A 57,671-nucleotide genomic window follows, 5' to 3' on the forward strand; every position below is an offset into this window, starting at 1 on the left:
GTCTACTGTGCGGCCTTGACCATCTGTAAGCCTACCATCATCTAGGATTTGTAGGAGTAGGTTGAAAATATCCGGATGAGCTTTTTCAATTTCATCAAAGAGTATTACAGAATAAGGGTGGTTTCTAACTTGCTCTGTTAGTTGTCCACCTTCTTCATAACCTACATATCCTGGAGGAGAACCCACTAGGCGGGATACGGCAAATTTTTCCATATATTCACTCATATCCATGCGGATTAGATGGTCTTCTGACCCAAAGATATTGGCTGCCAAAGTCTTTGCTAAGTAGGTTTTCCCAACACCTGTTGGCCCTACAAATATAAATGAACCTATTGGCTTTGATGGGTCCTTTAGCCCAACTCTAGCTCTTTTTATAGCATGGGCTACTGATTTTATGGCTTCATCTTGGCCTATGACAGTTCCTTTCATAGCTGTATCCAGATTTGCATATTTTTCTTTTTCATCTTCTGTAAGCTTTGTTACTGGAACCTTGGACCAGGATGCAACTATGCTTGCTATATCATCGTAGCCTATAAATTTGTTTGGCTTTTCCTTATTTTTCTTTTCTCTTTCTGCCTCTAGGTCAAATTTGGCTTGGTTTATGATATCTCTTAGTTCTGCGGCTTTTTCAAAGTCTTGGTCTCTGACTGCTTGTTCCTTTTGACCTATGAGTTCATCAATCCTATCTTCTGGCTTTTTGTCGGTTTCTTCTTCTTGGTAGGTTGTTATCCTAACCTTACTCATAGCCTCATCTATGACATCTATGGCCTTATCTGGCAGGTACCTATCGTTGATATACCTATCTGTTAGCTCAACTGCCGCATCTATGGCTTCATCGGTGATTTCCACACCGTGGTGGTCTTCATACTTATCCTTGATACCACGAATAATCTTTCTGCTATCTTCCAAGGATGGCTCGTCAACTTGGATTGGTTGCATACGGCGGGTTAGGGCTGAGTCTTTTTCTACGTATTTTCTGTATTCTTCTATAGTAGTTGCTCCAATTATTTGGATATCGCCCTTGGCAAGGATTGGTTTTAGAATATTTGCTGCATCCATTGATCCTTCTGCCGCACCTGCTCCAAGTACCATGTGGAATTCATCTATGAATAATATAACATCATCGTGATGTTCTAGCTCGTCAAAGAGTTTTTTGAGCCTATCTTCAAAGTCCCCACGGTATTTGGTTCCCGCTATCATTGATGCCATATCTAGGGATAAAACTTTCTTATTTGCCATGATTCTTGGCACTAGACCTGTTACTATCCTTTGGGCCAAACCTTCTGATATAGCTGTTTTACCCACTCCAGGCTCACCTATCAAGATAGGGTTGTTTTTTGTCCTACGCATTAGGATTTGGATAAGTCTTTCGATTTCCTTATCTCTTCCTATTACTGGATCGATTTTGCTTTTTTCTGCTTCCTTGTTGAGGTTTACAGCATATTTGGTCACATTTTCTGACAAGTCTTCGCTTTGTCCATCGTCCTTATTTTCTTCTTTTAATAAGGCCTTCAAATTGTTTTTTACTTGTTCTTTTTCTACTCCTGATAGCAAAAACATTATATTTGTAAGGCTATCGTCATCTGCAAGTATTGCAAATAGGACATTTTCTTCGCCAGCAGATACTGAACCATACCTTGTGGCATTGAGCCTTGCTAGTTCAAAGATTTGTCTGACTTTTTTGCTGTATTCTGTTGCAGGTCTGATTGCTTGACCCTTGCCAATGTTATTTATCACAACTTGGCGAAGCAGGTCGTAGTTTGCTCCTGCTTTTTCTAGGGCCTTTGTAGCAACAGAGCCTGTCTTCATAAGGGCAAGGAGCAAGTGTTCGCTACCTATATAATCGTGGTTTAAGGAGTAGCTTTCGCGCCTTGCTTGTTGGGTTAATTTGTTTAATCTGTTAGCTTCCATTGCCTCTCCTTCATATATGAGTTTAGAAACTCTATCCTTTGTGGGTCTTTCTTCCCCTTATATCTATCCTTAGTTAGGTTAAATATCAGATAATCTATCTCATTGTTGGTCAAATCTGTATTAAAACCTAAGTTGTTATATTTCTTTAGCCTATAAAGCTCTCTTGCAATAGTATTAAGCGATATGAGCTTGCCACTATTTAAGTTATTTAAAGAAATATTTATCTCTTCTATAATATCGTCATCAGAAATCTTATTTAATATTTGATAATCTCTTCTAAATCTTCTTTCATTTCTGACTAGACTATCAATATTTTCTCCCATTGTTTCAATGTATTGGTCCATATCTGGCCTGTAGTTGCCAAAGTTTTTGACCAAATATATATCATTGACATAAGAATCGTAATATTTTGGTATATATCTTGTGGCATACATGGCTTGGGTCATCATGGCTTGCTTGAATCCAAAATATGATTCTTCTGGATCAACTAGGCCAAATAGGAACATCTTAAGCCTTGCCTCGACCCCTGACCCAGCATTTCTAGCATCGCTTGTCAGGTAGCCATATTCTGGAGAAAAGGCAAATTCTATCTTTTCGTCCAATTCTTTTTCTACTGCCAAGGCTATCTTGTAAGCTTTTTTGATATTCATCTCAAAGTTTCTCACATTGATCCCTATATGGTCCCTGTCATTTATTGTTAATATATAATCATCTTTGAAAACTAGGGCAATTTGGGCAAGTTTACTATCGCAATCTTCTGACAATACCATATCATTTATAAGCTTATTTTTAGTATCATCGTCTATTTCTGCTAATAAAATCACTTCGCCAGGGTAGATTTCCTTTATCATATCCACTATCCTAAGGCTGTCGTCATAGGTAATAGTTGTTGGAAAATCAAAGCCCTTTATATTTCTTCTGATAGATATATTTGAGTTTAAAATGATATCTTTTGCGTATTCTATCAACTTTTCACCTTCATATTCAAGTCATCTATGCGTTCTTTTAAATCCGCTGCTTGTTCGTAATCTTCGGTCTCTACTGATTGTTTAAGTTTTTCTTGCAAAGTTTTGATTTCAAGAGCTACTTCCTTAAACTCCCTTTCTGCCTTTGGCATCTTGCCAGTGTAGGTATCAAAGTTGTTATAAGTTTTCAAAATCTTGTTGGTAAGTTTATCAGAAAGCTTGTAGCACTCGCTGCAGCCAAAGATTCCAGCCTTTATATTTGATTCTAAGTTACCACATTTTGGGCAAGTGTTTTGGTTTAAGCCTTCCATAAAATTAAAGGCATGGTTGTTCAAATTGTATTTATATTCATAATAATTATCTATAATATCATCCAGGCCAGGCACAAATTGTTGGAGTAAGGACTCTAAATTTGCACTGTTAAGGTTGATTTTGTGAAATTTACCATCAGAAACATCTTCTCCTGTAAATTCTGTATAGTGTTTTATACAGTCCTCACAAAGGTAGAAATTGTGTTCATAGCCATTTACTATAGCCTTAACACTGAGGCTGGCGTCTTTTCCGCATCTTTCACATTTCATAATTAACTCCTTGCTAGTACACTCAAAAGGATGTTTTTTATTATATCCGACCTAAGGTAATTTCTACTTTTTGCATCTATCATAGAAAGTGCCTTGTCACTTGTGGCATATTTTGCCATCAAAAATTCATCCCTGGTAAAGTACTTTTTCTTATATAAGTCCATGAACAAAATATCCGCGCTTGCTTCTGTCATTTGTTCATTTAAATTTTTTATCAAATAAGATATATAATCATCTTCTTCAACTATGGTAATGATCTTTATAAATCCATTGCCACCACGTTTGCTTTCTATTAGATACCCGTTATGAGGGGTAAATCTAGTAGATAAAACGTAATTTATTTGACTAGGTGCACAATCAAATTGCATGGCCAAATCATTTCTCCCAATCTCAAGCATACCGTCAGTTGATTCTTCCAGTAATGCCTTCAAAAATTTTTCTATATCAGATGTAAGACCTGCCATATATTCACCATCTTTCTTAAGTGTCTTATTCTACGTATTTAAAGGTCAATAAAAAAGTCTGACCTTTTGACTATCTCTGACCTTTCCTCTTTAAAAAATAGAATCAATAGATTCTTATTCTTATTTTACAATTCTCCATTAAATTTTCAAGCTAAAATTTTGCAAAAAAATAAAGGCTCCAGGGTTTCTCCTGGAGTCTTTAGCTTATATTATTTGTCTTCTTTTTTATTTGTGTAAGCTAATGTGCTTGCTGAACTAGCTAATAGTAGAGCAAGGCTAGAAATTCCCATAATACCTGTTTTTGGGTTCTTTGTACTAGCTTCTTTGTTTGTTACTGCAGCCTTTGTTTGTTTTTGTTGGCCTTGTTTAGTTGTTTTTGCTTTTTCAGTAACTTCTTTTTCGATTTCTTTGATAGCTTCTTGTTGGTCTTTGTCAAATTTGTAGTTTGGAAGCATAGCTAAAAGCTCTTCGCTTACTGCAAATGGCTTGCTGTGATCTCCATTTTCAATATAAGCTTTTACTTCGTCTCTAAATTTAGACATAATGTTATATACTTGATCTGCAAGGTCTATTGATATGTCTGTTGCTTTTTGGCCAGCTAGCTCTGGGTTTTCGCTTAGAAGTTTTAACATTTGTGCATCAACATCTTTTTGTTGGTCGATTATAGATTGTTGTACTTTTTCTATATAAGCTTGCATACCTGAATCTAGGTCTAGGTCATAATTTGACATACCAAGAGTGTTTAGTTCGTTGAATAAGCCGTTAAAGTTGTCATCGCCAACTTTTGTTACTTCTGGTTTATATTTTTCGTGAACATCGTTGATCATTGCAGCATAGTATGGAACGTAGATTGTGTATGATGCATCTGCGATTCCTAACCATTGTAGTGTTGCAAGTTCTTTTGGCATATTTTTACGTTGTTCTAGAACGTGAACTTCCATTTGGTTTTTGTTGCCGATTGGATAAATATTTTTATCTTTTGTAGAGTCGTATTGTGTTCCGATTCCTCTTTGTTTTAGGATGTTTAAAACTTCAAGAGTTGTAAGCTTTCTGTTGGCATCTCTAAACATATCTACGTTGCCAGATTCATTTGTGATATCTTCAACTTTTAGATCTTTTGTAAGTTCTGGATCTATATAGTTTAGTCCTTGCCAATATCTTGTTGCGCTTCCTTTTGCAACTTCTGCTGCATAAGTTCTTGTGATGTCGATATTGCCATTTTCATCTTTTACCAAGAAACCGTTTTTCTCAGCTAAGTTCATAAGGTCTTTTGAGTAGATAACATTTTCTGTATCGTTAAGGTCAACACCTCTCATTACGAACATATTTGGTTGTACAACTACTTTATCTTTTGGCATTTTGATAGCTATATATTGGTGGCCAGATAAGATATCCATGTGCCAAACTTCATTTCCATCACCGATCATTAGGGAGTTGTTTTCGCCAGCTCCGTGTTCATCTATGATTTTTGCTATATTTTCTATACCTTCTCTAGCAGTTTTAGATTGACCTAAGGTTACACTTTGTAGAGAAACTTCTGTAAATCCACCTTCTACTAGTGGGTCAGCTTCTTTTGCTTTTTCGTTATAATATGTGGAAACTGTTGCTGTCATTCCAACACCGTGTTCGTTGACACCAACTTCTCCATAAGCTTGACCAACTACATTGCCGTCTTGGTCAACTGGTTCTGGAGTCGCTTCATTTGAGTCTCTTATATAGGTATATTTGTAAGTTTCTTCTGGCATTTCCATTTCAAAACCATCGGCATCCTTGTACATTGTGCCTTTATCGTATTTCTTTTCTTCGGAAATACCAAAGATTTTGGTTTGATTGTCTGATAAGTCTTCACTTCTACCATAGTATGTACTACCGTTTTCAGACTCTTCACTTCCTACATATAGACCTGTACAAGCAAATACTGGTGTGGTCATTGAGAATACCAACATTGATGCTAGACCAATATTCATTATTTTATGAAACTTTTTCATTTTTCCTCCCTCAAAACTACTAATGATTTCGTTTTCATAGTTCTAATAAAAGTATAACAGTTGGAGAATTTTTGTCAACACATTATGAAATATTTATTCCAAAATTTTCGCATAAATGTATAATTAGCATTTTTTATTTATAAACATAAAAAGACTTCCAGGATAATCCCGAAAGTGAGCTAGACCACAAAATTAAGGTTAATTCAAAAAAAAAAAAAATGAATTAACATCTTACATAGATTTATATTTATGGCTGATTTGTTTTTTATATTATAAGACGTATAATGATATCGACTAAAAGAATAAAGTTCGACAATGTGAACGCACAAAAAGACTTCCAGGTTAAGCCTGGAAGTCTTAATACTATTACCTAGTTTGCATCAGAAAAGTCTGATTGATATTGTGGTGCAAAAGCTTCAAGTTCTGCTTTAATGTCTGCATCAGGGTTTGATAGGATTTGTTCAAGTGTTGATCCTATGTCGTTATATGCTTGTTGGCTACCTGGTGCAAGTGGTCTAGAGTATAGGTTTTTGGTTGCGTCAGCTAGAATTTTTGCTATAGCTGAGTCGCTATCTTTGTACTTGCTATCTTCAACAGCGCTTGTTCTTGCTGGCATATATCCAGTATCAAGAGCAAATTGGATTTGGCTTTCTTTTGATACTAAGAATTTCAAAAATTCAAATGCAGCTTTCTTTTGTTCGTCACTTGCATTTTCAAACATGTAGATATTTGTACCTTGTTGTACGCTTGATTCTGCTGGATAAGGTGCCGCTGCGTATTCAAATTTGCCTTCTACTCCATCTTTTACATAAACTTCACCAGCGTTTGAACCGATGTAAGCTCCTACTTGTTCATTAGCAAATGGGCCAGACATGTATTGGTCTGTTCCAGCTATTCTAAAGTATCCTTCCTTGATACCTTTTTGGTAGTAGTCCACAGCTTCTACTGATTTGTCGCCCGCTAGATCAAGATCTTGATCCATTTCTAGGCCATTGTTGTGCATATATGTTGCATAGTAGTTAGGAAGTGAGTCGAAACCAACTCCTGGTATGTCTTTTTCTTCCTTAATCTTTTTAGAAACTTCTTCTAGTTCTTCAAAAGTTGTTGGTACTTCAAGTCCTAGTTCGTCAAATAAAGTTTTGTTGTACCAGAAAACTTCTGTGGACTTGTTAAATGGAAGACCCATAATCTTGCCATCTGTCTCGATTTCTTCACGAACACCTGGAAGGATATCTTCGTAATCTTCTATGCCATTTTCACCCTTTACCATATCTGTAAGGTCTGCTACAAGGTCTGCGCTTTGGAATTGTAACATCCAGTCAGGATATGCTTGGGTAATGGTTGGCAAGTCTTGTGGTGATTGCATGGTTGCTACTAAGATTTGGTTTAGATCTCCGTAGTTACCTTGGTTTTGTAGGTTAACTTTGATATTTGGATTTTCTTCTTCAAATTGTTTTACCAATTTTTCCAAAGCTTCACCTTGGCCACCACCCATTGCATGCCAGAATACTATTTCTGTAGCCTCGCCTGATGCACTATCATCTGTCGCATCTTCTTCTTTGGCTTCTTCAGTATCTGCTGCTTGGTCAGCATTTTCTTCTTCTGTGCTTTCTGTACCTTCTGCACTTTCTTCTGTTTGTGTATTGGTCTCTGGAGCTTCTTTAGCTTCTTGGCCATTGTTTCCACAAGCAGTTAGAACAAATAGTGAGAGCATTAAGCTCATTAGTAATGAAGTAACTTTCTTTTTCATAAAATCTCCTTTTTTTCTTATCATTACACTTTTTTTATACCCATTAATTAAAATAATGCTAGCCTTTTAAACCACCATAGGCAACTCCCTCCAATATTTGCTTTCTAAATATGAAATATAGGATCAATATAGGAAGTATTGTTATAGTAGATGCAGCCATTTGCAAGTGAATATAAGATCCTGCCTCGGTTGCAAAGGCTGATAGACCATTACTTATCATCCTCATATTCTTTGTATTTGTTACAAGTATTGGCCACAAGAAAGAATTCCAACCTGCTATGAAATTTAGTAGGCCAATGGTAAATAAAGTTGATTTGGAAAGAGGAATCATAACTCTTCTTATAAATTCAAAATCACTTGCCCCGTCAACTTTTGCTGCATTGTAATAGTCCATTGGTATAGACCTTAAAAACTGTCTTAGATATATTATATAGAAGACACTTGCCAAGAAAGGCAAGATCAAGGCCCAATAGCTATCCAAGAGGGAAAGCTTGGCAATGGTTCTAAAGTTGGTAAAAACTATAATTTCAAAGGGAATCATAAGTAGGGATAGGAGAATATTTTCTATCCAATTTTTGTGTTTAAAGTTCAAAAAATTAATCGCAAAGGCTGCAAGCGTAGTAGTAGTAAGTGTTCCCAAAGTATTTATGAGGGTTACAAAGACTGTATTTAGGAAATATCTGCCAAAAGGAGCTACTTTCATAGCTTCTTTGAAGTTTTCTAATTGTGGACTTGCTGGCATTAGCTTTGGAGGTATGGCCGTCACTTCCTGGAAAGTCATCAAGGCTGATGAAATCATATAAAAGAAAGGAAAGAGTGTGACAATAGCCATTATTATAATAAAAATATATGAAATTACTTTTAATAACTTATTCATAAGCCACCTATTTTGTTAACCTTTCTATGATCTTTCTTTGTGCAAAAGTTAAAACCAAGAGCATCAAGAACAAAAGAACTGCTGCTGCCATGGCGTGTCCATAGCGATATTCTACATAAAACTTATTGTAAATATAAAAAACTGCTGTAACAAGCCTGTTGCCAACACCTGCCTTGCCATTAAATAGGGCAAAGACTCCAGCGTATATCTTGAATGCTTGGATAAAGCTTGTCAAAAATAAGAAAGTTATGATTTCCTTAAGCTCTGGCAAGGTAATCCTAAAAAACTGCTCGCTCTTAGTAGCACCAAAGGTCTCAGCAACCCTATAATAGTTCTTATCAATCCCACGAAGGCCTGCCAAAATTACAATTATGTTAAAGGCAAGAGCATTCCATACTCCAAATATGATTAGGGCTGGCATATTGTAGTCTCTGTTGTTTAGGAAATCATAAGGTCCTACGCCAAAAAATCCTAAAAAGTAATTTAAAAATCCATACTGGCCATTTAGTAGATATCTAAAAACAATACCTATTGCGATGACACTTGTAAGATAGGGGATAAAAAATATAGTTTCGAAAAACTTCGATCCCTTTACTTTTTCATAAAGTATTAAAGCAATGACCATTGAAATTATAAGCGAAATCGGCACCACGGTTACTGCGTAGATAAAGGTGTTTTTCATAGCTAGCTTAAATTGTGGGTCCCTTAAAACTATGGGATAGTTTGAAAGGCCTACAAATTTGGGATCTAGGATACTATTGGACTCAAGGGACATAAAAAAGGTCCTAAAAAGTGGATAAATAGTAAAAATCCCAATAAAAATTATGGATGGCAGTAGGTAGAGCCAAGCTCTAGGCGAATTTTCCGCCTTGTAAGATCCTTTCCCTTTCATTAGTAAACTCTCTTTCCATCTTCTTCAAATAGGTAGACTGACGAATAATCTATGGCAATTTTTATAATATCATCCTTTTCGATTTTTAGCTTAGAATCGGCTATCATCCTTGATGGAATGCCGTTTAAATTAAAGTGCAAGATCATATATCTACCTATCATTTCTATGTTATCGACTTTTACATTTATGCCATTGTCATCGAATTTGAAATGCTCTGGTCTGATACCTATGGTATAAGTTTCCTTCTTAAGTTCTTCCTTGAATCTCCCATGATCAAAGTCACTTATATCTAAGGAGAAATCTTTTGATATTAGCTTGCCATTTTGATATTCCATATCGTAGGTGTTTATAATTGGGTTCCCTATAAATTTGGCCACAAAAAGATTAGCTGGTTCCAAGTATAAGTTTTGTGGGATATCGTATTGTTGGATGACTCCCTCATCTATTAAGGCTATATAATCAGAAATTGATAGGGCCTCTTCCTGGTCGTGAGTTACAAATATTGTTGTGACTCCAACATCTTTTACTATATTACGGATCTCTTCACGAATAGATAGCCTTAGTCTAGCATCTAGGTTTGATAGAGGTTCGTCCATCAAAAGAGTCTTTGGATTTTGGACTAGGGCACGAGCAATGGCAACCCTCTGCTGTTGGCCACCAGAAAGTTGGGCAGGCTTTTTGTCCTTGTACTCCTTGATATAGGTAAGGTCCATGTACTTTTCTGCAACCTTGTTTGCTTCTTTTTGGCTAATCTTATTATCTCCAACTGTTAGAGGAAAAGTGATATTTTCCAGTACTGTCATGTGGGGATATAAGGCGTAGTTTTGGAAAACCATGCCAATATTCCTATCCTTTGGGTGTTTGTTTATTATAGACTGGCCGTCAAATAAAATATCTCCGCCAGTTGGGTCTAGGATTCCTGCAATAATATTTAAAATAGTAGATTTGCCACAACCCGAGGGGCCAAGCAGTGTTACAAGGGCTCCATCGGGTATTTCTAGGTCAATATCCTTTAGGGCTTCAAATCCATTTTCGTAAACTTTCTTCAAATCTTGAATCTCTATCATAATTTCCTCTGCTAATTTCCTTTATTTTTCTTTACTATATTCTATTTTATCAAACAAAGTAAAATGCTTGCAATAACTGGTCAAATATACCAATCCTGTTAAGATATACTTACCCTATATTAAGCTTAAAACCAAAAGGGGCTGTTGCAAAATAGATAAATCGTTCCTATATCATTCGAGCACCCTCCCAGAAAGTTTGGCCTCCCTAAGCCGGCGGGCTAAATCTCAAACTTTCTGGGAGTGCACTCCAATGATGGAACGATAGATATCTATCAATTTGCAACAGTCCCTTTACAAATTATTCTTTAGTTGTCACTATTTAAAAAGTCAATAGCGTATTGGGCATATGTTCCTGCACCGTTTGCTAGGGCAGATTCATCGATATTGAATCTTTCGTTGTGGTGAGGGTAGTCTGTGCCTAGGTCAGGATTTCTAGATCCTACAAAGCCAAAGCAACCTGGTTTGTTTTCAAGATAGTAGGAGAAGTCTTCCCCGCCAGTTGTCTTTTGCATATTTTTAAGTATGTCTTTGCCAGCGAATTTTTCTATTGCATTTGTAGCTATAGTTGAAGAAGCTTCATCATTGATTGTTGGCCCTAGTATATATTGGTAGTCAAGTTCGTATGTTGCTCCATAAGCATCACATACGCCCCCTATAACCCTTCTCATATCCTCTTCTATTCTAGCGCCGATTTCTCTTGAGAAATATCTATTGGTTCCTTCCATAGTAGCTTCGCCTGCTATGATATTAAATCTATTACCACTGTGGAAAGATCCAACAGTTACTGTCACTGAGTCAAGTGGAGAGTAGTTTCTTGCAACTAATTGTTGTAGGTTTTGAACAACTGCAGCTCCTACCACTACCGCATCTACTGTCTCATTTGGCAAGGAACCGTGGCCAGATTTTCCCTTTATAGTAATGGTAAATCTATCTGCAGCTGCCATCCTGTCTCCCGCTTCTACAGAAATCTTGCCTGTCTCTAATCCTGACCAAATGTGAGATCCATAGATGTTGTCTGTTTCTTCATACCAATTTCCTTGTCTAATCATATATTTGGCACCAAGACCAACTTCCTCAGCTGGTTGAAATATCAAATATACCTTGCCACAAAGCTCGTCTTTAACTTCGTTTAGTATCTTTGCTGCACCAAGAAGCATTGCCATATGAGAATCGTGACCACAAGCGTGCATCTTGCCTTCGTTCTGGGATTTGTACTCGACGTCATTTTTCTCGCCAACATTTAGGGCATCAATGTCTGCTCTTAAGGCAACAGTTTTGCCTGGCTTGCCACCTTGGATTATGCCAATTACCCCAGTTTTTGGTTCTTCTTCTGGTATTTGGTAAGGAATTCCCATTTTATCAAGTTCTTCTGCTATTCTCTTGGTAGTTTCAAACTCTTCAAAAGAAAGCTCAGGGTGCATATGGAAATATCTTCTCATTTCTATAATGTAATCTTCATTTTTACTAACTAATTCTTTTACGTTCATTCTATCTCCTTATAATATATCTTATATAGCAGGGCTAAGCATAGGTGCTAGGATTCCTGCTAATACAACAGAACCAATGGATACTGTAACAAATCCTGCTACTAACATTTTAGGCAAAATTTGCGATAATATCAACTCTCTATCTTCTTCGTTATCACTAACTCCCTTTGCAACTTCCTGGGAAACTACATAGGTTCCTGGAAAGCCAAAAAGAGCTGATAATCCAATGCCAAAGGCCATCCAAGGTCTGATTTTTAGGATTTTGCCGACAATTATGGACATGATGCCTATGCCTATAGTTCCTATGATCAAACAAACAGCTATAGGGACTAATATTTCAAAGACATCTTGTGGGCTAGCACCAGCAAGGCCACCGTAGATAACTGACATAAGGGCGCCCATCAAAAATCCAAATGAATTTCCTTTGTTAAGTGGCTCTCTTTCCAAAAATCCAATTTCAGCAAAGATAATACCAAACAAAAGTGCCATTACATTTTTGTCCACCCTTATTAGCGCATTTAAAATAAATACTCCCGTGTCAATTCCCTTAAGGGAATCTGAAAGAATAGTCGCAACAAAGGCTATCAATATGGTTTTTGCCAAATAATAATTTGCTGTTGCGTATTTTTCTGGCAGATGAAAAAATGACTTTTTACTATTTTCTTCCACAGCCTTATCTTCATCAAAGACCTCGCCTTCCCTTTTTAGTTCTAATATAGAATTAGCTTCCTTTCTAAGGCAAAAAGAGCAAAGTGGATAGCCGATAAAGCCTTGGACAACAACCAATATAGTTGCCATCAATTTCAAATCACTTCTGCCAATAGCTTCAGCTGACTCCGACATTTGTAGGCCAGCTATAACCCCACCTGATATAGGAGGAGCTGCAACTATAGCAGTTTCCCTACCCACTATAGGGCTTCCAATAGAAAAAAGCAAAATAACAATGCCGACTATCCCTCCAAAGGAAATCAAGACTGTCTTCCATTGACTTGCCAGTTGTTTGGTATTTAGCATAGATCCCATATGTACCAAAAGGCTTGTAATAGCTAGGGCCCCTGTGTCGTATAATAAAGAATCTTTAAAGAGTGTCTCTGGGATTCCTAGCCAAAATCCGGCCAAAAATATAACTGAGCATACAAAAAGAGATGGAACTATACTTTTTGTAGCTGCAGCTACTATATCACCAATCGTATAAACTATAAAAATAAATAATAATGCCAATAGAGCTTGCATATAATACTCCTTTCGTGCTTTTAATGGGTAAAGCGAAATAATATAAGGGTATTATATAGCTATGAATTTCTTTTGTCAATAATTATCAATTCTTTTGTATAAATTTTACTTTCTTAAAACAAATAAAAACCTACCACCAGGGTAGGTCGTGTATTTAGTCTCTATTTCTATTGCCAAAAAGTAGGAACAATCTTAGAAATTGTAGGGCTGTTGTAAGTGTTGCAGCGACATAGGTGTAGGCTGCAGCCTTTAGCATAGCCTTGGCATGGGCGTTTTCTTCACCGATTAGCATGCCAGATTCTTCTAGGACTTGTAGGGCCCTAGCACTCGCATTAAATTCCACTGGAAGTGTCACTATTTGAAAAACAAGAGTTAATGCAAATAGTACTAATCCTATGTTTAGTAGATTTTGTTTTGACAAAATCATTCCCAAAAAAATAACTGGAAAGCTTAGTTTGGATCCAAAGTTAACTGCTGGGACCAACCAGGACTTTATTTGCAAAGGCATATAGCCTTCCTTGTATTGGATGACGTGGCCCAATTCGTGAGCGGCAACAGCAACTGATGCTATAGAAGTATCTTTCATAGATTCTGGGGATAGTGCAACTTCCTTGGTCGCAGGGTTAAAATAATCCCCCATGGCATTATTTATTTGTTTGATTTTTATATCATTATAACCACGAGTATCTATGATGTAATCCGCAGCTTGTCTGCCTGTTATTTGTTTTTTCGTTTCTATCTTCGAATACTTGGCAAAAGCTTTTTGTACATTTGCCTGAGCTAGCATACTTATAACTATGCCAATAAGTACTAAAATATATGTTCTATCAAATCCATAATAATAAGGCATAAAGCACCTCCTTAACTTTATTATAAATTATACCCTTTATTTTTAATAATTTAAATATAGATTTAATCTTTCTAATATTTTACACCAATTTTACAAATTAATTTAGTTTTATTATGAAATATAGGGTATCTATTAGGCAAATATACTTAGGAGGAAAATTATGAGCGCAGGATGGATTATTTTAATAATTGTTATATTACTAGCTCTTATTGTAGTTGGTATTTATAATTCACTAGTTAAACAAAATGAAATGGTAGCAAATGCCATGAGCCAGATAGCAGCCCAACTTCAATCTAGGTGGGATGCCCTAAATAATCTTATAGATGCAACAAAAGATTATGCAAAATACGAGAGTGAAACTTTGGATAAAGTTACAAAAAATAGGACAGGAGTGAATAAAGATTCTAATCCGGCTGATGTAGCTCGCGAAGAATCAGAATTCAAAAATGCCCTTACAAAGGTTTACGCTGTAGCGGAAAATTATCCAGAATTAAAAGCAAGTGAAGTTTATAGGTCTACTATGGATTCCATAAACAAATACGAAGACAATGTACGCCATTCTCGTATGATTTATAACGACACAGTTACAAAATTCAACAGATATATCAAAAGCTTCCCACAAAATATTTTTGCAGGAATGTTTGGCTATAGCGAAAAAACATATTTTGAAAATGAGGCCGAAACTAACCAAGTTCCACGTTGGAATAAATAATTAGTCCCTTTAGGAGGCTAATAATGAAAAAACTTAGAAAAAACCTAGCAAGGATTTTTATCCTTGCTCTAATATTATTCTTTCCTCATATTGCCCATGCTAATGAGCTTCACAGTATCGATATCAATGTTGAAATCGATCAAAATGGTATAGGCCATGTGAAAGAAACTTGGCATACTAATGAGGAAAATGAAGAAGCAACAGAAAAATACAAGGTAATATCTGATTTAGAAGATATAAAAATCAGAAACTTCAAAGTAGAAAGTGACGACGGATCATGGCAAGAAGTAAGTCCTTGGAATATCGACGCTAGCTTTGACGATAAGGCCTACAAGTATGGCATAGTAGAAGATGGAGATAGAGTTGAACTTTGCTGGGGTATCACAAACTTTGGCGAAAATACCTACCATCTTTCCTACGATATCGATCCCCTTGTAGTAGGCCTTAACGACTACGATATGGTCTATTTTAGATTTATAAAAGAAAACTTAGACCCCCTACCAGATAAGATTTCCATTACTATCAAAGGACCAAATAGCTTTGATGATGAAGTTTTGATGTGGGGCTTTGGTTTTGAGGGCGATGTCCACAATGTAGATGGTGAAATCCTTGCAAAAAGTGATGGAGATGTCCAGTATGGCCAAGTTATGCTCCGCTTCCCAAAGGGAACTTTTGATACTTCCTACCATATAGACAAAGATTTTGATTTTTATGCAGATATGGCCCAAGAAGGATCTGATTATGGAAGCGCAGATGATGCTGGTGATTATGATGAGGATTATGAATATGGCGAATCTACACCCTTTAATCCTTTCCTATTTTTCTTAAGTGGAGCCTTATCTCTAATAGGGCCTTTTATTGGATTTATATTTTTTGCCTTAGCTATTAAATCCTTAAAGGGATCTAGTGATTACAAGATAATCAATAAAAAGCTTCTAAAAAAAGCAAATAAGTTCAAAGACCAATACTACAGGGATATCCCTTACGACGGACCTATAGAAGATACTTATCTCATAAGCCAAAACGCCAATGGTCTAAATATAAACTTTGAAAATTACATGACTGCATTTTTATTAAAGTGGGTTTATGGGGATGCTATAAGCTTTGGTGAAGAGGAAGAAAAAGTCTTATTTTTTGATACAAAATCCTCATATATTACCATAAATCATGAACCTACAAATATGAGCAAAGTGGAAAGTAAATTCTTTGATGTCCTACAAAGAAGTGAAGAATACACAGATGACGGGAAGATCAAACAAAAACACATAGAGAAGTTTATCAAGAAAAACGAAAGTTTTATGGAAGATTATTTCGAAAGTTTTAGCGAAAACTCCCTAGACCAACTGGTAGACCGTGGATATTTAATAAATAATAAGAAAAAGAAAGCTTTATCAAGCAAGTTCAACAACAAAATTACTATCACAGATAGTGGTATCGACCTATACGAAAACTTTATTAAATTTAAGAACTACCTAGAGGACTATTCTCTAATCGAAGAAAGAGATATAAACGAAGTCAAACTTTGGGATGGCTTTATGATTTATGCAGCTATTTATGGCATAAGCAAGAAAGTTTACAGTAATTTTACCGAAGTTTATCCAGAGTATGAGAATATGAGTGCCTTTGACTTTTACATGATATCAAATATTACTTCATACTCATCTGGAATTAGTTCAGCTGCATCAAGCAACCTCTCAAGCTTTGAGTCAAGCGGCTTTGGCGGATCATCATCCTTTGGTGGTGGTGGCGGAAGCTTTGGCGGAGGATCTGGAGGTTCTGGCGGAGGTAGTAGGTAAAAATAAACACAGAAAAAGAGCTAGATGTCTAGCTCTTTTTCATTTAGAAAAGAATAAGTTAGTCCTAGTTTTCTAAGGGAAAACTATAAGGAATTAATAATGAAAAACCTAGCTATTTAATAGCTAACTATATTATAGCACAGATAAAAAAATATGCAAACATTTTCTTAAGATTATTTTTCAATTAACTCCTCTTTGCAAAATCAAATTTCAATATAGGCTTTAAATTTGCTTTTCAAGTTCTTTAGCGTTTTCACTGGTGCCTATTAAAACTAGGATGTCATTTTCTTCGATTTCTAGGCTAGGATCAAAGTCTATTATCATTGCCCCATCTCTTTCGAAGGCCACAACATTCATCTGATACTCTTTTCTAAAGTCTAAGTCTATCAAGTTTTTGCCTAACCATGACTTGTGAGCTTTGACTTCTATAATAGAAAACTCATCTGAAAACTCAATTACTTCTAATAAGTTAGGTCCTACAAGAGACCTTGCAAGTCTTTCAGCTGTATCTGCTTCCGGAAAAACAATATAGTCTGCCCCGATTTTTTCTAAAATCCTGGCATGAGATTCACTTGAAGCCTTTGCTATGACTTGGTTAATCCCGCTATCCTTACAAATTAGTGTAGCCTCTATAGAAGCTTCTAGGTCTGAACCAGTTGCAATTATTGCTGCATCGTAATTATTGATACCAAGAGATTTAAGGGCTACTTCTTCTGTAATATCTGCTTGAACAGAGCTTGATACCAAGCTTGCTATTTTTTCTACTGTTTTATAGTTCGAATCAACCGCAGTAACATAGGCCCCCTTTTGAGCTAGTCTTGTAGCTACTGCATAGCCAAATCTGCCAAGGCCTAAAACAATTATATTTCTTTGCATAAATTCCTCCTAACCTATGCTTATAAATCCTTCTGGATATCTTATCATTCTTACATCTGACTTTAGGCCAAATGATAGGGCCATAGTCATTGGACCAATTCTTCCTAAGTACATACAAAGGGTAATCAAAATCTTTGATGCTGCAGAAAGCTTATCTGTGATGCCAAGAGTCGCCCCTACTGTACCCAAAGCTGAAGCTGTTTCATACAAGATGTCTATAAAGGCAAAGTCTTCTATAGCCGCTATTACAAAGCTTACAAATATAACTATAGATAGGGAAATCACAAATATAGACAAGGCTTTTTTTATGGTATCATCGCTTATCCTTATCTTGAAAACGATAGGTTCCTTTTCATTTTTTATTACAGAAATGACCGCAAGAATCAATACTACAAAGGTAGTTGTCTTGATACCACCAGCTGTAGATCCAGGCGATCCTCCGATAAACATAAGACTTATCAATAATATGGCTGTAGAGTCGTTAATCTTTGATAAATCTGCTGAGTAAAATCCTGCTGTCCTTGCAGATACAGATTGGAAAAACGAAATCAAAACTCCATCTCCTATAGTCTCATTGTTCAAAACTCCACCCTTTAATGATTCAAGTATAAAAAATCCCAAGGCCCCCACCAATATTAGCCCTGCATTTGTCAATAATACTAATTTAGAATGGGTTGAAATGCTTTTAAAATGTCTCTTATAATAAATTTCACTTGTCACCATAAAGCCCAAGCCACCAATTATAACTAAGGACATGATAGTTATATTGACTAGATAATCGCCCCTAAGTGGATATATGGAGTCACCCAAGATATCAAAACCTGCATTGCAAAAAGCAGATATGGAGTGAAATACCGAAAACCAAATCCCCTTTCCAAGGCCATAAGTCGGCACAAATCTTATAGCAAGAAATAAAGCTCCAAGACTTTCTACTGCTAGGGTAAAACCTAGTACATATCTAAAGAGTCGGATTACTCCTTCCATACTTTCTATATTTAGTTGTTCCTTTAGTATAAGTCTTGTTTTAATTCCAATCTTTTTTCTCAAAATCAAGGGAATGATAGAAGCAAGTGTCATTATACCAAGACCACCGATTTGTATCAGGATTATTAATACAACTTGGCCTAGACTATTCCAATGTTCAGCTGTATTTACCGGACTTAGGCCAGTAACACAAGATGCACTAGCTGCTATAAAAATTGCGTCTATTGGATTTGTTGGATTGCCTGACCTTGTTACAAAAGGAGTCGACAAGATCAAAGCACCTATGCTAATTAGAATAAAAAATCCTAGAGTTAGTATCAAAGGTGGACTCTCACTTAACCTATCTAAGAATTTCTCATTATATTTATTTTTCATTTACACGCCTTCCTTGAACAATAAAAGCCCACAAAATAAGTTTTGAGGGCTTAAGTCTAATGAAATTTTACGCCTCGTTTATCCAAAGTCAATAGATATTGATAAATATTTTTTTAAATCTTTAAGCATTGAAATTTAAAGCTTATTTGTAGGTAAAAATCACTTTGTTCTTCGAAAAAACATCAGCCAATTCGCTTTTCTTTTCCTTTTTGTACCTTTGGATGTCTATAGTCATTTTCCCCTTTATTTTTATAGGATATTGGAGATAGTCACCATCATCCATCACCTTGATTGGATTTATCTTATCAAAGTCAATCTCACGCACTAACATATAGGTGTTACCGATGACATTTATGCCATTTTTTGTAATGCCTCTGGCCCATCTAGAAGTAAATATATAAAATAATATACAGATCGCCATAATTATTGAATTTCTAAGATCTGACTTCATCAAACGAGATACTATCATAAAGAGTGTACCTACAAATATGAGTATTGCCATATCCATTTTATTAATTCCAGGCCTTATTATAACTTTTTTGCCTATATATAAATTTACAAAGCCAAGGGCTATCAAAATTCCCATAATTATGTATACCATAAATTCCTCCTAATCATCAAAGCTTTCTACCATTATATAATAAATTGCTCTAAGAGGGTATAAAAATAATGAAATAAGTTCTTTCAAAGGAGATAAAATGAGAAAGTTTAAAAGAATTTTTAGCTCTATCTTACTAATTATACTTATACCAACATCCGTTCTCGCAGATAGCTTTAAGTACATAAATTTAGATGTAAATATAGATAAAAACGGCAAAGCTTCTGTAAGTGAAGAGTGGAAAATTGACGAAAGAGACAATGATTATAGTGAAAGATACAAGAGAATAGAAAATCTTAAGGGCATAAAAATCGAAAATTTTAAGGCAAGCCTCAATGGCCAAGAATTTAGCGAAAAAGAGCCTTGGAATGTAGATGAGAACTTTGATCAAAAGACCTTCTACTATGGCAGAAACGATTCTGATGACGCTGTTGAACTTTGTTGGGGTATCTCAGAACGCGGTGAGAATAATACATATAAAATCTCTTATGATATAAATCCAATAATCATAGGCCTTAATGATAGCGATATGCTGTTTTTCAAATTTGTAGGCTCAGACTTTGACCCCAAGCCTGAAAAGGTAAATGTCAAGATCAATTCCTATGATCCCATAGATAAAGATGTAAAGATGTGGGGTTTTGGCTTTGAGGGAGATATTAAGAATGATAATGGCTCTATCACAGCAAATTCCACTGGTGACGTTGACAATGTAAATATTATGTTAAAATTTCCTAAGGGAACATTTGCCACAAGCTACACAGAAGATAAGTCCTTCAAAGACTATGCCAACCAAGCTGTCGAAGGAAGCGACTGGGAAGATAATGAAGGTGCAGTTCAAAAAGATGATTTCGGTCCAAAAGAATTCCTACTTGTCCTCCTAGGTATAGGGATAATGATTGGGATAGTAGTTGCAATAGTTAGTAAAATCGCAAAAAACAGTCCGACTTACATAGCCAATCTAAAAGAGCTTCCAAAAAAGAAAGCTCTTAAAGACTATAGATATAGTGATATACCATATGATGGCAACTTGGAAGACTTGTATTTGATTGCTGTTAATGCCTATCCATTTAGTCAAAATGTCGATACTTTTATTAATGCTTTCTTCCTAAAGTGGATAAATGACGGTGCAATTTCTTATTTTGAACGAGACAATGGAGCAATCTTAAAAGAAACAATCAAAAAAGATAAAACTGGCGAAATAATTATAAGACACAGGCCAGAAAATATGGGTCAAACAGAGCACAAAGTATTTACTGTATTAGAAAATATAGGAAAAGAAAATTCCAAAGGAAAGATTACAGAAAAGTCTCTCAAGAAGTATTTGAAAGAAAATAACAAAGAGCTTGATAAATTGTCAAAAGAATTAGCCGAAAATTCTAAAAAAGCCTTGGAAAAAGCAGGCTACCTAGAAATAATAAGAGGAAATAAACATGACCAAACAATTTTAAGTCAAAAAGGCAAAGACCTATACAAAAATTATATCGGATTTAATAACTATCTAGAAAACTACAATGACATAGAAAATATTAAGGATACAAAGACTTTGGATAAGTTCTTAATCTATGCAGCTATATTTGGAATAACAAAAAAAGTTTATAAGAGCTTTAATAAAGCATACTCAGACTACAGCTTTAACAATTTATACACCTACACCTATTTGAACAACATCCACACATTTTCATCCTATGCTTCTGGAAATGGAGAGAGCTTTAGTTCAGCAGGAAGTGGTGGATCAACTTCCTTTGGCGGAGGTGCTGGAGATTTTGGTGGAGGAGGTGGTGGCGGCCGCTAATCTTCCACTTTCTGAAATTTTTATGATAACTTGCATTATACACGCTAAAAAATATTATAATAAGTAAGGCTTTTAAAAGAAAAGGATAATATATGAAAAAGTTATATTTTAAGGAAAAATTCTTCAAAATTACAGACCACTATCCCATCTTGGATGAAAACGGCCGCGAAGCTTACTATCTAGACCAAGACTTTACATTTTTGGGTTATGAGTCCAAGGTCTCTGACCTAAATGCAAAGACTATTTTAAAGATTAGTAGACAGCTTCTCACTTTCCTACCAAGGTATACTGTAAGTATGGGCGATGGAAGAAGTATGATTGTCCAGAAAAAATTCGAGTTTTTCAGACACCGTGTAGACGTAAGTCTAGATGATGATGCTCTTTACCTTGAAGGAGATATTTTTCATTTGAATTTTACTGTTACAAACAAAAACGGCCAAATGGTCGGAGCTGTTAACAAGAAGTTTTTTGCCCTAACTGACACTTACGAACTCATAGTATATGACGAAGCTTACATCGAAGAGCTAATAGGCCTTGTAATTTGCTTAAATAATATGATCGATTTAGAAGAAGCTGCAAATTCTGGCAGCTAAGGAGGAAAAATGAGTAAAGAAATTATTAAATACATCGAAGATTTGTGCAAGACCCCATCCCCTACAGGATATACAAAAAGAGCAGAGAAATACCTCATAGACGAATTTACAAAAATGGGCTATGAGCCATATCAAACAAATAAGGGTAATGTTATAGTTCCTATAAATCCAGGAGAGGAAAACGGCCTACTCCTATCAGCCCACGTAGATACCCTAGGACTTATGGTAAGGTCTATCAAGTCTAACGGTAGACTTAGAGTTACAACCCTAGGTGGTTTCCCACTTTCTTATGTAGAGCAAGAAAATGTCACAATTATTACTCGTGATGGCAAGGAATTTACTGGCGTTATGAGACTAAACAATCCAGCAGTTCATGGATCAAGCGACCCAAGAGAGGCCAAACGTGATGATGAACACATGGAAGTAGTTATAGATGAGATCACAAATTCTGCCGAAGAAACAGAAGCCCTAGGTATTTCCGCAGGAGATTTTATAGCCCTTGACCCAAGATTTAGGGTAGATAATGGCTTTATAAAATCTCGCCACCTAGATGATAAGGCAAGTGCAGGTGTTTTGATGGCCCTAGCCAAAGATATTAAGGAAGAAAATATCACTATAAACCGCCCACTTTACCTAGCCTTTACAATCTATGAAGAAGTAGGCCATGGTGCAGCTAGTGGTCATCCAAAAGGTATCTCAGATATGATTGCAGTTGATATGGGTGTTGTATACGATGACCTTAAGACAGATGAAACCAAGGTATCAATTTGTGCCAAAGATTCATCAGGCCCTTACAATTTTGATTTAACCAACGAACTAATTGCAACTGCAAAAGAAATGGACATAGACTATGCCATAGACATCTACCCATTCTACGGATCTGATGCATCAGCAGCAGTAGCAAGTGCCAACGACTTCCGCCATGCCCTAGTAGGTGCTGGAGTTGCAGCAAGTCACGGTTATGAGAGAACTCACGAAAATGGTCTAGATGGACTATTTAAGCTCTTAAAGACATATATCAGCAAATAAAAATTTTATCAATCATTGCTATTTACCTGGATGATTGGTATATTTATCATAGCAGAAAGGGAGTAGCCCAATTATTTAATCGTCAGAACGAATTTATTTCCGGTTAAATAAACCCTAGAAAGGTGGCAAGACTTTTGGCAAATCCGCCAAAAGTCTTTTTTATTACCATTTTGCAAATATTTTTATAGGAGGAATTATGGACTACCAAGGTTCTAAAAAGGATTTATTAGAAAAAATTGGCGTCGATCCAAAAACTGGACTAAGCTCTAGCGATGCAAAAACTCGTCTAGAAAAATACGGTCCAAACAGTATTGAATCATCAAACAAAAAATCTATGCTTCAAAAAATCCTAGACCAAATCATAGATCCCATGGTAATTTTACTTATAGTTGCATCAATCATCTCTGCTTTTACAGGAGATAAGGTTGAAGCAATCATTATCATTGCAATTGTCGTTGTCAATGCTATTATGAGTATTTACCAAGAAGGTCAGGCTGAAGATAGTGTGGCAGCCCTTCAAAAGATGTCAAGCCCCGAGGCAACCGTCCTTCGTGATGGCAAACGTGGCAAGGTCAAGGCAGAAGAGCTTGTACCTGGAGATATTGTAATCCTTGAAACAGGGGATATAATACCTGCCGATATCAGACTGCTTGATTCAAGAAACTTAAAAATCGACGAATCATCTCTTACAGGTGAATCAGTCGCAGTAGAAAAGGATGCTAACGAAGAATACAACGAGGAAGTTGGTATAGGAGACCGCAAAAACTCTGCCTACTCATCTTCCATAGTAACATATGGTCACGGCGAAGGTGTAGTAACAAGCACCGGAAGTGAATCAGAAATAGGAAAGATTGCCACAAGCCTTGATTCAGTTGAGGAAAAGCAAACTCCACTACAAAAGCAACTAAATGAACTTTCCAAAAAACTTGCTATTCTTGTAATAATTGTTTGTGCCCTAGTATTTGTTGTTGGCTACTTTAGAAGCAATATGACATGGCTAGAAAACTTCATGGTTGCCGTATCTCTTGCAGTTGCAGCTATACCAGAAGGACTTACAGCAGTTGTAACAATTGTATTGTCAATTGGTATGAACCGCATGGTTGAGAAAAAAGCCATAGTAAAAAACCTTGTTTCTGTAGAAACACTTGGTTCTACAACAGCTATTTGTTCTGATAAAACTGGAACTCTAACCCAAAACGAGATGACCATCACTAAGGTCTTCACAGACTTTAAGGAATTTGATGTAGATGGATCTGGTTATGTCCCAGAGGGGGATATTTCCCACCAAGGTCAAGTAATAGATAGCCACGATCAAATCAAACTATTAATGACAATAGCATCCCTATCAAACGATGCAAATCTAATAGAAAGATCTGGAACTTACGAGATCACGGGTGACCCAACAGAAGGCGCTATGCTTACCCTTTCAGAAAAATGGGGCATAGTTCAAGAAGACTTAAACGAAGCTCACCCAAGAATTGATGAAATACCATTTGACTCTGAAAGAAAGATGATGACAACCTTCCACAATATAGAAGATAGCTTCTATGCCATGACCAAGGGTGCACCAGATATCATCATCAAAAACTCTAGCAAGATCATGATTGATGGCAAGTTAGAAGACTTTACAGAAGATAAGAAAAAAGAGGTTCTAGAAGAAAACACCAAACTTGCTAAACAAGCTCTTCGTGTGATGGCCTATGCCTTCAAACCATACGAAACTTTGGAAGGCGAAGAGCTTACTACAGAAAATATCGAACGTGAGATGGTTTTTGTAGGTCTTACAGGTATGATTGACCCACCAAGACCAGAAGCAAAGGCAGCTGTAGAAGAATGTCACAGATCTGGCATCGATGTAATAATGATTACAGGCGATTACTTTGAAACAGCCCTTGCAATAGCAAAAGACCTTGGCATAGCTGAACGCGAAGATCAAGCCATGCAAGGTAGCGAACTAAATAACAAATCTGAAGAAGAAATCAGAGAAATTGTAAAAACCAAACGTATCTTTGCAAGGGTATCACCACAAAACAAGGTACAACTAGTAAATGCCCTCCAAGCAAATGGCAACATTGTAGCCATGACAGGAGACGGAGTAAACGATGCACCAGCTATCAAAAATGCTGACATTGGTATTTCAATGGGTATCACAGGAACTGACGTTGCAAAAGATACCGCGGACATGATCCTAGTTGACGATAACTTTGCAACTATAGTAAACGCAGTTGAAGAAGGAAGAGTAATATTTTCAAACATCAAAAAGTTTGTATCATTCCTTCTATCATGTAATATCGCCGAAGTTCTCATAGTATTCCTATCAATCCTATTTGGACTTCCAAGCCCACTTACACCTATCCAACTACTATGGCTAAACCTTGTAACAGACGCATTTCCAGCCCTAGCCCTAGGTGTAGAACCAGCAGAAGCAGACATTATGGAACGCCCTCCACGTGATCCTCACCAAGGTATCTTATCTGGTGAAACAGGACGTGGTGTAATCTTCCAATCAATAGCAATAACAATTGCAGTCCTTGCTTCATATGTCATAGGACTTAAATACATCTTCCCAGGAAATATCGAAAGAGCCCACACAATGGTATTTGCAACACTTATCACAAGTGAGCTACTAAGAGCATTTTCTGTAAGAAGTGAAAAATACACCCTAAGAGAACTAGGATGGTTCTCAAACAAGAACCTAGTAAAAGCAAACCTATTATCCTTTGCCCTACTACTTCTTGTAATGTATGTCCCTGTACTAAGAAACCTATTTGAACTAGAATTCATAAGCTGGCAATGGTGGATAATCTTATTACTATCACTACTACCACTATTAATAGGTGAGATTAGAAAAAGAACTAGAAGATAAGAAAAAAAGGAGCTTTTGAAAATATTCAAAGCTCCTTTTTTACTTTAAATCATCTTTATAAGTCAGAAAAGCAAAAACTAATTCCAAAATGCCAAAAACTACAAGAAGGACTGGCCAGAAACTTATTTTTCCTTCATATGAAATAATTCCTTGACATAAAAATAATATTCCTAGCAATACATTTATGATAGCTTGTAATGTTTTCTTTTTCATAGCAATCACCCAATTAGGGTAGTCATAAATATTTCTTCAAATTTTTCTGTGTCAATATCTGTCACAAAATTTACATTTTTACATGCCGTGGATATTGCTCTCATGTCAGCCACGGTCATACCACGGGTAAATTCTCCTTTTGTTTCTACGTCCATGTGGACCATTTGACTTTTAAAGATTTCCGGATTGGTATGATACATTACTGCTAGGGTGTCGTGCATGTAGGTTGTATAATTTTCTTCAGCTCCAGTTTTTGCTATGCGTCGATCCATTATATCTGCTAGGATTTTATTTATCTTCTTATCTGACTTTTTAAACTTTTCGTGCATGTCAATATTGTAGTAAGTCTTTGTTGTCACATTGAGGCCAACAATATTGACCCTAATTCCAGATTCAAAAACTATTTTTGCCGCCTCAGGGTCGGCGTAAATATTAAATTCTGCAACTGGTGTGGTGTTGCCTGTGCCTACGACCCCACCCATGATTGTGATCTCTGATATTTTCTCCTTTAGTTCTGGGTGGGCTAGGATAAGAGCCCCTATATTTGTAAGAGGGCCTACTGCTATAATTAAGACCTGGTCATTGTTTCTCAATACTTCTGCCATGGCATCTATGGCTGGCTTATCTGATATGTCAGCTAAGTCATTATCATCAAACAAATATCCTGAAAGTCCATCCACCCCATGGAATTCTTCTGCTAGGATTTGTGGCCCAAATAAAGGCTGAGCAAGTCCTCTATGTATTGGAATGTTCCAATCCATGGCCTTTACTAGGCCTCGAAGATTTCTAGTAGTATTTGCAAGCTTTACATTGCCAGCAACAGATGAGACCATCTTTACATCAAAAATCTCACTCTCGTGCAAAAAGCTAAGGGCAAAGGCATCGTCTATGCCTGGGTCTGTATCAAAAATTGTAATTATTTTCTTCATCCTAAGTCCACCTTATTTTCTTTTGCATATGCTTCAACTTCTTTTAGTCTTGGAATAGAAGCAGCTGCTCCTTTTTTGCTACAAGCAAGACCTGCTCCAAGGCTTGCTAGCTTTAGTGACTTTTCAAGATCTTCGTCTTTTGAGATATTTGCAAGAAAATATCCTAGGAAAGTATCTCCAGCTCCTGTTGTATCAATAGCATTTGTCTTAAAGCTATCAAATTCAATCTTAGTATCTTTGGAAGAATACATACCTCCATCTTTTCCAAGGGTTAGAAGAAGCTTTAGATCCTGATATCTATCCCTAAAATAGTCTATTATTTTATCTGGATCCTCACAGCCACTTATCTCATAGGCTTCCGTTTCGTTTAGGATTAAGGTATCAATTTTGCTAAAATCAATTGTCTTTAGTGATTCATCTACTGGTGATGGATTTAAAACTATTTTCATCTTCCTTTTGCTAGCTTCATCTACTATGTATGGTAAGTTAGATATCTCATTTTGCAAAAGTAGGTAATCGCCTTCTTCAAATTCGGCCAAGACTTGGTCAATATAGGGCTTATCAATCTTTTTATTAGCACCTGCTTCTACGATTATTGAGTTATTGGCATCTTTATCTACTTGGATTATAGCATGACCAGAATTTCCAGAAACTTTTTAACTAAAAAATTAATCTCATTTTTAGCTAAGTAATCTAGTAGAATATCTCCATCATCCTCTCCTACAAATCCTGCATGAATTACATCAGCGCCAGCTCTCTTAAGAGCTATGGATTGGTTGAGCCCCTTGCCACCGAGCCCTTCATTATAAGATATGGCAGATATAGTCTCACCTTCATTTACTATGTGATCTAGTGAATAAACTTTATCAATATTTAGCGATCCAAAGTTTAAAATTTGTGTCATATGTCCTCCTTACAAGGCAAAAACCACACCCAGAATTGCAGAAATTGCAATAATTACAAGCGGGTGAATTTTCTTAAATTTTATCAAGGCAAATAGAAATACAGCAAACAAGACTATAGGAATAGGTCTTAATAAGTCGATGATATTTCCACTGGTCCTAAACAAATCTACATCAAAAAGTGTTATGACCATTACAGAGCTCATAGCTCCAAGGATAAGGCCAGCTGTGGCAGGTCTTATTGTGGTAAACATATTTTCTATAGTTTGTGAGTTTTTAAACTTTGCCATCATCCTAGATATGATAAGAACTATTATAATAGGTGCAGTGATAAGCGATGTGGTCGCTAGTATTGCACCAGGGAATCCATAGGACTTAAATCCAGCAAAGGTTGCAATATTTATTCCTATAGCTCCTGGAGTTGACTCAGAGACAGCTATCATATCAAGCAAGTCTGCTTCAGTAAACCAGCCATAATTTTTTGCCATATCTTGCAAAAATGGAATAGTAGCCATACCTCCACCTACAGCAAATAGTCCAGTCTTGAAAAATTCCCAAATCAACCTAAGCATTTTTTCCTCCTCTATTTCCAAGCAAAATCCCAAAAACACCAATAGCTATGACAATTACAACAGGCGAAATTGATAAAAATGCAACTGCAGCAAAAGTCAATAAAAATATTACGAACTTTAAAGGTGTATTGGCATTTGACTTTATCATCTTAAGTACTGAATAAAATACAAGAGCCGAAACTCCAACTCTAATTCCAGCAAAGGCGTGCTGAATAAAAGAAAGATGGGAAAAGTTCTTCAAAAAGTTGGCAATAATCAAAATTATTATTATAGAAGGCGTGATAAATCCAAGGCTTGCAACAATCCCTCCCAAGTCTCCAGCCTGGGAATAACCACAGAAAGTAGCAGTATTTACTGCAATAATTCCTGGTGTAGACTGGCCTATGGCATAGTAGTCCAAAATCTCATCACGAGTCGCCCACTTTTTATTATCGACAACTTCACGCTCTAAAAGCGGCAGCATAGCATAACCCCCACCAAAAGTAAATAATCCTATCTTGGCAAAAGTTATATATAAATCCCCTAATATATTCAAAACAAACTCCTTACAATAATCTAGTAATAGTATATCACAGCTGGGATATAAAATTTCCTTATTTAATCATCAATTGTATAGTGATAATATAAATCATAAAAACAGGAGATAAAATGATAATACTTGATGAAAATCTTAAGCTAGATGATAAAGATACGCTGACACATTTAAGATATCCTTTTAGCCTGGATAGGGACTATAAGGCTATTAAGATCAATTTAGACTATGATCCAAGCGACGTTCCAAAAGAATACGGCAAGCAAAGTCTTAAAGAATGTGTCGATAAATATATGCCAGAAGAAGATTACAGCCAAGAAGATCGAGATGATATCCTAAATAGTAAGATAGCAAATCTGATTACTACTTCGCTTTTGTACGAAGGGAAATTTGTAGGAGCCTACCACAACAAGACCAACCACCAAGAAATTATAGTTTCAAAGGACAAATCTTCTCCTGGTTACAAGAAATTTGATATAAAGAAAGGCAACTACGAATTTATTCTAAGTATGCACAGCTCAAATTCAAAAATTAATGCACATTTTGCACTGGAGGCCATAGATGACTAAGCTAACTTATAGACCAATAGAACTTCACACCCACACTATAAATTCTGATGCCAAGTTTACACCAAGAGAACTACTTGAAGCAGGCAAGGACTTTGGCTATGATGCAATTTTTGTAACAGACCACAATACAAATGCAGCTCTTGAACAGATTTATGAGGCAAAGCTTGATAAGGAAATCTTACCAGCATTTAGAGGAAGCGAGTGGACAACTTTCTATGGCCATATGGTAATCCTTGGCAACGAGGAGATGGGAGATTATACAAAGGCAACCATTGACAATATTTCAGAATGCATAGATGAGATTAGGGCAGATGATAGTAATATAGTAATCGGCATAGCCCACCCTTATGATATAGGCAATCCTTTCTGTACAGGATGCCATTGGGAGTTTGAAGTCGATGACTGGTCCAAATTTAATTATCTAGAGCTAGCCAATAGTGGCAACCCTCAAGATAGTATTGCCAATGAAAAAGCCTACCAAAAATGGATTGAATTAATCGGCAAAGGCTACAGGCTCGCCGCCCTAGCTGGTCGTGATTGGCACAGCCCTTCTTCCAAAGACAAGAACTTTGCTATCAATATGCTAGGATTTGATGGTAATCTTTGTGAGGAAAATGCCCTTGCTGCCATAAGAAAACTTAACACCTACATTACTTATGGCCCTATAATGGATCTAGAGCTTGAAAATATAAACCTAGGCGATGAAATCAATGAAAACGACCAGGTCAAAGGCTCTGTGAAACTTACTAAGCCTAACTTTCAAAACTACGACAACTTCAAAATCGACCCACAAAGATTTGTAATCTACAACAATGAAGAAATAATATTTGAAAGCCATATATCTTACCAAGAATCAATTAATTTTGATATCAAGGCAAAATCTGGGTATATTAGATTTGAAGTGATAGGAGATTTGAAAGAAAAAAATGACTACCATTTAGTGGTAACTTCTCCTATTTTTGTAAGATAATATATGTGACACCAGCTAGTGTCACTTTTTTATTAGGAGGATAAATGAAATTACTTTTTGACTGCGATGGCACAATACTTGATTCCATGCACATATGGAGCGAGCCAATCAATGGAATTTTTGAAAAATACGGCTTTAGTTTCGAAGGTCTTGATAAGGAAGAAAAGGGCAAAATCGAAGCTCTTCCAATGGGCGGAATGATTGATTATATTGCAGAAAATATAGCCACAGATATGAGCAGAGCTGAAGTTAGCAAGTATTTTGAAGATGTAATCGAAGATGGCTACAAAAATCACCTAATGCCAAAAGAGGGAGCCTTGGAAATTTTAACAAAGCTTAAAGAAAGTGGCTATGAGATGGCCATAGCTTCATCCACTGATTCAATCTATCTTAAACTTGCCTTTGAAAGACTAGGAATTAGCGATTATTTCAGTTTTCTTAACACACCAGATTTAACAGACCTAAACAAGGCAGAAGATGCTTACTGGCAACACGCTATAGACAAATTTGCTGTCCCAGCAGAAGAAATCATCCTCTTTGATGATGCCCTCTATGCCATAAATGCAGCAAAAAAACTTGGTATCAAGACATGTGGCCTAAAAGATTTCCCATACAATAAGAGAGAATGGGAATATATCATAGAAAGCGCAGACCAAGTCCTAGATACAATAGCTGATATAGATATTGAAGAATTGGAAGGTTAATTATGTTTTCATATAATGATTTAATTTGGAATACCCACGGATATACCAACTACAGATTTAGCCTACTTGTATTTTATGTTTTACAAATAATAGTATGGTGGAGGCTTTTTGAAAAAGCTGGAGAAGAGGGCTGGAAATCTATTATACCAATCTACAATGTTTGGATAGCCTTTAATATTGCCAATCCTGGCAGTTCAAATAATATACTATGGTTTATAGGATCCTTTATTCCTCATATCCAAGTTTTAGTCTTTATCTTTATGGGCTATAAATTCGCATCAAAGTTTACAGACAATATTATAATAAGAATTTTATACATGGTATTCCCATTTTTTACAGGCTTCCTACTAGCATTTTCAGACCAATTCCAATACTCACCACATGACCAATAAATAACAAAAAGACCCCGCAGGGTCTTTTTTTATACCATATTTTCTGGATTTACGTATTTATCAAATTCTGCTTCGCTTGCAAAGCCTAGTTCTCTGTTGGCTTCTCTAAGGGTTAGTTTATTTTCATAGGCGTATTTGGCTATTTGGCTGGCCTTGTCATAGCCTATGTGTGGAGAAAGGCTTGTTACTAGCATTAGTGAATTTTCTAGATTGTTTTCTATTTCTTCTTTGTTTGCCACAAGTCCTACTAGTAGGTGTTCTCTAAAACAAGCTAAGGACTTACTCATTAGGCTTATAGTTTGGTCCATATTGTAGATTATTAGTGGCATATAAGCGTTTAATTGAAGTTGTCCTTGGCTATTGGCCATGCTTATTGCAAGATCATTGGCCATTATTTGTATGCTTACCATGGTAAGTGACTCAACTTGGGTTGGGTTTACCTTGCCTGGCATAATTGATGAGCCTGGCTCATTGGCTGGTATTATCAGCTCTCCTATGCCGCATCTTGGTCCGCATGATAAGAATCTTATGTCGTTTGCAATCTTGTACATATCGCTTGCAAGAGCTTTTATACTTCCATGGACATTTACTAGGGCTGACTTGCTTGCTAGTTGGTAGAACTTGTTTGTATCGCTTTCAAATTCTAGGTCCAATTGTTTTGTTAGCTCACTTGCTACTTCACTGCCAAAATCTTTTGATGCATTGATTCCAGTTCCTACGGCAGTTCCACCTATAGCAAGCTTTCTTAGAGCTTGGCTTGCATTGTGTATGGATTCCCAATCTCTTTCTACCATAGTTCTCCATCCAGAAATTTCTTGGGAAAGTTTTAGTGGTGTGGCATCTTGCAAGTGGGTTCTACCTGTCTTGATGATGTCGTTTTTTTCTTCCAAATCTTTTAATACTTCAATTATTTGTCGGATTTCTGGCAAGAGCTTTTCTTTGATTTTTAATATGGTTGAGATATGCATAGCTGTTGGAAAGACATCATTTGATGATTGGCTCATATTTACATCATCGTTTGGGTGAATGACATCTTCTCCTGCTTTTTTGTTAGCTATGTGGGCTATGACTTCGTTGACGTTCATATTTGTCTGTGTGCCAGATCCTGTTTGCCATACTGTTAGCGGGAATTGATCATCGTAGTATCCCAACAAGATTTTATTGCAGGCAAAGACTATGAGTTCTCTTTTTTCTTCACTTAGCTTTCCTTGCCTGTTGTTTACTATTGCTGCAGCTTTTTTTATATTAACTAGGGCATAAATTACTGATTTTGGCATAAGCTCAGCATCTTGTGGGAAATTTTCAAAAGATCTTTGACTTTGTGCTCCCCATAATTTGTCTGCTGGAACTTTAACCTCACCTATACTATCCTTTTCTATTCTATATTCCATTTTTATTCCTTTTTAAGGGCATCTTCGTCCAAGATACCTGGTTTTATCATTTCTTTGAAATCTAATATTTTTTCAAGTTCTTCTTTGCTAAGTAGTTCATCAGAAAGAACCAATTCTCTAATTGATTTGCCAGTTTCTAGGGCCTTGTGGGCTATATCACTTGCCTTCGCATAGCCTATATGAGGAGCAAGGGCTGTAACAAGTCCGATTGATTTTTCTACTTGTTCTGATAGTTCGCTTCTATCAGCTGTGATGTGGTCTATACAGTTAACTCTTAGAGTATATATGGCATTTTTGAGTGTCTTTAGTGACTCAAAAAGATTGTAGAAAATAATTGGTTCAAAGGCGTTTAGTTCAAGTTGTCCTGCCTCAACAGCCATAGTTACAGTCATATCATTGCCTATGACATTGAAAGCAACTTGGTTTACAACCTCTGGGATTACAGGGTTTACCTTACCTGGCATGATTGATGAACCAGCTTGAGTTGGTTTTAATTTTATATCACCAATACCTACTTGTGGACCAGAGCTCATAAGTCTTAGGTCGTTAGATATTTTTGATAAGTTTGCTGCAAAGGTTTTTAGAATTCCTGAAACATACAAAAATCCATCCAAGTTTTGAGTTCCATCTATCAAGTCTTCATTTTGTTTCAATTTCAAATCAGTTACTTCGCTTAGTACTCCAACTATTTCCTCAACATAGGTTGGATCTGCATTTAAACCTGTACCAATAGCTGTACCACCGAGATTTACATGGCTTAGGCTATCAACAGCAAGGTCAAATCTTTCCAAATCACGGGTTATTACCCTAGCATAGGCCCTAAATTCTTGGCCAAGGCTTATTGGAATCGCATCTTGAAGTTGAGTACGGCCCATTTTGTAAACGTCCTTAAATTCTTCAGCCTTTTTCTCAATAGATCTGATTAATAATATTGTTTCATCAATTAGTTCTTTAAAATATCTGATAAGAGCTATCTTACCACTAGTTGGTATAACGTCATTGGTAGATTGGCCCAAGTTTACATGGTCGTTTGGGTGAACATTTTCATATGTACCTAGGCCGCCACCCATAGCAGTGTTTGCAACATTAGCAATTACTTCATTGGCGTTCATATTAAAACTTGTACCAGCTCCGCCTTGGATTGGATCAACTATAAAATTATCCCTATGCTGGCCAGCCAAAATTTGGTTACAAGCTGCAACAATTGCATTTTGTTGAGTTCTTGTCAAAAGGCCAATTTTCTCATTTTCAATAGCACAGGCTTTTTTAACCTCAACTATTGCATTTATCATCTCACTATCCATTGATAAAGATGTAATATTAAAATTATTTCTTGCTCTTAGAGAATTCGCCCCATACAAGGCATCAAAAGGCACTTCAATTTCGCCTATAGAATCGCGTTCTTTTCTATAATCTGTCATCACTATCCCTCCTAGTACCATTATAGTTAATACTAATGATACTTACAAGTTATTATAAAAACGTTTTACATTTTATTTAAAATATAGGGAAGACTCTAGCAAATTAAGATTCACTTTTCTCTTCCCAAGCCCCAGATCTAAATCTCCTAGTAAATAAAAATCTCCTGGTACTTTCATCTAGGATAAATACCAGCCAAATGAATTTCAAATCAAGACCAAGTTTTGTTACAAAGAGGTATGCTAAGGGGATTACTAGTAAATATGTTGTGGATATGCCAACTATTACTGGATATCTTACATCTTTTACTACATTTAAGGAATTTATTAAAATTTCATTTGCTACTCGCATCGGATCGTGGAATATTTGTAAAAATAGTAAGACTGTTACTATACTTATTATTTGTGGATTATCAGTAAAAATCCTCACTAGATTCTTGCCAAAAATAGCCACAAGCAAGTTGACTGCTCCTGCTATTAGGCTTATTTTCTTGGCATTTAAAACTCCAAAATTTTTGATACCCTCGTAATCCTTATTCCTATACAAGTCTCCGATGATGAGATTGCCAGTAACTCCTGCAGCTACCCCAATTGAAAATATGAATGAAGTTATAGTCGTAGTATAAATCATGGAAGATACAGCTATGGTTCCAAGGCTTGCAATAATAGCAGTTATGATTGTCTGGCTAAAGTTATAGGAGATTTGCTCCATGGCTGATGGTATGCCTAGGGAAAGAATTTCTTTTTTTAGGCTGATATTTTTAATCTTGCCACCAGCAAATAAGATTGGGATTCTTCTTTTTATAGTAAAAAATGTTATTAGCATAGAAATAAGTCTAGTAAAGAGCGTTGCGATGGCTATATAGCTGATGCCTCCAAGCTTTGCTAAAACTATTATGGTATTGGCAATTATTACAAGTATTGTATTGGCTACTGATATCCTTACAGCAATTTTTACAAAGCCAAAGGCCCTAAGGGTCGCCAGCATCAGGCTTGTCATTGCAGTAAAGACTATGGATATAGAAACGATCTTTATATAAGCCGAAGCTTCCTCCACAAGTTCGCTTGGAGTTTGCATAAGGATTAGCAAATCTCTATTAAAGGCAAAAACTGCAATTATTATTAGCCCTGCTATAAATAAGTTTAGTACAATCGATTCTTTAAAAATTGATTTGACATATTTTATCCTGGATTCATCAGCATTTTGGATGATTAGTATGCTTGCACCTAGGACCACGACATTTGTTACCATGGCAAATATAGTCAATAATCGGTCAGAAATCCCTATTGTCGCAACCATTTGGTCATTAAAAAGTGAAAATAAAAACACATTGAAATTACCAATTAGGGTCAGGAAAATCTGCTCAATTATTAGGGGTATAAAGATATCATTATATTTTTTTGTGAATAATTTGCCTTCTCTATTCATCAATTTGTATATTTCTTATCTTTATAGAAAATGGATCTTTGGATATTTCTATGACTGTAGCTCCCTTGTCCAAATCTCCATAGGCTTGGTAGCCAGAGGTATTTGCGTAGGCAAGGTGGATGTCAAAAAGAGTGCTATCAAAGTTATTCTCGTGGTCATGACCTACAATCATCCCCCAGGTTTCACCATTTAGGACCATATTAGCAAAAAATCCCGTGTTGATTTTCGGAGCTGATATGGCTTCGTTTGTCTCTCTTTGTTCTCCAGAAATGATGTTATTCATGCTCTCCCAATATTCTGGCAGTGGCATATGTTGGAAAATTATATTGCGTTTGATCCCATCATTTTTCTTGTATTTTGCTGAAGTCTTTCTAAACCAATCTACTTGGTCTGGCAAAAGCCACTCGTATGTTCCTATGCCAGATCTGTCATCTTCTCCTGAATCTATCATATATAAATATGCAAGGTCTTCGTCCTTATCCCTTAGGGGAATGACGTAATTTTCCCTATCATTAACTATAAAGACATCTTCTTTATCTGCCTTGTTTCTTATGATCTTATCGTAGATTGCTCTAAGGTCTCTTCTACTAGTTCCCTCCTCGCTGTCGTGATTGCCAAAGGTTATAGCAAAAGGAATGTCATATTTGTCAAAATATTTCATTACATTTTCAAATACCTTGTCAGGTTCTTTTACCCCGTGTGAAAATATGACGTCCCCTGTGTGAACTATGAGGTCCGGCTCTTCATCTTTTATAATTTTATCGATTAGATTAAAAGTTTTGATATCCTCATGGCATGCTGGCAAATTGCCAAAGTGTGTGTCTGTAAATTGTACAATTTTAAATGTGTTGTTTTTAAATTCCATGTCTTTCCTTTCTCTGGACTTAGCCAAGCTTATATTTTGCCTGTCTTCTGATTAGAATTCCTACAAATAGGCCCTTTAATATCGAAGTGATAGTCATAGCAGTCCATACTCCAGCAACTCCAAGTACTGGCATAAGCAAGATAGATAAAGGTATCCTCACTGTATCAAAAAACATGGCTATTCTTGCTGGGATTTTGGTTTCTCCAAGACCATTGAAGGCACCTGTTAGACCAATTTCCGTTGCCATAAATATTTGCGATAGGGATAGGATGGCTAAGTATCTGGTTCCAAGTTCTATTGTTTCCCTATCATTTGGTATAAATATCTTAAATAAAGGATATCTAAAGGCAAAAAGAACTATTGTCGATATTGACCCTATTATTACTAAAATATGAAAAGATTTCTTTATACTTTCTCTTACCCTATCAAAAAGTCCAGCCCCATAATTTTGCCCAACCATGGCTGCAATACCGACTTGGAGACCTTCTGTTGTATTCCAAGTGATTGCCTCTAGCTGGCTACCAACTGTGTAGGCTGCCACAGCTGCTTCACCAAACCTTGCCATAAACTTGTTCAATATAATACTTATAAAGGCCATGTATGCGCTCATCAAGGCTGCGGGTAAGCCCATCTTAAAGATACTTTTGATCCATCGTCTCTGGTAATCTATCCTGGTTAAGGCGCTTTTTAGAAGTTCATTTTTTCTAAAAATTACTCCTATAAAAATAAGGCTGACGAACACTTGAGCAAGAAGGGTTGCAATAGCAGCTCCCTTTGCTTCAAGTCTTGGTATAGGTCCAAGTCCAAAGATAAATATTGGATCCATTATAATATTTGCCACAAGGCCTACTGTATTTATCTTAAAAGGCGTAAGACTATTGCCTAAAGATTGGAAGCTTTGGGAAAAAACTGGATTTATAAAGAAAAATACCATACCAAAACTTATAATGTGCAAATAATCTCTAGCATAAGAACTCGCCTTAGCAGTTAATCCATAGAAATTTACATAAGCATTGGAAAATAATAGCATCAATATAGAATAAACTAGGGCTACAATTATAGTTAAAATATAACCATTATTTAAAACTCTTATTGTTTCTTTCTTAGCTCCTCTTCCAAAGGCTTGGGATACGTAAACCCCTGTACCAATTTTTGGAATAAGGGTAATAGCATTGGCAATCCAAAATAAAAATCCAGCTATACCAACTCCCGCTATTGCATCTTTTCCAAGCCTTCCAAGGAAAAATATATCCACAAAGTTATATGTAATCTGTATAAAAGCCGTCAAAGCCAAAGGAATTGACAGTTTGAAAAGGGATGAAGTGATATCACCCTTGGTTAAATCAACATTTTGATCCATAAATCCTCCTATGATGATAATACTTTACAACTTATATTTAAAATTATCATTTATAAAAGAAAAAAGTAGGCAAAATACCTACTTTTGTTAATATTATTTACCTATGTGCTAGAAGAAAATATGAGCAAATACCACTATTATTGGCAGGGTTATGATGGTCCTTTCCAAAAATAGGATAAACAAATCTAGGAGGGAGACTGGCAAGTTAGAGCCTAGTATCACAGCTCCAGTTTCTGACATATATATTAGCTGGGACACTGAAACTGCTGCTATGATAAATCTTGTCATAGGGTTTGCTATTTCTGCTGCAAGTATAGATGGTACAACCATATCTGCAAAGCCAACTACCATTGTCGTACTTGCTACTTCAGCTTCTGGAATTTGGAGAAGTTTGAGTAATGGCAAGAATGGCTTGCCCATAATTTGGAAAAATGGTGTTGCCTCTGAAACTATGAGAGCAATAGTACCTGCTGCCATTATTATTGGCACAACACCTAGCCATAGGCCAAGTACTGTCTTTGTTGCACTTACAAAATAATTTTTTACACTTGTATTTGATTCAGCCTTTTTTACTGCAAGTTGTAAGGCCCATTCTTTTTTGCTAAAACCGTCAGGTATATTTTCTGCTTGAGCTTTGACTTCTTTGGTCTTGTACTTATCTTCTTTGCCAGCTAGAGGGTGTATCCTTGGCACTATCAAAGCCGCAATAATACCAGCTACCCCAACTGTAAGATAGAATTTGCCAAAATAGTCTGTTAGACCAACATTTTCCAATACAACCAAGCAAAATGTGATTGATACTGCTGAAAAAGTTGTTGATATAACAGCTGCCTCTCTAGCTGTATAATATCCCTCTTCGTACTGCTTATTGGTTAGGGTAACTCCAATAGTGCCATCCCCAATCCAGCTAGCCAAGCAATCTATGGCAGATCTACCCGGTAGATTAAATACAGGTCTCATCACAGAGGTCAAGTAAACCCCTATGTATTCCAACAGACCGAACTCTGTCAAAAAAGGTAAGACAAATCCAGCTACTAAAAATATTGTAAATAGGCCACCTATCAATTCATATAAGATAAGTCCGCCAGTATCCGGACTATAAATTATCTCTGGGCCTACTTTAAGGGCTGTCATAAGACCAAGGGCTAGGCCAATAAATCTTACTACAAGCCAAAAATTAGATATATCTGCTGCATTTTTTAAAACTTCATTATTTTCTATAAAACTTGGTTTAGAAATCTTATATATAAGAGCAAGTATGCAAGAAATGAATATGCATATCAAAACTAAAATATATATAGGAATGATAGAATCGATACCACTATTAACAGCCTTAGAAAGCACTGACGCCATAACAGTTGATGATCCATCTTTTTCAAAAGGAGTCATTAGGAGTAGCACTCCTATAATAGAAGGAATTATAAACTTCAAAATCCTCTTTAATGTCAACTTTTCCTTTTTGATCCCTTTACCATTAGGATTATCCACGTAAATTACCGCCTTTCAAATTTCGCTTTATATATTTATTCCCAATTTGCAAACAATTTAATAATTTGCAAACTTATCTTAAAGAGGAAAAATATAAGGTCTTCAAATTCGTTAAATTTTGGACCTGCTATTGTAAGTTTACTCGAATTGGCTAAAAATGCTCCTATTTTTATAAATTTTTTATGTATATATTCTAAAATCAACAAGATTTTCATAAAAAAAGTCTTGACATATTATAATAGAGAAGATATACTATAAGTGTAATGTAAGCGCTTACAAGTATATAAGAAGGTGATTCTATGGATATTTATGATATTGCAAAAAAATCTGGATATTCTATTGCTACTGTTTCTAGAGTCTTAAACGATTCTAATAAGGTTAGTGATAAGGCTAAAGCAAAGATTTTAAAGGTCATAGAAGAAAATGACTACAGCCCAAATAGGGTTGCAAGATCTCTTGCCAAAAAACAAACGTCTCTTGTTGGAATTATGGTTCCAGATATAAGAAAATACTTTGAATCTCAATCAGCTTACCAGCTTGAACAAAGACTCAATGCCAATGGTTATATTACTCTTCTTGGGGATAGTACAGATAATTTGGATGAAAAAAAAGCCTATCTTAATCTACTAAAGGAGAATAAGGTTGATGCTATAGTATGTGTTGGCTCTACCTATGAGCAAGAAGATTTTTATGAGGAAATATTAAAGCTATCAAAAGATATTCCCTTTGCCATGTTAAATGCTAATCCGCTTAATAAAAGCAAAGACATAAGTTATGTATATATTGATGAAATTGACGCCATGAGACAAGCTATGGACCATCTTCATAAAAGAGGCTACAAGCAACCAATCTTTGTTTCCTACCATGGAAATAAATATATTACCAGATCTTATATAGCAAAAAAAGCAGGATTTATAGAAGCTCTTGACGAGTTTTACCAAAGTACTGACTTTATGGAAGTTAAAATCAATGATATAGATAAGGATATGAGAAAATTGTATGATTTCCTAAAATCCAACCCAAGGATAGATTCCATATGCTTTGAACTTGATCTTTTGGCCATTCCAGCATTTAAGTACCTAGTAAATTGTGGAGTTAATATACCAGAAGATATAGCAATCATAGGATTTGATAACATTGATGCAACCAACTATCCAAGCAAAAAAATAACTTCAATAGATCAAAATATAGCTTTGCAAGCTGATATAGCAACTAAGAGCCTTTTTAGATTGATAAACAATGAAAAGTTAGAGAATAATGACAACATGATAAAGGCAAAATTAATTGTAAAAGAGACAAGTTAGCTTAAATTAACAGCTCAAGCACCAAGTTCTATATTACAAATAGAGAAAATACTTTATCTAGCCACGATTATTATAAATTTGTGGCTGAATAGAGTAAAATGGCTACATATTTTTTTAAAGCAAAATGTAAGCCCTTACATAATATAAGAAAAACTTCAAGGAGGGTATATGAAAAGTAGAGACGTTTCAAATGTGCGTGCTTTTAGCATGCGAGATAAGATTGGATACATGTTTGGTGATTTTGGTAACGATTTTACCTTTATCCTTTCAGTAATGTTTTTGACAAAGTTCTATACAGATGTTATGGGTGTAAACCCCGCCTTAGTAGGAACTATGATGATGTTATCAAGATTCTTAGATGCTTTTACCGATATCGGTATGGGCCAAATACTAGATAGGTCACTTGCAGGTCCAAAGGGAAAATACAAACCTTGGATCAAAAGAATAGCAATCCCCGTTGCCTTTGTTTCTCTCTTAATGTATGCCAACTGGTTTGCTGATAAATCAATGGGCTTTAAGATTTTCTGGATGTATATGACTTACATACTTTGGGGTTCAATCTTCTATACCATGATTAATATCCCTTATGGATCTATGGCTTCAGTAATATCTGACGATCCTATCCACAGATCTGAGCTATCTACTTTTAGGACCATTGGAGCTACCTTAGCTGGTCTAGTTATAGGTGTAGTAGGTCCTATGATTATAATGGTGAAAAATGACCTAGGACAAACAGTAATGGACGGTTCAAAGATGAGCCTATTTGCCTTGGTTTGTTCAGTTCTTGCTGTTATTTGCTACATGGTTTGCTACGTAAACGTTGAAGAACGAGTTGTAACAGAGCTTAAAGGTGAAAGTGTTAGCCTAGGACAAACCTTAAAAGGTATGTTTACATCAAAGTCCCTTATAGGAATAATCCTTGCAGCCCTAATGCTGTTATTAGGTCAACTATCTATGAGCCAAATGGCTGGCTATATCTTCCCAAATTATTTTGGAGATGCTAAGGGACAATCAATAGCTGCTGCTTTGCAGGTAATTGTGATTTTGGCTATGGCTCCTTTTGTAAAAAAAGGCGTTTTAAAATACGGTAAGAAAGAAATGTCAATAGTTGGTGGTTTAGTCGGTGGCATAGCTCTGATCGTAGGCTATTTATTAAAAACAACTAATCTTACATTGTTTTTAATAATAATAGCTTTGGCAAATGTTGGTGTTGGTATATTTAACCTTTCTATCTGGGCAATGATAACAGATGTTATTGATGATATAGAGGTTAGAACAAATAAAAGAGATGAAGGAACAATCTACGGCTCATACTCTTTTGCAAGAAAATTAGGCCAAGCTTTATCAGCTGGCATCATTGGATTTGTGATGAATTCTATAGGATATTCACAAGCTACAGCCTTTGATCCAGATGTATTAAGCGGAATATATAGCATATCTACATTGCTTCCAGGCCTAGCAATGATTGCCCTAGTGCTTGTATTAAAATTTATCTATCCATTAGATAGAAAGACAGTTGAAACAAATGCTCTCGAGCTAAAACGTAGACGTGATAATAGTAAGTAAGTATTAATTTATAAAGGAGAAAAAAATGTTATATCCAATTCAAACAAAATCTAGAATAGTATCAAGCCTTGACGGCATGTGGGAATTTGTACTCGGTGATAGTCATCTTAATGAAAGTTTAGCAGAAAAAAGATTAGAAGAATCTCGTCCTATGCCAGTTCCATCTTCATATAATGACATATATGAAGACAAAGAACTTCGCGATCATTTTGGATGGGTTTACTACCAAAGACACTTTGACATCCCAGCAAAGCTTACAGAAGATAGACTTGTATTAAGATTTGATGCTGTAACCCACTTTGCAAAGGTATATATCAACGGAAAAGAAGTATGTGAACACAAGGGTGGTTTCCTTCCTTTTGAAGTTGATATCACAGATAAGGTAAAAGATTGTAATAACCTACTTACAGTTGCTGTTAGTAACGTGGTAAATTATGAAACCCTGCCTATAGGCGGTCTTGGTGGAGGTGGCATGCTCGATGCTCTTTCTATGGGATCCGAGAAAGCAGACTTGGCCGAAGATTTTGTCCAAACGAAAAACTCACCAAACTTTGATTTCTTTAACTATGCAGGCATCACCAGACACGTTAGACTATATACAAGTCCAAAAGCATACATCTTTGATATAACAATGACAAATGATGAAGTTAGCGAAAATGAAGCAGTATTAGGATATAAGCTTGATGTTTGTGGTAAGGCCGATGCAAAAATTTATGTTTACGACGAAGATGGAAACTGTGTAGCCCAAAGCGAAGGTTTAGAAGGACAGCTAAGTATCAAAGATGTTAAACTTTGGTGGCCACTAAATGCTTACCTATACGATATCGTAGCAGTATATGGTGAAGATGAATACCACCTACCATATGGAATCAGAACTGTTAGAGTTGATGGCAATAAGTTCTTGATTAATGAAAAGCCATTCTATTTCAAGGGCTACGGCAAACATGAAGACACCTTCCCTAACGGCCATGGCATAAATGAAGTAATGAATTACAAGGACTTATCACTAATGGCTTGGCAAGGTGCCAACTCATATAGAACAAGCCACTACCCATATTCAGAAGAAATGATGAGACTTTCAGATAGACTTGGCTTTGTAGTTATAGATGAAACTCCTGCTGTAGGAATAAATGGCATGTTCGGCGGAGGTGCAAACTTTGGCGGACAGCCGCTTCCAACATTTGGACACGAAAAGTCAATTGGAACATTAGTGTTTGACCACCACAAAGAAGTGATACACGAATGGATAGCTCGTGACAAGAACTATGCATCAGTTGTGATGTGGTCAGTAGCTAACGAAGCAGATACTTCTAGCGAGGGTGCTTATGAATACTTCAAACCACTATTTGACCTAACACGTGAACTCGACCTACAAAAACGTCCAGTAACTTTAGTCTCAGTACTCATGGATGGTGGTCCAAGAGCAGATGTATCTTCAAAACTTTCTGATGTAATTTGTATAAACAGATACTATGGATGGTATTTTGGAGGTCCTGACCTTGTAGGCCCTATGAAATCTTTCAGAGAAGAGCTTGATATTTGGGCAGAAATAGGCAAACCAGTCATAATCACAGAGTACGGTGCAGATACAGTAGCTGGAATGCATGATACAGCAGATAACCCAGTAATGTATACAGAAGAATACCAAGTAGCCTATTACAAAGCAAACAACCAAGTGATAGACGAATATGACTGTGTAGTCGGTGAACACCCATGGAACTTTGCTGATTTTGCAACAGATCAGAACCTACTTAGGGTTCAAGGAAACAAAAAAGGCATCTTTACAAGAGATAGAAAACCAAAGCTTGCAGCACACTACTTTAAGGAAAGATGGAACTCAATACCTCACTTCAATTGGGAGAAAAGAAAATAAGTAGTTCTAAGCCTAGCTTAGCCAGCTTGGGCTTTTAAATACATCTTAAAATAAGAAAGGAATAAAAATGGACTTAAAACTTCAAAATTTTGATCAATACAAGGAAAAAATCGACCACGCACCAAGCTATGATATCAAAAAGCTACGTGATGATTCAATCAAAGACCCAAAATGGTTGGCCTTTGGTTCAGGAAATATCTTCCGTGGATTCATTGCAAGGGTTGGTCAAGATATGATTGAATCCGGCAAATTTGACAGAGGAATTTCTGTTGTTGAAACATTTGATACAGAAATCATCGAAAAAATCTATAAACCATATGATAACCTAGCCCTCTCAGTAACCCTCCACAAAGATGGAAACTTTGATACAAATTTAATAGCTAACCTTGCTGAAGCCCTAACTCTTGCTGACAAAGATAGAATCAAGGAAATAGCCCTAAATAAAAACTTGGAACTTATGAGCTTTACAATCACTGAAAAAGGTTACAATCTTTATGCATCAAATGGCGAGCTTATGGATGTAGTAAAGGCTGATATGGAAGGCGATCCAAAAGATGCAAAGCACCTAATGAGTATAGTTACAAATCTTCTTTACGAAAGATACAAGGATAGTAAAGCTCCACTAACCCTCCTTAGCCTTGATAATGCAAGCCACAATGGTGACTTGGTCAAAAAATCTGTCATGATGATAGGACAAGCTTGGAAGGATAATGGCAAAGTAGATGATGGATTTATAGATTATCTTAATAATGATATCTCATTCCCACTTTCAATGATTGATAAAATCACACCAAGACCAGCTGATGTAGTTAAAGATTATATTGAAGAGCTTGGATTTACTAATATGGACACAGTTATAACAGGCAAAAACACCTACATCGCCCCATTTGTAAACTCTGAAGAAGCAGAATATTTAGTAATTGAAGATAATTTCAAAAATGGCCGTCCTCCATTTGAAGAAGGTGGAGTTTACATGGCTGACCGTGACACAGTCAACAATGTTGAGACTATGAAAGTTACAACTTGCCTTAACCCACTCCATACAACCCTTGCAACTTATGGCTGTATCTTAGATTACCAATCAATAGCTGAAGAAATGAAAGATGAAGAGTTGGTAAAGCTCATCAAAAAAATAGGTTATGAAGAAGGACTTCCTGTTGTAATTAACCCAGGCATCATCAACCCACAAGACTTCATAGATGAGGTAATAAATATAAGACTTCCAAACCCATATATGCCAGATACTCCACAAAGAATAGCTACAGATACAAGCCAAAAAATGTCTGTAAGATTTGGCCAAACTATCAAAGGCTACATGAATGATGAGGGCAAAAATGCTGCAAGCTTAACATATATACCACTTGCCATAGCTGGTTGGCTCAGATACCTCATGGCAATTGATGATAAGAACAATGAATTTGAACTATCTCCAGATCCATTAATGGATGAACTAAAAGAGATATTTTCATCAATGAAACTTGGAGAAATAGAAGAAATATCAGCTATCAAAAAGCTTTTATCAAATGAAAAAATATTTGGTGTAAACCTCATAGAAGCTGGTCTTGATGACAAAATCATCAAATTCTTTAGAGAATTATCTGCTGGTCCAGGCGCTGTAAGAGCAACCCTAGAAAAATACCTATCATAAGAAGAAATACAGAAAGGAATTATGCTTATGAAAATGACTTTTAGACACTATGGTAACGACGACCCAATTAGCCTAGAATACATCGGCCAAATCCCTGGTGTTGATGGCGTAATGGCTATGATGAACGAATTTGAAGCTGGTGAAGTTTGGGATAAGGAGATCTTCCAAAAGTATGTTGATGATTGCCATGCAGCAGGACTAAAGTGCGAAGTAATCGAATCAATCAACATTCATGAAGACATAAAAATGGGTCTAGCAAGCCGTGACAAATACATCGAAAACTACAAACAATCCCTAAGAAATGTAGCAGAATGTGGAGTTAAAGTTGTCATTTATAACTTCATGCCAGTATTTGACTGGGTCAAAACAGAACTGAAACACCAACTTCCTGATGGAACAAATACCCTTGCCTTCGACCAAAAAATGGTAGAAGGCCTTACACCACGTGATATGGTAGATGGGATTCTTGAAGGTGCTGGAGACTTTGAACTTCCTGGATGGGAGCCAGAAAGACTAGAACTATTAGAAGAAGTTTTAAAACAATACGAGTCAATCGATGAAGATAAACTACGCGAAAACTACAAGTATTTCCTAGAAGCAATATTGCCAACTTGTGAAGAAGTAGGTATCAAAATGGCTGTTCACCCAGATGATCCAGCTTGGCCAATCTTTGATATTCCAAGAATCACATCAACTGTAGAAGATCTAGAAAAAATAGTAAACTTAGTAGATAGCCCAGCAAACACCCTTTGTGTATGTACAGGTTCTCTAGGTAGTCGCAAGGAAAATGATGTAGCATCTATCCTCTACGATTTTGCAAAAAGAGGCAAAATCGGAGCAGTTCACGCTAGAAACATCAAATTTACAGGAGATAAAAAATTCTACGAAGCAGCTCATAAGAGCGACTGCGGTTCATTAGATATGTATGAAATAATGAAATCCCTATCCGATGCGGGCTTTGATGGATACATCAGACCAGACCATGGACGTATGATCTGGGGCGAAGAAGGAAGAGCTGGATATGGCTTATACGACAGAGCCCTAGGGGTAACTTACCTAAACGGCCTATGGGAAGCTATAGAAAAAGATAAAGAAAGATACGGCGCAAAAGAAAAAAATGAATAATGTAAAGATAGCCTGGTTTATCCCAGGCTTCTTGCCAAATATAGAGGATAAAATATGAAATTTAAAAAACATTTTTTAGCTGTATGCATGCTTCTTGTCCTTGTCCTTACAGGATGTGGAGCAAACAATAGTCAAGCAGATAGCAATAAGACAATAATAAGAGTGGGTCACAACCAATCTCAAAAGCACCCTACTCATATTGGTCTATTAGCATTTGAAAAATACATAGAAGAAAACCTGGGCGACAAATACGATGTGCAAGTTTTCCCATCAGAACTTTTGGGCTCACAAACCGACATGGTTCAACTCACACAAACTGGCGCAATCAATATTTGTGTAGCAAGTAATGCCATACTTGAAACATTTGATGACGTTTACGAGATATTTAATCTACCATACTTATTTGCATCAGCCGAATCCTACCACCATGTAATGGACGATCCCGAAATTACTAATCCAATTTTTACATCGACAAAGGATGCAGGTTTCCAAGCTGTTACTTGGTTAGATGCCGGAAGTAGGTCTTTTTATACAAAAGATCGTCCAATAAAATCAGCTGATGACCTCAAAGGGCTAAAAATCAGAGTCCAACAATCTCCTACAAATGTAAAAATGATGAGTTTATTAGGAGGTTCAGCTTCTCCTATGGGATTTGGAGAGGTTTATACAGCCCTTCAAGCGGGAATTATAGACGGAGCTGAGAATAACGAAATGTCTCTAACTGACAATGGTCACGGCGATATTTGTAAATACTACTCATACGATATGCACCAAATGGTTCCAGATATAGTAATTGCAAACTACGAATGGCTAAATGATTTGCCAGAAGATGAAAGAGCTATATTTGAAGAAGGATTTAAAATATTAAGTGAAGAGCAAAGAAAAGAATGGGTCAGCGCAGTTGAAAATGCCAAAGAAAAGGCAGCCAATGACCAAGGAGTAGAGTTCATCTACCCAGATCAAAGTGAATTTGTAGAAAAAGTTGCCCCACTAACAAAAGAGGTCTTACAAAGAAATACTAAACTTCAACCTTATTATGATAAAATTCAAGAATATAACAAAGAATTCCCAGCACAAAAGGAGGCCAAACAATGAGAAAAGTTTTAGATAAAACAATGAAATTTTTATCAGCTGCAACTCTGTTTGTCATGCTAATCTTAGTTGTTTGGCAAGTCTTTACAAGATATATTTTGAAAAATCCATCAACTTGGTCTGAAGAACTAGTTGGTTATCTATTTGCCTGGTCCACCCTATTTGGTGCAAGTCTCATAGTTAGCGAGCGTGGTCATATGAATATTCCAGTATTTGTTGACACAAAGAGTCCAAACGTCCAAAAGAAAGCTGCAATATTTTCTGAAGTAATAATCTTCTTATTCTCTCTTGCAGTATTAACTTATGGAGGGATCAGAATCACCCGCCTTGCCCTAAATCAAATGACATCATCTCTAGGATTAGCAATAGGTCTATTCTATATTCCACTTCCTCTTACTGGAATTATAAATATGATATATTCAATATGCAATATCCGCATGATAACAAACGGAGAAGTTGAATTTATCAAAGCCGAGTCTGCTAGCGAATCCTCAACTCGTGAAGCAAACAAGGCAAGTGAAGTTGCAAAATATGAAAGTCCTACAGATAATGTAGCTAATCCAGAAAATACCACTAATAATTCTATTTCAAATAGCGAAACTGATGATAATAAAGTGATTATTGAAAGCTATAAAGGAGAGTAAAAATGGGTGGACAAGCATTAGCAGTAATATTAATAGTTTTAGCAGCCCTTTTGATCCTAGGCGTTCCAATCGCCTTTTCAATAGGACTAGCAAGTATAGTAACAATCCTAGCTACTGTGCCACTAAAGGTTGCAGTGCTAACAGCAGCTCAAAGAACTTTTGTTGGAATGAGCTCCTTTACCCTTACAGCCATTCCGTTTTTTATCCTAGCTGGTAACCTCATGAATGAGGGCGGTATAGCAAAAAGGCTAGTAGATTTCGTAATGGCAATCCTTGGAAAACTTCCAGGTGCCTTACTAGTTACAAATATTGGCGCCAATGCCCTATTTGGAGCAATTTCTGGATCAGCATCTGCTGCTGCAGCAGCTGTTGGTTCTATGGTAAAGCAAGGCGAAGAGGAAATGGGTTATGACAAGGCCCTATCAGCTGCAGCAAATGGAGCAAGCGCTCCAGCTGGTTTACTAATCCCACCGAGCAACGCCCTAATAACATACTCCCTAGTTTCAGGCGGTACTTCAATAGCAGCCTTATTCTTAGCAGGATATTTACCAGGATTTTTATGGGCCTTGGGATGTACCATAGCAGCAATTATTATCGCCCACAAAAAAGGCTATACAGGAGTTGAGGGTAAGTTCTCTTGGTCAAATCTTGGACTAGCTACCCTACGTGCTCTTCCAGCCCTTGGACTTATCTTTGTAGTAATAGGTGGTATCGTAGCTGGTGTATTCACTGCTACAGAAGGTTCAGCTATATCTGTAATTTACGCTCTAATCTTAGGTTTGATTTACAAAAACCTTAACTTTAATAAGATTATAGATATATTAATAGAATCTGCAAAAATGAGCGCTATTGTAGTATTTTTGATTGGTGTAAGTAATATTCTTTCCTGGGTAATGGCCTTTACAGGTATCCCACAAATGATAGGTAATGCTCTATTATCAGTAACTAGTTCACCAGTAGTCTTATTATTAATTATGAATGTAATCTTATTGATTTCTGGAACATTTATGGATGTTACACCAGCTATCCTAATATTTACACCATTATTTTTGCCAATTGTAGAGTCCTTTGGTATGAGCCCTGTACAATTTGGTATCATCATTGTTTACAACCTATGTATTGGCAACATCACACCACCTGTTGGTAACACACTTTTCGTTGCCATTAAAGTCGGAGATACAAACTTACAAAAGGTTATACCTTATATGCTAAGATTCTATGCTTTCATATTAATCGGTTTAATTCTTGTAACCTATGTCCCTGCCATTTCCCTACACCTACCACAAAGCGCAGGACTATTATAAAGGAGCTATAACATGAAACAATTTTTGACAGATGATTTTTTATTAAACACTGAATACGCCAAGACCCTATATCACAATTACGCCAAAAGTATGCCAATTTTTGACTGGCACTGCCATCTTGAAGCTGAGGAAATTTATAAAAACGAAAAAATCGAATCAATTACAAAGGCTTGGCTTGGCGGAGACCACTACAAGTGGAGAGTTATGAGGGCCGTTGGTGTAGACGAAGAACTTATAACAGGAGATGCAGATGACTTTGATAAATTCAAAGCTTATGCTGCTACTATGCCATACCTAATAGGCAATCCTATCTACCACTGGACTCACTTGGAACTTAAAAACTACTTTGGCATAGATTATTGCCTAGAAAAAGATACTGCCGAAGAAATTTATAAGCTTGCCAATGAAAAATTAGCCACAGATGATTTTAGACCTCGAGGCCTTATCAAAATGAGCAATGTTGCTGCAGTATGTACAACAAATGATCCAATTGATGACCTCCGCTACCACGATTTGCTTGAAGAAGATGAATCTTTTGAAACTATAGTAAAACCAGCCTTTAGACCAGATAAGGCCATTGCCATAGAAAAGGAAGACTATGGTGCCTACATCAAAAAGCTTTCAGAAGTATCTGGAGTGGATATCAAGTGCTTTAAAACTTTGAAAGATGCCCTCTACAAGAGAATGGAATTCTTCAAAGAAAAGGGTTGTGGCGCAAGCGATCAAGCCTTTAAATACGTCCCATTTGAAAAAGCAAGCGATGAGGAAATTGACAAAATTATCAAGAAAAAGCTTGCTGGTCAAATACTTTCTATCAAAGAAGAAGATGCCTACAAAACTAGTCTTATGATTTGGCTAGGAAAAATTTATAAGGACTTTGACTGGGCTATGGAACTTCACCTAGGAGTTATCCGCGATAATTCTACTAAACTTGAAGAAAAACTAGGCCACGATGTTGGTGGAGATGCTACAAATGACCAATACTATGCAGAAAATCTAGCCAATCTCCTAAATGAGATTGAAAAGATAAATGGCTTGCCAAGAACTATTATTTTCCCACTAAATGAAGCTGAATTCTACCCTGTATCAACAATAGCAGGTTCATTTAACAGAGGAAATGCCGAAGGTGTCCTAACTGCTCAACTTGGACCAAGTTGGTGGCATCTTGACCACAAAGAAGGAATGCTTGAACAAATGAAAATAATGTCAGCAACTAGTGCCTTTGCAAAATCAATCGGTATGATTACAGACTCTAGATCCTTCCTATCCTATCCTAGACATGAATACTACAGAAGATTATTGTGTAGGTTCGTAGGTCAAATCGTTGCTGACGGCGAATATCCATGGGATGAACAATTCCTTGGACAAATGATAGAAGATATCTGCTTTAATAACGCCAAAAATATTATCAAATTATAGGAGGCTATTTTGTTAAAATATCAAGTACTAAACAGAGTTCACGAATTAGGAATTGTTCCTGTAATTAGGGGCAATTCCAAAGATGAAGCCTTAGGATATTGCAAGGCCCTCATCGATGGTGGCATTGATATTCTAGAAGTAACATTTACAATACCAAACGCCCTTGATGTATTCAAAGAACTTAAGGACCAACTGCCAGACACAGCAACTCTTGGAGCTGGTACTGTGATGGATGCCACAACAGCAAGACTAGCTATATTAAATGGTGCAAAATTTATAGTATCTCCAGGTTTTAGTGAAGAAGTTGCTAAAATGTGTAATCTTTACCAAGTACCTTATATGCCTGGATGCATGACATTTACAGAAATGACAAAAGCCCTAGAATACGGAGTTGACCTAATCAAACTATTCCCTGGCTCTCTACCAGGACCTAGTTATGTAAAAGCTATTCACGGCCCACTACCACAGGCAAATATTATGCCAACAGGTGGAGTTAGCCTAGATAATATTGAAGATTGGTTTGCTGCTGGAGTATTTGCCGTAGGCGCTGGATCAAATCTTGTTAAAGGTAGCCACGATGAAATAGTTGAACAATCCAAAAAATATCTAGCAAAAATAGCAGAATGTAGGAAATAGATGAAAAAAATTGTAACATTTGGGGAAGCTCTAATGAGACTATCCCCACCAAATTACCAAAGATTTTTACAAGCAAGAAATTTTGACATAAACTACGGGGGTGCAGAAGCAAATGTTGCTCTAGCTCTAGCAAATCTCGGATATGACTCATATTATGTCACAAAAGTTCCAGATAATGCCCTAGGTCATGCGGCAATAAATTCTATACGCCAATTTGGAGTAAACACCAATTACGTAGTCTATGGTGGAGACAAACTAGGCCTATATTTCCTAGAAACAGGTTCATCAGTCAGAGCAAGTAATGTTATCTATGACAGGAAAAATTCTGCTATTTCATCAGCCAAATCCGAAGAATTTGACTGGGATGAGATTTTTACAGGCAAGGATATGTTCTTAGTAACAGGAATCACACCTGCCATAAGTGATAAACTTGCCCAAATCACAGAAGAAGCCCTCAAAAAAGCCAAAGAAAAAAATCTTGAAATTGTAATAGATGTAAACTACAGAGCAAAAATGTGGGATTTGAAAAAAGCAAATCAAGTAATGACAAAACTATTGCCATATGCCGATATTGTGATAGGATTTACCCCAGATATCCTACTAGAAATCGACCAAAACTTAGACCCAGACGAACATGTAAATCTGCTAAAGAGAATGGTAGAAACATATGATTTAAAAATTGCAGCATCTACCTTTAGAACAAGCCACTCAGCAAACCATAACAGTCTAAAAGCCAAACTTTACGATGGCAAAAAACTCTACACTAGCAAAGAATATGAATTTGACATAGTAGATAGAGTTGGTGGCGGAGACTCCTTTACCACAGGACTTATTAGCGGAATAATGGACGAAAAACCTATCCAAGAGGCTCTAGAATTTGCTACAGCTACAAGCGTATGGAAACACACAATTCCTGGAGATGCAAATATAGTAATTAAAGAAGAAATAGAAAATCTTGCAAAGGGTGGATCAACTTTGGTGCAAAGATAGTTTGGTCAATATGCCAAAATATTTTTTTAATCTTATTTAAACAGTATAGTGACTTAAAATATCTATATATTAGGAGATAAGAATGAATGCTGATTTTAAGATTGGTGAAAAAGTTTTAGAAACAGATAGATTAATATTGAGAGCTTTTGAGGAAGATGACTTGGATGATTTTTATGAGTATTCCTCAATTCCAGGTGTTGGAGAGATGGCTGGTTGGAAGCACCATGAGAATAAGGAAGAATCCGAAGTTATTCTTGATTATATAATCAAGGGCGAAGAAACTTTTGCTATATGTGATAAGAAAACTAATAAAGTAATTGGCAATCTTGCAGTTAAACCACTTGAACTAGAGGATAATTCGACAAACTTCAATAATTATAAAGGCAGAAATATCGGTGCAGTTTTAAACAAACATTACTGGAATCAAGGACTTATGACTGAAGCAATTAATGAATTGGTTGAATATTTATTTAATGACCTTAAATTTGATTTTTTAATGGCAGGATTTTTCGATCACAATTATGCTTCTAAGAGACTTCAAGAAAAGTGCGGCTTCAGACACTATAAGAAGAAAATCTTTAAAACAAGGATGGGTACCAAAGAACCCGGCATACTTAATATATTGATAAACCCAGAAAGTAACCTAGATATAGATTCTATAGACTAGAAAAAGAGACTATTGCTAAGTGCCATTAAAAAGTAATAGTCCCTTTTTTATAACCAATTTTATTTAGAGTTAACTTGTTTATTAAAAGTCTACCTTTTCTCCGTAATAAGCTGCCTTATATATTTTCTTGATATCTTCAGCTGATGTTTCTCTTGGATTTGTTAGGGTACAAGCATCGGCAAAGGCGTTTTTGCTCATTTGATCTAATACTTCTTCAAAGTCTTTTTCTTCAATGACGGTGTTTTTTCCATCTTTGATATTTGCAGATATGCCTACTGATGCATTTAATTTTCTGATTTCTTCAGCTATATCATCAATACCAAGTAGTTTTTCTAGTTCGTCGTATTTGTCAGTTGATTTTCTATTGTAATCAATTATATAAGGTAGCATAATAGCATTGGCTTCTCCGTGGGTTAGGTGGAAGATGCCGCCTATTTTGTGGGCCATGGAGTGCACTATACCAAGGGATGCGTTTGAAAATGCCATTCCTGCAAGGGTTGAAGCATCGTGCATCTTTTCTCTTGCTTCTAGGTCGTCTCCATTATCATAAGCTTTCTTTAGGTTTTCAAATACAAGTTCTATTGCCTTTAGGGCATGAGGTGATGTGTAGTCATCTGCACTTGTTGAAACATAGGCTTCAACTGCATGGGTCATAACATCCATACCTGTTTGAGCTGTGATAAGTGGTGGCATTTTGGATGGGATTTCAGGGTCAACTATAGCCACATCTGGAACAAAGTCTGCGTGAACTAGTGGGTATTTGATCTTATTTTCTGTATCTGTGATTACAGAAAATGCTGTTATTTCTGATGCTGTACCAGATGTTGAAGCAATACAAGCCATCTTTGCCTTATTTCTTAGTGGTGGATTTTCGAAATTAGCTAGTTTATTAAAGTCATAACCAGGATGTTCATAATAAACCCACATTACCTTAGCAGCATCCATAGCAGAACCACCGCCTAGGGCAATAATCCAATCTGGTCCAAATTCTACCATCTTTGCTCCGCCGTCTTTGCAAGTTTGGATAGAAGGATCTGGTTCAACTCCATCGATTATTTGAACTTCCATGCCACCTTCTTCAAGGATTTCTTTGGCCTTGTCCAAAAATCCAAACCTTTTCATAGAAGATCCGCCAGTAACTATAGTAGCTTTCTTGCCATCAAGTTCTTTTAGATAATCTAGGGAATTTTCACCGTGAACAATAACTCTTGGTACACTGTAAGCTTTCATTGCCATAATCTTTCTCCTTTTGTTAATTTATTATTTATCATTATTTTATGCTAAGATACCTTCTTTGTCAATCAATAGACCATTTTTGGACAAAAAAGAGCAAGCCATAATTGGCTCACTCATTGCACTCATTGATATTACATAGTACCATCAATATATTTTGCTCTTAGTTTTAGGGCAGATGGGCATACTGCTATACCACCTTCTCCTGTTTCTCTAAGTCCGTGTGGTAGGCTATCTCCTACTCTCTTCATAGCTTCTACTGCTTCGTCAAATGTTACATACATAGTAACGCCAGCCATAGCCATGTCGGCACTTGCTAGGGCGTTCATTACTCCGTTTGCATTTCTAAGGTTACATGGGAATTCTACCATACCACCGATTGGGTCACATACTAGGCCCATGATATTTAGTAGGGCACAGGTTGCAGCTTTTCCTTGAGTTTCTATATCATATCCACGAAGATACACTGCTGCAGCTGCTGCCATTGCTGCTGCAGATCCTGTTTCTGCTTGGCATCCACCTTCAGCTCCTGCAAAGGTTGCATTGTCAAATATTACTTGGCCAATTTGGGTTGCTACTAGCATAGCTTCCATTAGCTTTCTATCGTCATAACCGTATTTGTGATACATGGTCATAAGGGTTGCTGGAAGGATTCCAGATGCACCTGCTGTTGGTGCTGCTACTATCCTACCCATAGCTGCGTTTACTTCGCTTGTTGATAGGGCCATAGCCATAGCCTTTGCTGCAGTTTCTCCAAGTATTGATTCTCCTCCCAAAAAGTAATCATTCATTGTCTTTGCATTGCCACCTGTCATACCTGTTACTGATGTTACAGCTACATCAAGGGCTGCATGGGAAGATTCTTTCATTATATCAAGTGTTCTTTGTAGTCTGTCAAATATTTCTTCTTCAGTTTTTTTGGTATTTTCTATTTCATCCTTTATGGATAGTTCCCACAAAGTTAAGTTTTCTTCTTGGCATCTTTCTTTTAATATTTCAAATTTTGTAAGCATAATTTTTCCTATTGTAAATATTTAATGAAGGTAAAGTCTTTACCTTTTCTAATTAATTCCAATACATCTTCTCTAAGTGGCTCATCTAGTTCGCAAACAAGCATCACATTGTCCCCTTCTTTTATGGTTTTCATTAGGTGAATATTGTAACCATGGTCAAAGAGAATGTTTGAAACAAAGGCAATTATGCCCTTTTGTTCTCCATATGACATAAATAGGGTTGGTTTGTTTGCATAGTATTCGATCTTGTTGCCATAAATCTTTGTGATAACTATTGCTCCACCACCGATTGAGGATCCTTCTATATCGATTGGTCCCCTTTCGTCAGGGTATTTGAAGATGATTCTTACTGTATTTGGGTGTACATCCCCAAGGTCTGTTTCTATGAAGTTATAAGCTATGCCTTGTTCCTTTGCATATTCAAAAGCGTTGATGATTCTATCATCTTCTGGTCCATAGCCTAAAACTCCACCAACCAAGGCTCTATTTGTTCCATGTCCCTTGTAGGTTGCTGCGAAAGAACCGTGCAAATAGAAATCAACTTCATTGAAACCTGGTTCAACGATTTTTCTAGCTACATTTGCTATTTTACAAGCTCCTGCAGTATGCGAAGAGCTTGGCCCAACCATAACTGGGCCTATGATATCGAAAATTGACGCATTAACTGTCATATAATCTCCTTTTATGTTTTGATAAAGAAAGGTAGCAAACATAATTGTGCTACCTTCTTTTAATTTGCAAAGGCTAATTTATTCTATCTTGGATTTTCAACAACTGGTGCTGGTGTCCAATCTTTATTGCCTAAGATTACTCTATTATAAAATTTATCTACTGCTACTGCTAATGCAACGTCGCCTGAAATGTTAGCTGCTGTACCAAATGAGTCTTGTGTTAGGTATAGAGAAATCAACAAACTTGCCATTGCTGATTCTGGTGAAATACCTACTATTGGTAAGAATGGTAATGCACTCATTACAGCTCCACCTGGTGCTCCTGGTGCTGCTACCATAGCTACACCCAAAGTTGCGATTAATGAAAGCATCAATCCAAATGAGTGTGGAAGGTTGTACATGTAAAGAATTGTAAATACACAACCTGTGATTGTAATCATAGAGCCTGGCATGTGAACTGTAGCTCCTAGAGGTACAACGAAGTCTGCGATTTCACGGCTAACACCGTTGTTTGCTGCACATTGTAAGTTTACTGGAATTGTTGCAGCAGATGATTGTGTACCAACGGCTGTCATATATCCTTTTACTTCGTTTTTAAGCATAGCAAATGGGTTTTTGCCTGCATAAGATCCTGAAATTACAAACATTACTGTTACATAAAGTAGGTGTAGGATTACTATGCATAGGAATATTCTCCAGAATATGCTTAGTACTGCAAAAACTGATCCAGAATATGCCATATCTGCGAAGTTACCTAGAATGAAGAATGGAAGAACTGGTACAATTGCAACTTCAAGAACTCTTACAATGATTAAGTTGAATTCAGCAACTGCATTATAAAGTACTTCACCCTTTTTATTCTTACGTAACCAAGAAATAGCAATACCCATCATAAATGCAAATATTAGGGCACTAGTTACATCAAAGAATGGTGTTATTGGAACTGTGAAATATGCTTCAAGTCCACTTCCCTCTGAAGCTGTAATAGCATCTACTTGAGCTGAAGTAATGAATTTTGGAAATATATTGCTAGCCATGATGTATGATAAGCTTCCAGCTACTAATG

At 36.4% G+C, this 57,671-nt stretch carries 53 protein-coding genes (2 of these 53 only partly in view); 22 read left to right on the forward strand and 31 right to left on the reverse strand.

Going from position 1 to position 57,671, the window contains the following annotated elements:
* The 12 genes from QNH69_RS01700 to QNH69_RS01755 form a co-directional block, all read right to left on the reverse strand.
* A protein-coding gene (locus tag QNH69_RS01700) for an ATP-dependent Clp protease ATP-binding subunit (protein WP_282928896.1) crosses the window boundary here: on the reverse strand, positions 1–1,911 show its 5' portion. The gene continues 534 nt to the left of window position 1, outside the view; only the first 1,911 of its 2,445 coding nucleotides appear in the window; the start codon lies at positions 1,909–1,911; its stop codon lies beyond the left edge, outside the window.
* A complete protein-coding gene (locus tag QNH69_RS01705; protein ID WP_282928897.1) occupies positions 1,893–2,879 on the reverse strand; it encodes an ATP--guanido phosphotransferase in 987 nt (328 codons plus the stop codon). The genes QNH69_RS01700 and QNH69_RS01705 overlap by 19 nt, the downstream gene beginning before the upstream one ends.
* Positions 2,876–3,457 (reverse strand): UvrB/UvrC motif-containing protein, encoded by a 582-nt coding sequence (locus QNH69_RS01710; protein WP_282928898.1) that lies wholly within the window; start codon positions 3,455–3,457, stop codon positions 2,876–2,878. Before QNH69_RS01710 ends, QNH69_RS01705 begins: the two co-directional genes overlap by 4 nt.
* A 2-nt stretch (positions 3,458–3,459) precedes the next feature.
* Entirely contained in the window at positions 3,460–3,921 is a 462-nt protein-coding gene (locus tag QNH69_RS01715) for a CtsR family transcriptional regulator (RefSeq protein ID WP_282928899.1), read from the reverse strand.
* Between the two features lie 209 nt (positions 3,922–4,130).
* Positions 4,131–5,909: a C69 family dipeptidase gene (locus tag QNH69_RS01720; protein ID WP_282928900.1), complete on the reverse strand. Its 1,779-nt coding sequence runs from the start codon at positions 5,907–5,909 to the stop codon at positions 4,131–4,133.
* Between the two features lie 370 nt (positions 5,910–6,279).
* A complete protein-coding gene (locus QNH69_RS01725; protein ID WP_282928901.1) occupies positions 6,280–7,659 on the reverse strand; it encodes an ABC transporter substrate-binding protein in 1,380 nt (459 codons plus the stop codon).
* A 58-nt stretch (positions 7,660–7,717) separates the two neighbouring features.
* Complete coding sequence (locus QNH69_RS01730; protein ID WP_282928902.1) at positions 7,718–8,536, reverse strand: carbohydrate ABC transporter permease; 819 nt, start codon at positions 8,534–8,536, stop codon at positions 7,718–7,720.
* Between the two features lie 7 nt (positions 8,537–8,543).
* Positions 8,544–9,428, reverse strand: a complete 885-nt coding sequence (locus QNH69_RS01735) for a sugar ABC transporter permease (RefSeq protein WP_282928903.1) — start codon at positions 9,426–9,428, stop codon at positions 8,544–8,546.
* Positions 9,428–10,495, reverse strand: a complete 1,068-nt coding sequence (locus tag QNH69_RS01740; protein ID WP_282928904.1) for an ABC transporter ATP-binding protein — start codon at positions 10,493–10,495, stop codon at positions 9,428–9,430. The genes QNH69_RS01735 and QNH69_RS01740 overlap by 1 nt, the downstream gene beginning before the upstream one ends.
* A 305-nt stretch (positions 10,496–10,800) precedes the next feature.
* A complete protein-coding gene (locus QNH69_RS01745; RefSeq protein WP_282928905.1) occupies positions 10,801–11,982 on the reverse strand; it encodes an amidohydrolase in 1,182 nt (393 codons plus the stop codon).
* A 21-nt stretch (positions 11,983–12,003) separates the two neighbouring features.
* Positions 12,004–13,215 (reverse strand): hypothetical protein, encoded by a 1,212-nt coding sequence (locus QNH69_RS01750; protein WP_282928906.1) that lies wholly within the window; start codon positions 13,213–13,215, stop codon positions 12,004–12,006.
* A 154-nt stretch (positions 13,216–13,369) separates the two neighbouring features.
* Positions 13,370–14,065 carry a zinc metallopeptidase gene (locus tag QNH69_RS01755; protein ID WP_282928907.1) on the reverse strand — a complete coding sequence of 232 codons (696 nt, stop codon included), beginning with the start codon at positions 14,063–14,065 and terminating at the stop codon, positions 13,370–13,372.
* A 160-nt stretch (positions 14,066–14,225) separates the two neighbouring features.
* Between QNH69_RS01755 and QNH69_RS01760 the strand changes: the two genes are divergently transcribed.
* Complete coding sequence (locus QNH69_RS01760; RefSeq protein ID WP_282928908.1) at positions 14,226–14,777, forward strand: LemA family protein; 552 nt, start codon at positions 14,226–14,228, stop codon at positions 14,775–14,777.
* A 23-nt stretch (positions 14,778–14,800) separates the two neighbouring features.
* On the forward strand, positions 14,801–16,573 hold the full coding sequence (locus QNH69_RS01765; RefSeq protein ID WP_282928909.1) for a DUF2207 domain-containing protein: 1,773 nt from the start codon (positions 14,801–14,803) through the stop codon (positions 16,571–16,573).
* Positions 16,574–16,795: 222 nt separating this feature from the next.
* On the opposite strand, the gene QNH69_RS01770 is transcribed toward QNH69_RS01765, so the two are convergent.
* The 3 genes from QNH69_RS01770 to QNH69_RS01780 all read right to left on the reverse strand — a co-directional run bounded on the left by QNH69_RS01770 (position 16,796) and on the right by QNH69_RS01780 (position 19,409).
* Positions 16,796–17,449, reverse strand: coding sequence for a TrkA family potassium uptake protein (locus tag QNH69_RS01770; protein ID WP_282928910.1), 654 nt, complete (start codon positions 17,447–17,449; stop codon positions 16,796–16,798).
* 9 nt (positions 17,450–17,458) lie between these two features.
* Positions 17,459–18,808 (reverse strand): TrkH family potassium uptake protein, encoded by a 1,350-nt coding sequence (locus tag QNH69_RS01775; RefSeq protein ID WP_282928911.1) that lies wholly within the window; start codon positions 18,806–18,808, stop codon positions 17,459–17,461.
* A gap of 142 nt (positions 18,809–18,950) precedes the next feature.
* Positions 18,951–19,409 (reverse strand): hypothetical protein, encoded by a 459-nt coding sequence (locus tag QNH69_RS01780; RefSeq protein ID WP_282928912.1) that lies wholly within the window; start codon positions 19,407–19,409, stop codon positions 18,951–18,953.
* Positions 19,410–19,506: 97 nt separating this feature from the next.
* Between QNH69_RS01780 and QNH69_RS01785 the strand changes: the two genes are divergently transcribed.
* The 4 genes from QNH69_RS01785 to QNH69_RS01800 all read left to right on the forward strand — a co-directional run bounded on the left by QNH69_RS01785 (position 19,507) and on the right by QNH69_RS01800 (position 25,686).
* Positions 19,507–21,198, forward strand: a complete 1,692-nt coding sequence (locus tag QNH69_RS01785) for a DUF2207 domain-containing protein (protein WP_282928913.1) — start codon at positions 19,507–19,509, stop codon at positions 21,196–21,198.
* 92 nt (positions 21,199–21,290) lie between these two features.
* The gene (locus QNH69_RS01790) at positions 21,291–21,791 is read left to right on the forward strand and encodes an LURP-one-related family protein (RefSeq protein ID WP_282928914.1); all 501 of its coding nucleotides are present in this window, start codon (positions 21,291–21,293) and stop codon (positions 21,789–21,791) included.
* 9 nt (positions 21,792–21,800) lie between these two features.
* Positions 21,801–22,820 carry a M42 family metallopeptidase gene (locus QNH69_RS01795; protein WP_282928915.1) on the forward strand — a complete coding sequence of 340 codons (1,020 nt, stop codon included), beginning with the start codon at positions 21,801–21,803 and terminating at the stop codon, positions 22,818–22,820.
* Positions 22,821–23,016: 196 nt separating this feature from the next.
* Positions 23,017–25,686, forward strand: coding sequence for a cation-translocating P-type ATPase (locus QNH69_RS01800; protein ID WP_282928916.1), 2,670 nt, complete (start codon positions 23,017–23,019; stop codon positions 25,684–25,686).
* A gap of 39 nt (positions 25,687–25,725) precedes the next feature.
* Here the strand turns inward: QNH69_RS01800 and QNH69_RS01805 are convergent, their stop codons facing one another.
* The 6 genes from QNH69_RS01805 to QNH69_RS01830 are packed head-to-tail and all read right to left on the reverse strand — an operon-like array spanning position 25,726 to position 28,837.
* The gene (locus tag QNH69_RS01805) at positions 25,726–25,899 is read right to left on the reverse strand and encodes a hypothetical protein (RefSeq protein ID WP_282928917.1); all 174 of its coding nucleotides are present in this window, start codon (positions 25,897–25,899) and stop codon (positions 25,726–25,728) included.
* A 5-nt stretch (positions 25,900–25,904) separates the two neighbouring features.
* Complete coding sequence (locus QNH69_RS01810) at positions 25,905–26,828, reverse strand: nucleoside hydrolase (protein WP_282928918.1); 924 nt, start codon at positions 26,826–26,828, stop codon at positions 25,905–25,907.
* Complete coding sequence (locus tag QNH69_RS01815) at positions 26,825–27,457, reverse strand: PfkB family carbohydrate kinase (protein WP_349252251.1); 633 nt, start codon at positions 27,455–27,457, stop codon at positions 26,825–26,827. Before QNH69_RS01815 ends, QNH69_RS01810 begins: the two co-directional genes overlap by 4 nt.
* On the reverse strand, positions 27,454–27,732 hold the full coding sequence (locus tag QNH69_RS01820; protein WP_282928919.1) for a PfkB family carbohydrate kinase: 279 nt from the start codon (positions 27,730–27,732) through the stop codon (positions 27,454–27,456). The genes QNH69_RS01815 and QNH69_RS01820 overlap by 4 nt, the downstream gene beginning before the upstream one ends.
* Before the next feature lie 9 nt (positions 27,733–27,741).
* On the reverse strand, positions 27,742–28,302 hold the full coding sequence (locus tag QNH69_RS01825; RefSeq protein WP_282928920.1) for a chromate transporter: 561 nt from the start codon (positions 28,300–28,302) through the stop codon (positions 27,742–27,744).
* Positions 28,295–28,837, reverse strand: coding sequence for a chromate transporter (locus QNH69_RS01830; RefSeq protein ID WP_282928921.1), 543 nt, complete (start codon positions 28,835–28,837; stop codon positions 28,295–28,297). Before QNH69_RS01830 ends, QNH69_RS01825 begins: the two co-directional genes overlap by 8 nt.
* 113 nt (positions 28,838–28,950) lie before the next feature.
* Here QNH69_RS01830 and QNH69_RS01835 point away from each other — a divergent pair, with 113 nt between their 5' ends.
* The 4 genes from QNH69_RS01835 to QNH69_RS01850 are packed head-to-tail and all read left to right on the forward strand — an operon-like array spanning position 28,951 to position 31,469.
* A complete protein-coding gene (locus QNH69_RS01835; RefSeq protein ID WP_282928922.1) occupies positions 28,951–29,403 on the forward strand; it encodes a hypothetical protein in 453 nt (150 codons plus the stop codon).
* A complete protein-coding gene (locus tag QNH69_RS01840) occupies positions 29,396–30,373 on the forward strand; it encodes a CehA/McbA family metallohydrolase (RefSeq protein ID WP_282928923.1) in 978 nt (325 codons plus the stop codon). Before QNH69_RS01835 ends, QNH69_RS01840 begins: the two co-directional genes overlap by 8 nt.
* 44 nt (positions 30,374–30,417) lie before the next feature.
* The gene (locus QNH69_RS01845; RefSeq protein WP_282928924.1) at positions 30,418–31,077 is read left to right on the forward strand and encodes an HAD-IA family hydrolase; all 660 of its coding nucleotides are present in this window, start codon (positions 30,418–30,420) and stop codon (positions 31,075–31,077) included.
* 2 nt (positions 31,078–31,079) lie between these two features.
* Positions 31,080–31,469 (forward strand): DUF5684 domain-containing protein, encoded by a 390-nt coding sequence (locus QNH69_RS01850; RefSeq protein WP_282928925.1) that lies wholly within the window; start codon positions 31,080–31,082, stop codon positions 31,467–31,469.
* A gap of 29 nt (positions 31,470–31,498) precedes the next feature.
* Here the strand turns inward: QNH69_RS01850 and QNH69_RS01855 are convergent, their stop codons facing one another.
* The 6 genes from QNH69_RS01855 to QNH69_RS01880 all read right to left on the reverse strand — a co-directional run bounded on the left by QNH69_RS01855 (position 31,499) and on the right by QNH69_RS01880 (position 39,321).
* Entirely contained in the window at positions 31,499–32,860 is a 1,362-nt protein-coding gene (locus QNH69_RS01855; RefSeq protein ID WP_282928926.1) for a class II fumarate hydratase, read from the reverse strand.
* A 2-nt stretch (positions 32,861–32,862) separates the two neighbouring features.
* Positions 32,863–34,281, reverse strand: a complete 1,419-nt coding sequence (locus QNH69_RS01860; protein WP_282928927.1) for an aspartate ammonia-lyase — start codon at positions 34,279–34,281, stop codon at positions 32,863–32,865.
* A 103-nt stretch (positions 34,282–34,384) separates the two neighbouring features.
* Positions 34,385–35,707: an MATE family efflux transporter gene (locus tag QNH69_RS01865; RefSeq protein ID WP_282928928.1), complete on the reverse strand. Its 1,323-nt coding sequence runs from the start codon at positions 35,705–35,707 to the stop codon at positions 34,385–34,387.
* Positions 35,700–36,572 (reverse strand): metallophosphoesterase family protein, encoded by an 873-nt coding sequence (locus QNH69_RS01870; protein ID WP_282928929.1) that lies wholly within the window; start codon positions 36,570–36,572, stop codon positions 35,700–35,702. Before QNH69_RS01870 ends, QNH69_RS01865 begins: the two co-directional genes overlap by 8 nt.
* Before the next feature lie 19 nt (positions 36,573–36,591).
* On the reverse strand, positions 36,592–37,932 hold the full coding sequence (locus QNH69_RS01875) for an MATE family efflux transporter (protein ID WP_282928930.1): 1,341 nt from the start codon (positions 37,930–37,932) through the stop codon (positions 36,592–36,594).
* A 108-nt stretch (positions 37,933–38,040) separates the two neighbouring features.
* The gene (locus QNH69_RS01880) at positions 38,041–39,321 is read right to left on the reverse strand and encodes a YjiH family protein (RefSeq protein WP_282928931.1); all 1,281 of its coding nucleotides are present in this window, start codon (positions 39,319–39,321) and stop codon (positions 38,041–38,043) included.
* Positions 39,322–39,719: 398 nt separating this feature from the next.
* Between QNH69_RS01880 and QNH69_RS01885 the strand changes: the two genes are divergently transcribed.
* The 12 genes from QNH69_RS01885 to QNH69_RS01940 all read left to right on the forward strand — a co-directional run bounded on the left by QNH69_RS01885 (position 39,720) and on the right by QNH69_RS01940 (position 53,688).
* Positions 39,720–40,724: a LacI family DNA-binding transcriptional regulator gene (locus tag QNH69_RS01885; protein WP_282928932.1), complete on the forward strand. Its 1,005-nt coding sequence runs from the start codon at positions 39,720–39,722 to the stop codon at positions 40,722–40,724.
* 168 nt (positions 40,725–40,892) lie between these two features.
* The gene (locus QNH69_RS01890) at positions 40,893–42,290 is read left to right on the forward strand and encodes a glycoside-pentoside-hexuronide (GPH):cation symporter (RefSeq protein WP_282928933.1); all 1,398 of its coding nucleotides are present in this window, start codon (positions 40,893–40,895) and stop codon (positions 42,288–42,290) included.
* A 25-nt stretch (positions 42,291–42,315) separates the two neighbouring features.
* The gene (uidA, locus tag QNH69_RS01895; protein WP_282928934.1) at positions 42,316–44,163 is read left to right on the forward strand and encodes a beta-glucuronidase; all 1,848 of its coding nucleotides are present in this window, start codon (positions 42,316–42,318) and stop codon (positions 44,161–44,163) included.
* A gap of 67 nt (positions 44,164–44,230) precedes the next feature.
* A complete protein-coding gene (locus QNH69_RS01900) occupies positions 44,231–45,811 on the forward strand; it encodes a mannitol dehydrogenase family protein (protein ID WP_282928935.1) in 1,581 nt (526 codons plus the stop codon).
* Between the two features lie 27 nt (positions 45,812–45,838).
* A complete protein-coding gene (locus QNH69_RS01905; RefSeq protein WP_282928936.1) occupies positions 45,839–46,936 on the forward strand; it encodes a mannonate dehydratase in 1,098 nt (365 codons plus the stop codon).
* A 54-nt stretch (positions 46,937–46,990) separates the two neighbouring features.
* On the forward strand, positions 46,991–48,031 hold the full coding sequence (locus QNH69_RS01910) for a TRAP transporter substrate-binding protein (protein WP_282928937.1): 1,041 nt from the start codon (positions 46,991–46,993) through the stop codon (positions 48,029–48,031).
* Complete coding sequence (locus QNH69_RS01915; protein ID WP_282928938.1) at positions 48,028–48,672, forward strand: TRAP transporter small permease; 645 nt, start codon at positions 48,028–48,030, stop codon at positions 48,670–48,672. The genes QNH69_RS01910 and QNH69_RS01915 overlap by 4 nt, the downstream gene beginning before the upstream one ends.
* Positions 48,673–48,674: 2 nt before the next feature.
* On the forward strand, positions 48,675–49,976 hold the full coding sequence (locus tag QNH69_RS01920; protein WP_282928939.1) for a TRAP transporter large permease: 1,302 nt from the start codon (positions 48,675–48,677) through the stop codon (positions 49,974–49,976).
* Between the two features lie 12 nt (positions 49,977–49,988).
* On the forward strand, positions 49,989–51,395 hold the full coding sequence (gene uxaC, locus QNH69_RS01925; protein ID WP_282928940.1) for a glucuronate isomerase: 1,407 nt from the start codon (positions 49,989–49,991) through the stop codon (positions 51,393–51,395).
* A 9-nt stretch (positions 51,396–51,404) separates the two neighbouring features.
* The gene (locus QNH69_RS01930; RefSeq protein WP_282928941.1) at positions 51,405–52,031 is read left to right on the forward strand and encodes a bifunctional 2-keto-4-hydroxyglutarate aldolase/2-keto-3-deoxy-6-phosphogluconate aldolase; all 627 of its coding nucleotides are present in this window, start codon (positions 51,405–51,407) and stop codon (positions 52,029–52,031) included.
* Positions 52,032–53,021: a sugar kinase gene (locus tag QNH69_RS01935; protein ID WP_282928942.1), complete on the forward strand. Its 990-nt coding sequence runs from the start codon at positions 52,032–52,034 to the stop codon at positions 53,019–53,021.
* An 82-nt stretch (positions 53,022–53,103) separates the two neighbouring features.
* Entirely contained in the window at positions 53,104–53,688 is a 585-nt protein-coding gene (locus QNH69_RS01940) for a GNAT family N-acetyltransferase (protein ID WP_282928943.1), read from the forward strand.
* A gap of 81 nt (positions 53,689–53,769) precedes the next feature.
* On the opposite strand, the gene QNH69_RS01945 is transcribed toward QNH69_RS01940, so the two are convergent.
* The 4 genes from QNH69_RS01945 to QNH69_RS01960 all read right to left on the reverse strand — a co-directional run.
* Positions 53,770–54,924: an iron-containing alcohol dehydrogenase gene (locus tag QNH69_RS01945; protein ID WP_282928944.1), complete on the reverse strand. Its 1,155-nt coding sequence runs from the start codon at positions 54,922–54,924 to the stop codon at positions 53,770–53,772.
* 131 nt (positions 54,925–55,055) lie between these two features.
* A complete protein-coding gene (sdaAA, locus tag QNH69_RS01950) occupies positions 55,056–55,934 on the reverse strand; it encodes an L-serine ammonia-lyase, iron-sulfur-dependent, subunit alpha (protein WP_282928945.1) in 879 nt (292 codons plus the stop codon).
* An 8-nt stretch (positions 55,935–55,942) separates the two neighbouring features.
* Positions 55,943–56,605, reverse strand: coding sequence for an L-serine ammonia-lyase, iron-sulfur-dependent subunit beta (gene sdaAB, locus QNH69_RS01955; protein WP_282928946.1), 663 nt, complete (start codon positions 56,603–56,605; stop codon positions 55,943–55,945).
* Between the two features lie 83 nt (positions 56,606–56,688).
* Positions 56,689–57,671 carry the 3' portion of a dicarboxylate/amino acid:cation symporter gene (locus tag QNH69_RS01960; RefSeq protein WP_282928947.1) on the reverse strand. Its footprint extends 250 nt past the window's final position, so the window shows 983 of its 1,233 coding nt (coding positions 251–1,233); its start codon lies off the right edge, out of view; its stop codon occupies positions 56,689–56,691.

It is taken from the genome of Anaerococcus sp. Marseille-Q7828, from assembly GCF_949769285.1.
Classification (GTDB): Bacteria; Bacillota; Clostridia; order Tissierellales; family Peptoniphilaceae; genus Anaerococcus.

Excerpts from the sequence above, each read along its gene's own strand:
- QNH69_RS01710 (WP_282928898.1), bottom strand. The coding sequence starts at position 3,457 with ATGAAATGTGAAAGATGCGGAAAAGACGCCAGCCTCAGTGTTAAGGCT.
- QNH69_RS01715 (WP_282928899.1), bottom strand. The coding sequence starts at position 3,921 with ATGGCAGGTCTTACATCTGATATAGAAAAATTTTTGAAGGCATTACTG.
- QNH69_RS01720 (WP_282928900.1), bottom strand. The coding sequence starts at position 5,909 with ATGAAAAAGTTTCATAAAATAATGAATATTGGTCTAGCATCAATGTTG.
- QNH69_RS01725 (WP_282928901.1), bottom strand. The coding sequence starts at position 7,659 with ATGAAAAAGAAAGTTACTTCATTACTAATGAGCTTAATGCTCTCACTA.
- QNH69_RS01730 (WP_282928902.1), bottom strand. The coding sequence starts at position 8,536 with ATGAATAAGTTATTAAAAGTAATTTCATATATTTTTATTATAATAATG.
- QNH69_RS01735 (WP_282928903.1), bottom strand. The coding sequence starts at position 9,428 with ATGAAAGGGAAAGGATCTTACAAGGCGGAAAATTCGCCTAGAGCTTGG.
- QNH69_RS01740 (WP_282928904.1), bottom strand. The coding sequence starts at position 10,495 with ATGATAGAGATTCAAGATTTGAAGAAAGTTTACGAAAATGGATTTGAA.
- QNH69_RS01745 (WP_282928905.1), bottom strand. The coding sequence starts at position 11,982 with ATGAACGTAAAAGAATTAGTTAGTAAAAATGAAGATTACATTATAGAA.
- QNH69_RS01750 (WP_282928906.1), bottom strand. The coding sequence starts at position 13,215 with ATGCAAGCTCTATTGGCATTATTATTTATTTTTATAGTTTATACGATT.
- QNH69_RS01755 (WP_282928907.1), bottom strand. The coding sequence starts at position 14,065 with ATGCCTTATTATTATGGATTTGATAGAACATATATTTTAGTACTTATT.
- QNH69_RS01760 (WP_282928908.1), top strand. The coding sequence starts at position 14,226 with ATGAGCGCAGGATGGATTATTTTAATAATTGTTATATTACTAGCTCTT.
- QNH69_RS01765 (WP_282928909.1), top strand. The coding sequence starts at position 14,801 with ATGAAAAAACTTAGAAAAAACCTAGCAAGGATTTTTATCCTTGCTCTA.
- QNH69_RS01770 (WP_282928910.1), bottom strand. The coding sequence starts at position 17,449 with ATGCAAAGAAATATAATTGTTTTAGGCCTTGGCAGATTTGGCTATGCA.
- QNH69_RS01775 (WP_282928911.1), bottom strand. The coding sequence starts at position 18,808 with ATGAAAAATAAATATAATGAGAAATTCTTAGATAGGTTAAGTGAGAGT.
- QNH69_RS01780 (WP_282928912.1), bottom strand. The coding sequence starts at position 19,409 with ATGGTATACATAATTATGGGAATTTTGATAGCCCTTGGCTTTGTAAAT.
- QNH69_RS01785 (WP_282928913.1), top strand. The coding sequence starts at position 19,507 with ATGAGAAAGTTTAAAAGAATTTTTAGCTCTATCTTACTAATTATACTT.
- QNH69_RS01790 (WP_282928914.1), top strand. The coding sequence starts at position 21,291 with ATGAAAAAGTTATATTTTAAGGAAAAATTCTTCAAAATTACAGACCAC.
- QNH69_RS01795 (WP_282928915.1), top strand. The coding sequence starts at position 21,801 with ATGAGTAAAGAAATTATTAAATACATCGAAGATTTGTGCAAGACCCCA.
- QNH69_RS01800 (WP_282928916.1), top strand. The coding sequence starts at position 23,017 with ATGGACTACCAAGGTTCTAAAAAGGATTTATTAGAAAAAATTGGCGTC.
- QNH69_RS01805 (WP_282928917.1), bottom strand. The coding sequence starts at position 25,899 with ATGAAAAAGAAAACATTACAAGCTATCATAAATGTATTGCTAGGAATA.
- QNH69_RS01810 (WP_282928918.1), bottom strand. The coding sequence starts at position 26,828 with ATGAAGAAAATAATTACAATTTTTGATACAGACCCAGGCATAGACGAT.
- QNH69_RS01820 (WP_282928919.1), bottom strand. The coding sequence starts at position 27,732 with ATGACACAAATTTTAAACTTTGGATCGCTAAATATTGATAAAGTTTAT.
- QNH69_RS01825 (WP_282928920.1), bottom strand. The coding sequence starts at position 28,302 with ATGCTTAGGTTGATTTGGGAATTTTTCAAGACTGGACTATTTGCTGTA.
- QNH69_RS01835 (WP_282928922.1), top strand. The coding sequence starts at position 28,951 with ATGATAATACTTGATGAAAATCTTAAGCTAGATGATAAAGATACGCTG.
- QNH69_RS01840 (WP_282928923.1), top strand. The coding sequence starts at position 29,396 with ATGACTAAGCTAACTTATAGACCAATAGAACTTCACACCCACACTATA.
- QNH69_RS01845 (WP_282928924.1), top strand. The coding sequence starts at position 30,418 with ATGAAATTACTTTTTGACTGCGATGGCACAATACTTGATTCCATGCAC.
- QNH69_RS01850 (WP_282928925.1), top strand. The coding sequence starts at position 31,080 with ATGTTTTCATATAATGATTTAATTTGGAATACCCACGGATATACCAAC.
- QNH69_RS01855 (WP_282928926.1), bottom strand. The coding sequence starts at position 32,860 with ATGGAATATAGAATAGAAAAGGATAGTATAGGTGAGGTTAAAGTTCCA.
- QNH69_RS01860 (WP_282928927.1), bottom strand. The coding sequence starts at position 34,281 with ATGACAGATTATAGAAAAGAACGCGATTCTATAGGCGAAATTGAAGTG.
- QNH69_RS01865 (WP_282928928.1), bottom strand. The coding sequence starts at position 35,707 with ATGAATAGAGAAGGCAAATTATTCACAAAAAAATATAATGATATCTTT.
- QNH69_RS01870 (WP_282928929.1), bottom strand. The coding sequence starts at position 36,572 with ATGGAATTTAAAAACAACACATTTAAAATTGTACAATTTACAGACACA.
- QNH69_RS01875 (WP_282928930.1), bottom strand. The coding sequence starts at position 37,932 with ATGGATCAAAATGTTGATTTAACCAAGGGTGATATCACTTCATCCCTT.
- QNH69_RS01880 (WP_282928931.1), bottom strand. The coding sequence starts at position 39,321 with ATGACTCCTTTTGAAAAAGATGGATCATCAACTGTTATGGCGTCAGTG.
- QNH69_RS01885 (WP_282928932.1), top strand. The coding sequence starts at position 39,720 with ATGGATATTTATGATATTGCAAAAAAATCTGGATATTCTATTGCTACT.
- QNH69_RS01890 (WP_282928933.1), top strand. The coding sequence starts at position 40,893 with ATGAAAAGTAGAGACGTTTCAAATGTGCGTGCTTTTAGCATGCGAGAT.
- uidA (WP_282928934.1), top strand. The coding sequence starts at position 42,316 with ATGTTATATCCAATTCAAACAAAATCTAGAATAGTATCAAGCCTTGAC.
- QNH69_RS01900 (WP_282928935.1), top strand. The coding sequence starts at position 44,231 with ATGGACTTAAAACTTCAAAATTTTGATCAATACAAGGAAAAAATCGAC.
- QNH69_RS01905 (WP_282928936.1), top strand. The coding sequence starts at position 45,839 with ATGAAAATGACTTTTAGACACTATGGTAACGACGACCCAATTAGCCTA.
- QNH69_RS01910 (WP_282928937.1), top strand. The coding sequence starts at position 46,991 with ATGAAATTTAAAAAACATTTTTTAGCTGTATGCATGCTTCTTGTCCTT.
- QNH69_RS01915 (WP_282928938.1), top strand. The coding sequence starts at position 48,028 with ATGAGAAAAGTTTTAGATAAAACAATGAAATTTTTATCAGCTGCAACT.
- QNH69_RS01920 (WP_282928939.1), top strand. The coding sequence starts at position 48,675 with ATGGGTGGACAAGCATTAGCAGTAATATTAATAGTTTTAGCAGCCCTT.
- uxaC (WP_282928940.1), top strand. The coding sequence starts at position 49,989 with ATGAAACAATTTTTGACAGATGATTTTTTATTAAACACTGAATACGCC.
- QNH69_RS01935 (WP_282928942.1), top strand. The coding sequence starts at position 52,032 with ATGAAAAAAATTGTAACATTTGGGGAAGCTCTAATGAGACTATCCCCA.
- QNH69_RS01940 (WP_282928943.1), top strand. The coding sequence starts at position 53,104 with ATGAATGCTGATTTTAAGATTGGTGAAAAAGTTTTAGAAACAGATAGA.
- QNH69_RS01945 (WP_282928944.1), bottom strand. The coding sequence starts at position 54,924 with ATGGCAATGAAAGCTTACAGTGTACCAAGAGTTATTGTTCACGGTGAA.
- sdaAA (WP_282928945.1), bottom strand. The coding sequence starts at position 55,934 with ATGCTTACAAAATTTGAAATATTAAAAGAAAGATGCCAAGAAGAAAAC.
- sdaAB (WP_282928946.1), bottom strand. The coding sequence starts at position 56,605 with ATGACAGTTAATGCGTCAATTTTCGATATCATAGGCCCAGTTATGGTT.